Source organism: Nocardioides sp. GCM10023255 (assembly GCF_042653125.1).
GTDB lineage: Bacteria > Actinomycetota > Actinomycetes > Propionibacteriales > Nocardioidaceae > Nocardioides.
The window spans coordinates 1-55,548 of record NZ_JBHSHU010000010.1 but is presented as its reverse complement, the minus strand read 5'-3'; the positions used below and the strand labels follow the sequence as shown (position 1 = coordinate 55,548).

The following is a 55,548-nucleotide window of genomic DNA, read 5'->3' as shown; positions in this document are numbered from 1 at the left end:
ACGGTCACCGCGGCATCAACCAGCCGGTGATGGACCGCACGACCGGGAAGGTCGAGGTGACCGCGCACAACCACGGCTTCGCGGTCGACGCACCGCTGGACCGGCCCACCGAGACGCCGTACGGCGTGGCCACCGTCAGCCACGTCTGCCTCAACGACGACGTGGTCGAGGGGCTCGAGCTGCGCTCGCCCGAGGGGAGGCTGAAGAGCTTCTCCGTGCAGTACCACCCGGAGGCCGCCGCCGGCCCGCACGACGCGGCGTACCTCTTCGACCGGTTCACCCAGCTGATGGCGAAGGAGGCCTGAGATGCCCAAGCGCGACGACATCAAGTCCGTGATGGTGATCGGTTCCGGCCCGATCATCATCGGCCAGGCCTGCGAGTTCGACTACTCCGGCACCCAGGCCTGCCGCGTGCTCAAGGCCGAGGGGATCCGGGTCATCCTGGTGAACTCCAACCCGGCCACGATCATGACCGACCCGGAGTTCGCCGACGCGACGTACGTCGAGCCGATCACGCCCGAGTACGTCGAGAAGGTGATCGCCAAGGAGCGCCCCGACGCGCTGCTGCCGACCCTCGGCGGCCAGACCGCGCTGAACGCCGCGATCGCGCTGCACGAGCGCGGCATCCTGGAGAAGTACGGCGTGGAGATGATCGGCGCCAGCTTCGACGCGATCCACCGCGGCGAGAACCGCGAGCTGTTCAACGCGATCGTGGAGAAGGTGGGCGGAGAGGTCGCCCGCAGCTTCGTCTGCCACTCGCTCGACGACTGCGAGAAGGCCGTCGCCGAGCTCGGCTACCCGGTCGTGGTGCGGCCCTCGTTCACCATGGGTGGCACCGGCTCGGGCATCGCCTACGACGAGTCCGACCTGGAGCGGATCGCCGGCGCCGGGCTCTCCGCCAGCCCGACCACCGAGGTGCTCATCGAGGAGTCGATCATCGGCTGGAAGGAGTACGAGCTGGAGGTGATGCGCGACAAGGCCGACAACGTCGTCATCATCTGCTCGATCGAGAACCTCGACCCGATGGGCGTGCACACCGGCGACTCGATCACGGTGGCCCCCGCGATGACGCTCACCGACCGCGAGTACCAGCACCTGCGCGACCTGGCGATCGGCATCATCCGCGAGGTGGGCGTCGACACCGGCGGCTGCAACATCCAGTACGCCGTGAACCCGGCCGACGGCCGGGTCATCGTCATCGAGATGAACCCCCGGGTGTCCCGGTCCTCGGCGCTGGCGTCGAAGGCCACCGGCTTCCCGATCGCGAAGATCGCGGCCAAGGTGGCCATCGGCTACACCCTCGACGAGATCCCGAACGACATCACCACCCGCGACGACGGGTTCAGCACCCCGGCGTCGTTCGAGCCGACGCTCGACTACGTCGTGGTGAAGGTGCCGCGCTTCGCCTTCGAGAAGTTCCCGGGTGCCGACCCGGTGCTGACCACCCACATGAAGTCGGTGGGTGAGGCGATGGCGATCGGCCGCAGCTTCACCGAGGCGCTGCAGAAGGCGCTGCGCTCGCTGGAGAGCAAGGACGCCGTCTTCGACTGGGCGCACGAGTGGGTCGACCTCGACAAGGAGGCGCTGCTCGAGGAGATCCGGGTCCCGCACGACGGCCGGCTCAAGAAGGTCATGGACGCGTTGCGGGCCGGGGCCACCCCCGAGGAGGTCTTCGAGGCCACCCGGATCGACCCGTGGTTCGTCGACCAGCTGCTGCTGGTCAACGAGGTCGCCGCGGAGATCTCGGCGTCGCCGGAGCTCACCCCCGAGGTGCTGCGCCGGGCCAAGCGGCACGGCTTCTCCGACGCCCAGATCGGCAAGATCCGCGACATGAGCGCCGACGTCGTCCGCGGCGTCCGGCACGCGCTCGGGATCCGGCCGGTCTACAAGACCGTGGACACGTGCGCCGCCGAGTTCGCCGCGGCCACGCCGTACCACTACTCCTCCTACGACGAGGAGAGCGAGGTCCGCCCCCGGGAGAAGGAGGCGGTGATCATCCTCGGCTCCGGTCCGAACCGGATCGGCCAGGGCATCGAGTTCGACTACAGCTGCGTCCACGCGAGCCTGGCGCTCGCCGAGGCCGGCTACGAGACGATCATGGTCAACTGCAACCCCGAGACCGTCTCGACCGACTACGACACCTCCGACCGGCTCTACTTCGAGCCGCTCACCCTCGAGGACGTGCTCGAGATCGTGCACGCCGAGCGGCAGGCCGGCCCGATCGCCGGCGTGATCTGCCAGCTCGGGGGGCAGACGCCGCTCGGTCTGGCCAAGGGGCTGCAGGAGGCGGGGGTCCCGATCGTGGGCACCTCCCCGGACGCCATCCACCTCGCCGAGGAGCGCGGCGCCTTCGGGCGGGTGCTCGCCGAGGCGGGGCTCCCGGCGCCCAAGCACGGGATGGCGACCAGCTTCGGCGACGCGCAGCGGATCGCCTCCGAGATCGGCTACCCGGTGCTGGTGCGGCCGTCGTACGTCCTGGGCGGTCGCGGCATGGAGATCGTGTACGACGACGCCGCGCTCGAGGGCTACATCGAGCGCGCGACCGAGATCAGCCCCGAGCACCCGGTGCTGGTCGACCGGTTCATCGACGACGCCGTCGAGATCGACGTCGACGCGATCTTCGACGGCGAGGAGCTCTTCCTCGGCGGCGTGATGGAGCACATCGAGGAGGCCGGCATCCACTCCGGCGACTCCTCGTGCGCGCTGCCCCCGATCACCCTGGGCGCGGTCGAGATCCAGCGGATCCGTGAGGCCACCGAGGCGATCGCCCGCGGCGTGGGCGTGCGCGGGCTGCTGAACATCCAGTACGCCCTCGGCTCCGACGTGCTCTACGTCCTCGAGGCCAACCCCCGGGCCAGCCGGACGGTGCCGTTCGTCTCCAAGGCCACCGCGACGCCGCTGGCCAAGGCCGCGGCGCGGGTGATGCTGGGCGAGACGGTCGCGCAGCTGCGACGCGCGGGCGTGCTGCCCGCGGAGGGCGACGGCGGCACGCTGCCGGGCGACCAGCCGATCGCGGTCAAGGAGGCCGTGATGCCGTTCAACCGGTTCCGCACCCCCGACGGCGCCCAGGTCGACACCGTGCTCGGCCCGGAGATGAAGTCGACCGGCGAGGTGATGGGGCTCGACGCCGACTTCGGCACCGCGTTCGCCAAGGCCCAGGCCGCGGCGTTCGGGACGCTGCCCCTGGCCAGCAAGGAGGGCGGCGCCCGGGTCTTCGTCAGCATGGCCAACCGCGACAAGCGGCACATGATCTTCCCGATCAAGGTGCTCGCCGACCACGGCTTCGAGATCCTCGCGACCCAGGGGACCGCCGAGGTGCTGCGCCGCAACGGCGTCCGCGCGTCGGTGGTCCGCAAGCACTTCGAGGGCGAGGGGCCGAACGGCGAGAAGACCACCGTCGGCATGATCCTGGCCGGCGAGATCGACCTGGTCATCAACACCCCGCACGGCTCCACGGGCGGCGGGTCGGCGCGGCTCGACGGCTACGAGATCCGGACCGCCGCGATCATGGCCAACATCCCGTGCATCACCACCGTCCAGGGCCTGGGTGCGGCGGTGCAGGGGATCGAGGCCACCGAGCGCGGTGAGATCGGTGTCCGCAGCCTGCAGGACTGGGCGCTGCGGCGCACCGTGGACGCATCCGGGCCGGCCGCGGACGGGACGCCTGCGTGAAGCCGTACCACCTCCTGTTCGACCACGTCCTGACCCGGACCGACCCCGAGCGTGCGCACCACGCCGCGTTCCGGGCTATCCGGGCCGCCGAGCCGCTCACCCGTCGCCTGTCCGGCGTCGACCCGTCGCGGCTTCACGTGGGACGACGTCGACCCGTCGCAGCTTCACCGGTCGAGGCGATGGGACTGACCTTCCCCAACGTGCTGGGGATGGCGGCCGGCTTCGACAAGAACGCCGTGGGCATCGACGCGCTGGCCGCGCTCGGCTTCGGCCACGTCGAGATCGGCACGGTCACGGGGGAGGCCCAGCCGGGCAACCCCAGGCCGCGGCTGTTCCGGCTGCCCGCCGACCGGGCCATCGTGAACCGGATGGGCTTCAACAACGACGGCGCCGAGGTCGTCGCCCGCCGGCTCGCCGAGCGTGAACGAGCGACGGGTCGACGTCGTACGCCGTCGAGCAGCGACGGGTCGACGCGTCCTGACGTGAAGCAGCGACGGGTCGACGTGGTGCTCGGGGTGAACATCGGCAAGACCAAAGTGGTGCCGGAGGACGACGAGGCCGCGGTGCTCGCCGACTACGGGAAGAGCGCCCGGCTGCTCGCGCCGTACGCCGACTACCTGGTCGTCAACGTCAGCTCGCCGAACACCCCCGGGCTGCGCAACCTGCAGGCGGTCGAGCGGTTGCGGCCGCTGCTGGAGCACGTGCGGCGCACCGCCGACGAGGTGACGCCCCAGCGGGTGCCGCTGCTGGTCAAGATCGCCCCGGACCTCAGCGACGACGACGTGCTGGCGGTGGCTGACCTGGCGCTCGCCACCGGCCTCGACGGCATCATCGCCACCAACACCACCATCTCCCGCGAGGGGCTGCGCACCCCGGCCGACGAGGTCGGGCGGGTCGGCGCCGGGGGCCTGTCCGGCCGGCCGCTCACCGGGCGCTCGCTGGACGTGCTGCGGCTGCTGCGCGGCCGGGTGGGACCCGACCTCACCCTGGTCGGGGTCGGCGGGATCACCAGCGTCGAGGACGCCCGGGCCCGGCTCGACGCGGGCGCCACCCTGCTCCAGGGCTACACCGCCTTCGTGTACGAGGGCCCCCTGTGGCCGCGGCGGGTCCTCGCCGGGGTGGCGGGGTGACCACGACCCCGATCACCCGGCCCGGGCCGGTGCACGTCACCGGCGAGCTGCTGGCGACCAAGAAGATCGGGGCCTACCACCACCTCACGCTCGTCGCGCCGGGCGTCGCCGACGGGTTCCGACCCGGCAACTTCGTCGCGCTGTCGGTGAGCGAGTCACGCCTGGCCCGCCGGGCGTTCTGGATCCACCGGGTCAGGCCCGTCGGCGGCTACGGCGCGGCCCTGGAGGTGGTCGTCGAGGCCACCGGGCCGGGCACGACCTGGCTGACCCGGCTGCCCGCCGGCTCCCGCCTCGAGGTGACCGGACCGCTCGGCCGACCCTTCTCGCTGCCGAAGGAGCCCGTCGGCTGCCTGCTCGTCGGCGAGGGGTACGCCGCCGCGCCGCTCTTCCCGCTCGCCGAGCGGCTCCGCGAGCGGGACTGCGCCGTGACCCTGCTGGTCGCCGGTGCCGACGAGGCGCACCTGCTCTCGGCGCTCGAGGCACGTCGCTCCGCGCGCGCCGTGACCGTGGTGACCGGCGACGGGTCGGTGGGCCGTCGGGGCGCCGTCGCCGACGCGATCGACGACGTTCTTGCCCGGTCCCGCGCCGAGGTCGTCTACGCGGCCGGGCCCGCCCGCACCCTGCACGCGGTGGCCGCGGCCGCCGAGGCCCACGGCGCCTGGAGCCAGACCGCCCTCGAGCGGCCACTCACCTGCGCCACCGGTCTGTGCCAGGGCTGCGTGGTGCCGGTCGTCGGCGAGGCGGGCGTGGCCCGGTCGGCCCGCGTGTGCTCCGACGGCCCGGTGCTGCGCGGCGACCGGGTGCGCTGGGCCGAGCTGGAGGGGCTCGGATGACCGTCGAGCTGGCCGGGCTCCGGCTCACCGGACCGGTGCTGGTCGCGTCGGGGTGCGGCGGAACGGGCCGCGAGCTCGCGGCGTACGCCCCCCTCGCCGAGCTGGGCGGGTTCGTCACCCGCTCGATCACCCTCAACCCGCGTGCCGGTGGGCCGCAGCCGCGGATCGCGGAGACGCCGTCGGGCCTGGTGCACGCCGTCGGGCTCCAGAACCCCGGCCTCGAGGGCTTCCTCGCCACCGAGCTGCCCTGGCTGGCGCAGCAGGGGACCCGGGTCGTCGTCTCCGTCGCCGGCAGCTCGCTGGGGGAGTACGCCGAGCTGGCGCGCCGCCTCGGCGGCTCGCCCGGGGTGTCGGCGATCGAGGTCAACCTCTCCTCGCCGGACGCCCCGGCGACCGGCGTCTTCGACGTGCGCGAGCCGTTCCACGCCGCGAGCGTGGTGTCGGCGGTGCACCGCGACCTGCCCCGCGGCGTCCCGGTGCTGGCCAAGCTGCGCCCGGACGTGGTCCGGGTGGTCGAGAGCGCGCGCACGGTGCTGGACGCGGGCGCGGCCGCCGTGGTCGTCGGCAACGCCCTCCCGGCGGCGATGCCGGACGGCCGCCAGGCTGGGCTCAGCGGTCCCGCGATCCTGCCGGTGGCGCTGCGCTGCGTCGCGGAGGTCTGCGCGGAGCTCCCCGACGCCCACGTGGTGGCCGCGGGAGGCATCACCACCGTCGACGACGCCCGCAGCTTCCTGGCGGCCGGAGCCCGCGCCGTCCAGGTCGGCACGGCCCTGCTCCACGACCCCACCACCGCCCACCGGCTGGCCGCCGACCTGCGCGAGCCCGCCGCCACCCCCTGAGCCACCACCCACTGAGAGGCAGCCGCATGACCTTCGGGACCCGAGTCCACGCCGCGATCGCCGAGCGTGGCCCGCTCTGCGCCGGGATCGACCCCCACGCCTCGCTGCTGCACGAGTGGGGCCTCGACGACGACGTCGCCGGTCTGGAACGGTTCGCGATGACCGCGGTGGAGGGGCTCGCTCCGCACGTCTCGGTGGTCAAGCCCCAGTCCGCCTTCTACGAGCGCTTCGGCAGTCGCGGCGTCGCGGTGCTCGAGCGCGTCGTCGCCGCCTCGCGCGCCGCGGGCGCGCTGGTCCTGCTCGACGTCAAGCGCGGCGACATCGGGTCGACCTCGCAGGCCTACGCCGACGCCTACCTCGACCCGGGCTCGCCGCTGGCCGCGGACGCCATCACCGCCAGCCCCTACCTGGGGTTCGGGTCGCTGGACCCGATGATCGAGACCGCGCGTCGCCACGGCGCCGGAGTCTTCGTCCTCGCGCTGACCTCCAACAAGGAGGGCCCCGAGGTGCAGCACGCCGCCACCGCCGAGGGCGGCACCGTGGCCGGGTTGGTCCTCGACCGGCTCCGCGGCCTGAACGAGGGCGCCGAGCCGCTGGGCTCCTTCGGCGCGGTCGTGGGCGCCACGATCGGGGAGACCCGCGAGCGGCTGGACATCAACGGCCCCCTCCTCGCGCCGGGGTACGGCGCGCAGGGTGGCACCGTCGCCGACATGCGCCGCATCTTCGGCAGCGCGGCCGGCGCGGTGCTCGCGAGCTCGTCCCGCGAGATCCTGCGCGCGGGTCCCGACCCGCGCGCGCTGGCCGACGCCGCGGCACGTGCCAACGACGAGCTCGCGGGGCTGCGCGGATGAGGCTGGCGCCGGTGCTGCTCGTCCTCGCCCTGCTGCCGGTGGCCGCCGGGTGCGGGGACAGCAAGGACGACTACTGCTCGGCGGTCGAGGAGCACCAGCAGGAGCTCACCGACATCACGAGCGACGGCGGGCAGGACTCGCTGATCCGGGCCCTGGACATCTTCAAGGACCTGCAGGACAAGTCGCCCAGCGACATCAGCGACGAGTGGCAGCAGGTCGTCGGCCGGGTGGAGGCCCTCGACGAGGCGTTGCAGGCGGCGGGCGTCGACCCCGCGTCGTACGACCGCAAGAACCCGCCGGACGGACTGAGCGAGGAGGAGAAGGCCCGCATCGACGCGGCCGCACGCGAGCTCGGCAGCGGGCCCACCCTGGCCGCGCTGCAGGCGCTCGACCAGGAGGCGCGCGACGTCTGCCAGACGCCGTTGACGCTGTAGCCGGATGCCGGACCGGCGGTGGTGCGGGCCGCGATTGCTGCACGCCGAGAGTTCTGACTAGATTGACCTCTCACCGTCTCCACCCCTCCACCCGAAGGACATGACGCACGTGGCCTTGCCCCCGCTCACCCCCGAACAGCGCCAGGCGGCCCTCGACAAGGCCGCCGCCTCCCGTCGGGAACGGGCCGAGGTGAAGAACCGCCTCAAGAACTCCGGCGGGTCCATCGTCGACGTCCTGCGCGAGGGCCAGGAGAACGAGGTCATCGGCAAGATGCGCGTGGTCGACCTGCTGCAGTCGATGCCCGGCCTCGGCAAGGTCCGGGCGCGTCAGGTGATGGAGCGGCTCGGCATCGCCGAGAGCCGCCGCGTGCGGGGTCTCGGCACCAAGCAGGTGGCCGCGCTCGAGCGCGAGTTCGCCGGGCGTGACTGACCCGGAGCGCCGCTCCCGGCTCGTCGTCCTCGCCGGCCCCACCGCCGTCGGCAAGGGCACCGTCGCGGCGGCGGTGCGCGAGTCGCACCCCGAGGTCTGGATCAGCGTCTCCGCCACCACCCGCAAGCCGCGGCCGGGGGAGGTCAACGGTGTCCACTACTGGTTCGTCTCCGACGAGGAGTTCGACCGGATGATCGCCGAGGACGACCTGCTGGAGTGGGCGGTGGTGCACAAGGCGGCCCGCTACGGCACGCCGCGGCAGCCGGTCGACCTGGCGCTGGCCTCGGGACGGCCCGCGATGCTCGAGATCGACCTCCAGGGCGCCCGGCAGGTCCGCGAGACGATGCCGGACGCGCTGTTCGTCTTCCTGGCGCCGCCGTCGTGGGAGGAGCTGGTCCGCAGGCTGGTCGGCCGCGGCACCGAGACCGAGGAGGAGCGCGAGCGCCGCCTCGAGACCGCCCGCGAGGAGCTGGCCGCCGAGCAGGAGTTCGACGTGACGATCGTCAACCACGAAGTTCACGCTGCAGCCGAGCAGTTGGTAACCTTGATGACGGTGGGAGAAGAGCGTCCTCCGCTCCGCCCCTCCGAATCCTGATCCGACCCCTACTGACCCAGCGAGGCTTCACGCGTGTCTGCCCCCAACATCGCCGCCGAGGGTGTCACCAACCCCTCGATCGACGACCTGCTCACCAAGACCGACAGCAAGTACAAGCTGGTCCTCTACAGCGCCAAGCGCGCCCGGCAGATCAACGCCTACTACTCCCAGCTCGGCGAGGGCCTGCTGGAGTACGTCGGCCCGCTCGTCGACACCCACGTCCAGGAGAAGCCGCTCTCGATCGCGCTGCGCGAGATCAACGAGGACCTGCTGACCTGCGAGGACATCGACCCCGCCGAGCTCGCCGCCGAGGAGGCCGCCGCCAAGGCCGCCACGCTCGAGCAGTCGTTCAGCTCGCCGGAGTGACCCAGCTCTGACAGGCTTGACCGCATGACCAGCAACGACCACGTGGCCGTTCCCCGAGCCGGGGGGCGGCCTCGTGTCGTCCTCGGGGTCTCCGGCGGGATCGCGGCGTACAAGGCCTGTGAGCTGCTGCGCCGCTTCACCGAGTCCGGCCACGACGTCACGGTGGTGCCCACCGCCGCCGCCCTGGAGTTCGTCGGCGCGCCCACCTGGGCGGCGCTGTCGGGCAAGCCGGTGGCGACCGACGTGTGGAGCGACGTGCACGAGGTGCCGCACGTGCGGATCGGGCAGACCGCCGACCTGGTCGTGGTGGCGCCGGCGACGGCGGACCTGATGGCCAAGGCCGCGCACGGCCTGGCCGACGACCTGCTCACCAACACCCTGCTGACCGCGCGCTGCCCGGTGGTGCTCGCCCCGGCGATGCACACCGAGATGTGGGAGCACGCCGCGACCCGCGCCAACGTGGCCACCCTGCGCTCGCGCGGGTGCGTCGTCATCGAGCCGGCCGAGGGCCGCCTCACCGGCAAGGACACCGGCAAGGGGCGGCTGCCCGACCCGGCCGAGATCTTCGAGGCCTGCACCGAGGTGCTGGCCCGCGGCGCCGCCGCGTCCGACCTGGCGGGCCGCACCGTCGTCGTCTCCGCCGGCGGCACCCGCGAGTACCTCGACCCGGTCCGGTTCCTCGGCAACCGCTCCTCGGGGTTGCAGGGCTACGCCCTGGCCAGGGCCGCGGCCGCCCGCGGCGCGGAGGTCACGCTGGTCAGCGCCAACGTGTCGCTGGCCGACCCGGCCGGGGTCAAGGTGGTGCGGGTGGAGACGACCGCCCAGCTCCGGGAGGAGGTCGTCTCGGCGGCCGCCACCGCCGACGCCGTCGTGATGGCCGCCGCCCCCGCCGACTTCCGGCCGACCACCGTCAGCGACGCCAAGATCAAGAAGGCCGCCGACGGGTCGGCTCCCGCGATCGAGCTGGCCCAGAACCCCGACATCCTGCGCGAGATCAGCACCGACCGGGCCCGGCCCGGCTCGGTGGTGGTCGGCTTCGCAGCCGAGACCGGAGACGACACCGGCTCGGTCCTCGAGCTCGGGCGGGCCAAGCTCGCGCGCAAGGGCTGCGACCTGCTGGTCGTCAACGACGTGAGCGGGGGAGCGGTCTTCGGCAGCCCCGACAACGAGGCCGTGATCCTCGGCGCGGACGGTGCGGCCGTCGAGGTGCCGCACGGATCGAAGTCGGCCCTGGCGCATGTCATTTGGGACGAAGTGGCCCGCAGGCTGCAAGATTGAGACGTTCGTCCCGCGTTTCGGGACGATCGATATCGTTGCGGTATCGCCATCGAACGGGAGTGGGTTAGCACTGTGCCTGGACGTCTCTTCACGTCGGAGTCGGTGACCGAGGGTCACCCGGACAAGATCGCCGACCAGATCAGCGACTCGGTTCTCGACGCGATGCTCGCGCAGGACCCGGCCAGCCGCGTCGCCGTGGAGACGCTGCTCACCACGGGCCTCGTGGTCGTGGCCGGCGAGGTCGACACCACCGGCTACGTCGACATCAAGAAGGTCGTGCGCGAGCGGATCCTCGAGATCGGCTACGACTCGTCGCTCAAGGGGTTCGACGGCCACTCGTGCGGCGTCATGGTGGCCATCGGCGGCCAGTCCGGCGACATCGCCCAGGGCGTCGACACCGGCCACGAGAGCCGCACCGGCTCCGTGGACGCGATGGACAAGCAGGGCGCCGGTGACCAGGGCCTGATGTTCGGCTACGCGTGCGACGACACCGACGTGCTCATGCCGCTGCCGATCGTGATCGCGCAGCGTCTCTCCGAGCGCCTCTCGGAGGTCCGCAAGGACAAGACGCTGGAGTACCTCCGGCCCGACGGCAAGACCCAGGTCACCATCGAGTACGACGCCGAGAACCGCCCGGTCCGCATCGACACCGTCGTGCTCTCCACCCAGCACGCCGAGGAGATCGAGCTCGGCACCCTCGAGGACGACGTGAAGAAGCACGTCATCGACCCGGTGCTGGAGACCTTCGAGATCCCCTCCGAGGGCTACCGGCTGCTGGTGAACCCCACCGGCCGCTTCGTCGTCGGCGGTCCGATGGGCGACGCCGGCCTGACCGGCCGCAAGATCATCGTCGACACCTACGGCGGCATGGCCCGCCACGGCGGCGGTGCCTTCTCCGGCAAGGACCCGTCGAAGGTGGACCGGTCCGCGGCGTACGCCATGCGCTGGGTGGCCAAGAACGTCGTGGCCTCCGGGCTGGCCCGCCGCTGCGAGGCGCAGGTGGCCTACGCCATCGGCAAGGCCCAGCCGGTCGGTGTGTTCATCGAGACCTTCGGCACCGGCTCGGTCCCCGACGAGCAGATCCAGCGGGCGGTGCTCGAGGTCTTCGACCTGCGCCCCGCCGCGATCATCCGCGACCTCGACCTGCTGCGTCCGATCTACGCCCGCACCGCGGCGTACGGCCACTTCGGCCGCGAGCTCCCCGAGTTCACCTGGGAGCGCACCGACCGCGCCGAGGCGCTGCGCGCCGCTGCGGGTCGCTGAGGGCGGCACTTTTCACCGGCCGGCCGGTGGAACCGGCACTTGTCAGGTGGTGCGCCCTGACAAGTGCCGGTTTGCCTGACCGGTCCGCCGCTCGTCGCCGTCAGGAGCCCGATGTCGCCCCCCGACCCGTCGGCGCCCGCTGGTAGAACTGCGCCCATGACCGACCCCGAGGAGCAGCCCGAGCTGCTGCCCGGGATGGTCCGGGCGAGCGTCAAGGCGTCCCAGGCCAAGGCGCGCGCCACCCGGGCCCGGAAGGCCGCCGAGCAGGCCATCACCGAGGTCGACCCCGTCGCGCGGGTGCTCGTCGACGTCCAGCTGGCCCACCTCGACCGCCCGTTCGACTACGCCGTCCCGGCGGCGATGGCCGAGGCCGCCCGTCCCGGCACCCGGGTCAAGGTCCGCTTCGCCGGCCAGGACGTGGACGGGTACGTCGTCGCGCGCGCCGCCGAGTCCGACCACCCGGGCCGGCTGGCCCCGCTTCGCCGGGTGGTGAGCCCCGAGCAGGTGCTGACCCCCGAGGTGGCCGGGCTCACCGCCGACCTGGCCGCGCGCTACGCCGGTGCCCGGGCCGACGTGCTCCGCCTGGCCGTCCCGCCCCGCCACGCGACCACCGAGAAGCAGCCCTCGGCGCCCGCTCCGGAGCCCCGCCCCTGGGACCGGGCCGCCGCGGCCGCCGCCTGGGCCGGACACGAGCCCGCCGCTGCGTTCCTGCACCACCTCGCCGAGGGCGGCAGCCCGCGTGCCGTCTGGTCGGTCGCGCCCGCCACCGACTGGCCGCTCGCGCTGGCCCACGCCGCCGCGGCGACGTACTCCGCCGGCCGCGGTGTGCTGCTCTGCGTCCCGGACGGCAAGGACGCCGCCCGGGTCGACCGGGCGCTCACGCAGGTGCTCGGCGAGGGCCACCACGTCCTGCTGGCCGCCGACAGCGGGCCCGCGGCGCGCTACCGCGACTTCCTGGCCCTCAGCCGCGGCGCCCGCCGGGTCGTGGTCGGCACCCGCGCGGCCGCCCTGGCCCCGGTGCGCGACCTCGGCCTGGTCGTGGTGTGGGACGACGGGGACGACCTCCACGCCGAGCCCCGCGCGCCGTACCCCCACACCCGCGAGACGCTGCTGCTGCGGGCCGAGCGGGAGGGTGCCGCCGCCCTGGTCGGCGGGTTCGCGCGCACGGTCGAGGCGGAGTACCTCCTCCGGACGGGCTGGGCCCGCGAGCTCGCCCCACCGCGCGGCGTCCTCCGCGAGCGCGTCACCGTCGGTGTGGCCGGCGCGTCCGACCTCGACCTCGCCCGCGACCCGCTGGCGCGCGCGTCGCGCGTCCCCCGGCAGGTCCACGACGCCATCCGGGCCGGGCTGCTGCACGGTCCCGTCCTGGTGCAGACCCCGCGGACCGGGTACGCCGCCGCGCTGGCCTGCGAGCGCTGCCGGACCCCGGCCCGGTGCGCGTCCTGCACCGGGCCGCTGGCGCTGACCGGCGCGACCACCCCGCCGTCCTGCCGCTGGTGCGGGACGGCGGCGGAGGAGTGGCGCTGCCCGGAGTGCGGCCACCGGGGGCTGCGCGCGCCGGTCCTCGGCGACGCCAGGACGGCCGAGGAGCTGGGCAGGTCCTTCCCCGCGGTCCGGGTCCGCACGTCCAGCGGTGACCGCGTGCTCAGCGACGTCGACGACGCCCCGGCCATCGTGGTGGCCACGCCGGGGGCCGAGCCGGTGGCGCCCGGCGGCTACCCCGCCGTCGTGCTGCTCGACACCTGGCTGCTGCTCGGCCGGACCGACCTGCGCACCGACGAGGAGGCCCTGCGCCGGTGGAGCAACGCCGCCGGCCTGGTCCGCGCGGGCGGCACGGTCATCGCGGTCGGTGACCCGGCCCATCCGGCGCTGCAGGCGCTGGTGCGCTGGGACCCGGCCGGCTTCGCGGCCCGGGAGATGCAGGAGCGTCAGGAAGCCCACCTGCCGCCGGCCAGCCGGATCGCGACCGTCACCGGTGAGCCGGGCGCCGTCGACGACGCCCTGACCCTGCTGTCGCCGCCGCCGGGGGCGGAGGTCCTCGGGCCGGTGGACGTCGAGGAGGGGGAGTGCCGGGTGGTGGTCCGGGTCCCGCGGGCCCAGGGGAGCGCGCTGTCCAGGGCCCTGGGCGACCTGCAGCGGATGCGCTCGGCCCGCAAGCTCACCGCGGTGCGGATCCAGGTGGACCCCCCGACGCTGTGACGGATGGCTCCCTAGACTGTCCATCGCATCCCCCAGTGCAAGGAGTCCCGTGGCCGTCCAGCCCATCCGTCTCTTCGGCGATCCCGTCCTGCGCAAGCCCGCGATCGAGGTCGTCGACTTCGACAAGGAGCTGCGCAAGCTCATCGCCGACCTCACCGACACGATGCTCGAGGCGCCCGGTGCGGGCCTCGCGGCCCCGCAGATCGGTGTCGGGCTCCGGGCCTTCACCTGGAACGTCGACGGCGAGGTCGGCCACCTCGTCAACCCGCGTCTCGAGCTCTCCGAGGAGGTCCAGGACGGCCCGGAGGGCTGCCTGTCGATCCCCGGGCTCACCATCGACTGCCGCCGCGCACTGCGCGTGGTCGCCCACGGCTTCGACATGTACGGCGAGCCGGTGACGATCAGCGGCTCCGACTACCTCGCCCGCGCCATCCAGCACGAGACCGACCACCTCGACGGCGTCCTGTTCGTCGACCGGCTCGACCCCGAGGCGCGCAAGGCCGCCATGAAGGCGATCCGCGACTCGGACTGGTTCGGCCTGGAGAAGCCCACCGTGAAGGTGTCGCCGCACGCGACCCGCGGGCTCGGGTTCTGACGGGGCTCGACCTGATGCGCCTCGTCTTCGCCGGCACCCCCGAGGTGGCCGTGCCCTCGCTGGACGCCCTCGCCGACTCCCGCCACGAGCTCGTCGGTGTCGTCACCCGTCCCGACGCGCCCGCCGGGCGCGGTCGCAAGCTGGTCGCGAGCCCGGTCGGGCAGCGCGCCGAGGAGCTCGGCATCCCGGTCCTCACGCCCGACCACCCGCGGGACCCCGGGTTCCAGTCCGCCCTGCGCGAGCTGGCGCCCGACTGCTGCCCGGTGGTGGCGTACGGCGCGCTGCTGCCCCAGTCGGCCCTCGACATCCCGGTGCACGGCTGGGTCAACCTCCACTTCTCGGTGCTGCCGTCCTGGCGTGGCGCCGCCCCGGTGCAGCACTCGCTGTGGGCCGGTGACGAGGTCACCGGTGCCACGACGTTCCGGATCGTGAAGGAGCTCGACGCGGGCCCGACCTTCGGCGTGATGACCGAGCGGATCCGCCCCCGCGACACCGCGGGCAACCTGCTGGCCCGGTTGGCCGAGGGCGGGGCGGGGCTGCTCGTCGCCACCCTCGACGGCATCGAGGACGGCATGCTCGAGGCCCGGCCGCAGCAGGCCGACGGGGTCAGCTTCGCCCCGAAGATCACCGTGGACGACGCCCGCGTCGACTGGACCGAGCCCGCGGTGGCGGTGGACCGGCGGATCCGCGCCTGCACCCCGGCCCCCGGCGCCTGGTCGACCCACGAGGACCAGCGGATCAAGGTCGGCCCGGTCACGCCGGACGGCGACCTCGAGCCGCTGCCACCCGGCGTCCTCCACGTCACCAAGAACGCGGTCCACGTCGGCACCGGAACCTGCCCCGTCCGGCTGGGCGAGGTCAAGGCTTTCGGGAAGAAGCAGATGGCCGCTGCCGACTGGGCGCGGGGTGTGCGGCTCGACACAGGTTCACGTTTCGCATGATCGGTGTGCTGGCTCCCGTTACCGTCGAGAGCATGACTCGCCGGGCCCGCGCCGACGACATCCACGAGATCTGCATGTCTCTGCCGGAGGTCGAGCTCGGCACGTCCTGGGGCGACCGGCCGACGTACAAGGTGCGCGGCAAGGGCTTCCTGCTCTACCGGGCCCCGCACCGGACCGCCGTCGACCCGGCGACGGGTGAGATGTACGACGACCTGCTCGTCATCACCGTCCCGTCCACGGCCGAGAAGGAGGCGCTCGTCCAGGACGTGCGGCTGCCGTTCTTCACCATCGACCACTTCCGCGGCTACGACGCCGTGCTCGTGCAGCAGTCCCGCCTCGGGGAGATCGACCGCGACGAGCTGGTCGAGATCATCACCGACGCCTGGGCGGCCAAGGCGCCCAAGGCCCTCGCCAGGAAGTTCCTCGATGGCTGACGTGCCCACCCGGACCGGTCGCACCGCCTCCCGCTCGGGGCCGGCGAAGGCGGGCGTCGACCCGGCCCGGCTGGCCGCGCTGGACGTGCTCAAGGCCGTCCGCGTCGACCAGGCCTACACCAACCTCGTGCTGCCCGCCGTCCTCAAGCACCACGGCCTGAGCGGGCGTGACGCGGCGTTCGTCACCGAGCTCGCCTCCGGGACGATCCGCTGGCGCGGCACCTACGACGCCATCCTCGCGGCCTGCGTGGACCGGCCGCTGAGCAAGGTGGAGGCCAAGGTCCTCGACGCGCTGCGGCTGGGCACCCACCAGCTGCTCTCGATGCGGGTCCCGTCGCACGCCGCCATCAGCACCACCGTGGACCTGGTCAGGGCCAAGGTCAGCTCGGGAGCGGCCGGCTTCGCCAACGCCGTCCTGCGCCGGGTCGCCGAGCAGGAACTCGAGGAGTGGATCGGCCGGGTGGCCCCGGATCCGCGGGTCGCACCGGTGCGCTTCGCCTCGATCGCGTACAGCCACCCGCAGTGGGTCGTCGAGGAGCTGCGCATCGCGGTGGGCTGGAACGAGCTCCACGACCTGCTCGCCGCCGACAACGAGCCGCCCAAGGTCACCCTGGTGGCGCGCCCGGGACGCGCGACCCGGGAGGAGCTGCCCGGCGAGCCGACGCCGTGGTCGCCGTACGGCGTGGTCCTGGAGGGCGGCGACCCGGGGTCGGTCCCGGCGGTGGCCGAGGGCCGTGCGGGCGTGCAGGACGAGGGTTCGCAGCTGGTCGCGATGGCGCTCGCCGCCGCGCCGGTCGAGGGCGAGGACCGGACCTGGCTCGACCTATGCGCCGGGCCGGGCGGCAAGGCGGCGCTGCTGGCGGCGCTGGCCTCGCGCCGCGGTGCGCGCCTGGTCGCGGGGGAGCGGCAGCCGCACCGGGCCCGTCTGGTGTCCCGCTCGCTCGCGGGCGCCGAGGGCGTCCTTGGAGTGCTGGCCGCCGACGGCACGGCCCCACCCTGGCGGGCGGACACCTTCGACCGGGTGCTCGTGGACGCGCCGTGCACGGGGCTGGGTGCGCTGCGCCGCCGGCCCGAGGCGCGCTGGCGGCGCAAGGCCGACGACCTGCTCGCCCTGGTCCTGCTGCAGCGGTCTCTGCTCGGCTCCGCCCTCGACCTGGTCCGGCCGGGCGGCGTGGTGCTCTACGCGACCTGCTCGCCGGTCCTCGCCGAGACCCAGGGCGTCGTCGCCTCGATCCTGCAGACCCGTTCCGACGTCACCCTGGAGGACGCCACCACGCTGCTGCCCGGCGTGCCGAACTGCGTCGGCCCCACCCCGGGGACGGTCCAGCTGTGGCCGCACCGGCACGGCACCGACGCGATGTTCATGGCGCTGCTGCGCAAGGCTGATCGCTAGTCGTCGATCACATGCCGCAGGTAGCGCTGCGGTGCCGCCAGGTAGGCCCGCCAGTGCTGCACCAGCTCCAGCTGCTCCCACGTCGTGGGCCGCAGCCCCCACTCGCCGACCTCGAGGATCGTGGCCCCGGGCATCGCCGCGAGCACGGGGGAGTGGGTGGCGCACAGGACCTGCCCGCCGGCGGACACGACGCCGTGCAGCACGGACACGAGGCCGAGGACCGACGAGAACGACAAGGCGGCCTCGGGCTCGTCGAGGCAGTAGAAGCCCGGCGCGTCGAAGCGGCGCTCGAGGAGCTCGAGGAACGACTCGCCGTGGCTCATCCGGTGGTACGCGGCGTCCTGCTTGCCGGGGTTGTCCTCGAGGTAGCTGTAGAACCCGTGCATCGTCTCCGCCCGCAGGAAGAACCCCCACCGCGCGGCACCGATGCCGCGCTGCAGCCGGAGCGCGTCCGCGAGCGGCGACTCGGTGGCGCGGGTCGCGTGCTGGCTGCCGGTGGACCCGCCCTCGGGGGCCATCCCGTAGGCGGTGGCCACGGCCTCGACCAGCGTCGACTTGCCCGAGCCGTTCTCGCCGACCAGGAAGGTCACCCCCTTCGGCAGGTCGAGCCCCTCGCGGGCCAGCTGGGCCACGGCAGGGATCGTCATCGGCCACCCCCTCGGCGGGAGGGTGCGCTCGGGATCCACCGACACCCGGACGACCGGCGGCTGGTCGAAGTCCATGTCCGCACCGTACGACCGTCCACCCCCTAGATTGACCGCATGCCCGCCAAGCCGCCTGCCGTGGAGATCGAGGTGGACGACCGGGTGGTCCGGGTGAGCAACCCGGACCGGGTCTACTTCCCCGACTCGGGCGCGACCAAGCTGGACCTCGTCGAGTACTACCTCGCGGTCGGCCCCGGCATCGTCAACGCCCTCTTCGAGCGGCCGTGCATGCTGCACCGCTTCCCCAAGGGGCTGGCCGGTGACAAGGTCCACCAGAAGCGGCTGCCGGCCGGTGCCCCGCCGTGGGTGGAGACGGTGCAGCTGCACTTCCCGCGCTGGAACCGGACCGCCGACGAGCTGTGCGTCACCGAGCTGGGCAGCGTGATCTGGGCGGTGCAGATGTCCACGGTGGAGTTCCACCCGTGGAACAGCCGCCGCGACGACACCGAGAAGCCCGACGAGTGGCGCATCGACCTCGACCCCGGGCCCGCCTGCGACTTCGCCACCGTCCAGCGGGTCGCGCAGGTGGCGCGCGAGGTCCTCGACGAGCTGGGGGCGACCGGGTTCCCCAAGACCAGCGGCAGCAAGGGGCTGCACGTCTACGTCCGCATCCCGCCCGACCACGGGTTCAAGGACGTACGCCGCGCCGCGCTCGCGTTCGCCCGCGAGGTCGAGCGGCGCGCACCCGACGACGTGACGACCACCTGGTGGAAGAAGGACCGCGAGCCGCACCACCTGTTCGTGGACTACAACCAGAACGCCCGCGACCACACCATCGCGGCGGCGTACTCCGTCCGGGGCCTGCCCGACGCCCGGGTCTCCACCCCGATCCGCTGGGACGAGGTGGACTCGGTCGACCCGCGCGACTTCACCATCTTCACGGTGCCGCAGCGCTTCGCCGAGATCGGCGACCTGCACGCCGACATCGATGACCACGTCTTCGACATCGCCCCGCTGCTGGAGTGGGCCGAGCGCGACGAGCGGGCCGGTGCGGAGCCTCCGGCCGACCCCGATGGGCGGGCCTGACGCGGGGCCCTAGGATCGTGCCCCGTGGGTATCCAGATCACGCCGAGCATCCTGAACGCCGACTTCGCCGACCTCGGGGCGGAGGTGGCCCGGATCGGCAGCGCCGACTGGGTGCACGTCGACGTGATGGACAACCACTTCGTCCCGAACCTCACCTTCGGTCCCACTATGGTCGAGGCCCTGGCCCGGTCGACGGACACCCCGCTGGACGCCCACCTGATGATCGAGGACCCCGACCGCAACGCGCTGGCGTACGTCGAGGCCGGCTGCGGGTCGGTGACCTTCCACGTCGAGGCGGCCAAGGCCCCCGTGCGCCTGGCCCGCGAGATCCGCTCCCACGGCGCCCGCGCCAGCATGGCGCTCAAGCCGGCCACCCCGATCGAGCCCTACGAGGACCTGCTGCCCGAGCTCGACATGCTGCTCGTGATGACCGTCGAGCCCGGGTTCGGCGGCCAGAAGTTCCTGGACCTGTGCCTGCCCAAGATCCGCCGGGCCCGCCAGCTGATGGACAAGCACGGCGTCGAGACCTGGCTGCAGGTCGACGGAGGCGTCTCGCTGGAGACGATCGAACGCTGCGCGGAGGCCGGCGCCGACGTCTTCGTGGCCGGCTCCGCGGTCTACTCCGCCGACGACCCCGACCGGATGGTCTCCGAGCTGCGCGCCCGGGCCGAGGCCGTCACCCGCTAGGTCGAGTCGGCGCAACCTCGCCGCCAAAACGGGTCGAGTCGGCGCAACCTCGCTGCTGGAACGGGTCGAGTCGGCGCAACCTCGCTGCTGGAACGGGTCGAGTCGGCGCAACCTCGTCGGTGCTCGGGGGATCATGGGCTGTGCGCCGTACGCCGCTGGTCCTCCTCGAGGCCGGGAACCTCGCGTCCGGCGTCGGCAACGGCGTGGCGATCGTGGTGCTGCCCTGGCTGGTCCTCGACATCACCGGCAGCGCGTCGGCCGCTGGAGCGGTCGCCGCGGCCACGCTGCTCCCGCTGCTGGTCGCCAGCCTGTTCGTCGGCACCATCGTCGACATGGTCGGTCGCAAGCGGGTGGCGATCCTCTCCGACGTGCTCAGCGGTGTCAGCGTCGCGGCCATCCCGTTGCTCGGGCTGCTCGACCAGCTGAACGCCGCGTGGCTGATCGCCCTGGCCGTGGTCGGTGCCGGCCTCGACCCGGCCGGCTACACCGCACGCGAGGCGATGCTCCCCGGGGCCGCGACGGCTGCCGGCTGGGCGTGGGACCGGGCCAACGCCGTCCACGAGGCGGTCTTCGGCGTCGCCTACCTCCTCGGGCCCGGCCTCGGCGGCCTCCTGATCGGCCTGGTCGGCCCGCAGTCCGCGCTGTGGGGCACGGCCGCCGGCTTCGGCCTCGCGGTCACCTGCACCGTGCTGCTCCGGGTGCCCGGGTCGGGCCGGCCGGCCCACCACGAACGTCCCGGCAGCGTCTGGCGCGGCACCGCCGAGGGGCTGGTCTTCGTGTGGCGGCAGCCGCTGCTGCGCGACACGACCCTGCTGTGCTGCCTGCTGGTGTCGGCGTACCTCCCGTTCGAGTCGGTGATCCTGCCCGTCCACTTCACCGCGCTGGGCAGCCCCGGCCAGCTCGGCCTGGTCGTCACTGCCATGAGCGGCGGCGGGGTGGTCGGCTCGCTGTGCCACCCCTGGTTCGTCGACCGGTGGGGCCGGCACCGGGTCTTCGTCATCAGCGTGATCACCGCGTGCCTCGCCCTGCTGGGCCTGGCGGCGCTCCCGCCGCTTGGTGCCATGATCTGCCTCGCGACGCTGACGGGACTGTTCTGGGGACCGGTCCAGCCGATCCTCAACCTGGCGATGCAGGTCCTCACGCCCGAGCCGATGCGCGGTCGCGTGATCGGCGTGATCACGTCCGCGACGTACGCCGCGGGGCCGCTGGGGCTCGTCCTCGCCGGTCCCGCCGTGGACGCCTTCGGCCTGCTGGCCACCTCCCTCACGCTCGCCACGATCGTGCTGGCCGCGGCCTTCCTGACCCTGCTGCCGAAGACCCTGCTCCAGCTCGACGAGCTCCGGGAGCCGGAGGCGGAGCACGTCGTCCAGGCCGCGGTGCCCACACCCCACCCGTCCCACGTCGCCACGCCGCCGCCGGACCCCGACGAGTCCTGAGCGGCCGGGCTGTGGGCCACCTCACCGCTGCCTGCGCGCGGCCCTGTGGCAAACTGGACCCGACGAGTTCAATTACTCGCGTGCTCTGGGGTCGGTGCAATTCCGAGCCGGCGGTGACTGGTCGAAGCTTTTCGCCCAGAAGTCCGCGACCCGGTCACAGCCAGTGACCGGTTGACCAGGTGGAAATCCTGGACCGACGGTCAAAGTCCGGATGGGAAGCGCACGCAGGTAGGTGACCCGCAGTCCGTCCGTGACGGGCGAGCGCGTGGCACCCGCCGTCGCCCCGGAGTCCGCGACCGGACCGGAGGGGCCAGATGAGCAGCAGCTGCGCCGAGGAGCGCGCGATGCGTCGCGCCCTCGAGCTCGCGCAGACCCCGGGCGTGCCGCGAGGTCCGAACCCCCGGGTCGGCTGCGTGCTCCTCGACGATGACGGCCGCACCGTCTCCGAGGGGTTCCACCGGGGGGCGGGCACCGGTCACGCGGAGGTCGACGCCCTGTCCCGGGCGGGTACGGCGGCCCGCGGCGCTACCGCGGTCGTCACCCTCGAGCCGTGCAACCACACCGGCCGCACCGGTCCGTGCGCGCAGGCACTCGTCGCCGCCGGCGTACGCCGCGTGGTCTTCGCCCAGGCCGACCCCAACCCGGTCGCGGCCGGTGGGAGAGAGACCCTGGCGGCTGCGGGCATCGAGGTCGTGGGCGGTCTCCTGGCCGACGAGGCACGCGCGGTCAACCGCAGCTGGACGTTCGCCGTCGAGCACCGACGGCCGTTCGTGACCTGGAAGTTCGCCGCGACCCTCGACGGGCGCAGTGCCGCCGCCGACGGCACCAGCCGGTGGGTCTCGAGCACCGCTGCACGCCGCGACACCCACCGCTTGCGGGGACTCTGCGACACGATGCTGGTGGGCACCAACACCATCGAGGTCGACGACCCGCTCCTGACGGTCCGCGACGAGCACGACCGGCCGCTGCCGCAGCAGCCCCTGCGCGCGGTCATGGGGGAGCGTGACCTCGACCCCGGTCGCCGGGTCTTCGACGCGTCGCTGGCCGGTGGAGCGGCGACGGTGCGCCTGCGCACCCGCGACCCGCATGCCGCGTTGACCGAGCTGTTCGCCCTCGACCGTCAGCACGTCTTCCTGGAGGGCGGCCCGACGCTGGCCGCCGCGTTCCTCCGCGCAGGCGTGGTCGACGAGATCGTCGCCTACGTCGCGCCGATGCTCCTCGGCAGCGGCCGCAACGCCGTCGCGGACCTCGGGATCGGCACCATCTCCGACGCCCTGCGCCCGGACGTCGTCGACGTCACGGTCCTGCCTGCCCTGGACGGCGAGCAGCCCAACGTCCGTATCACCATGACCCCCACCCACGAAGGAGCCTGATGTTCACCGGAATCGTCGAGGAGCTCGGGACCGTCGAGGCGGTCGAGGACCAGGGTGACGCCATCCGGCTCACGATCCGGGCCGCCACCGTGCTCGAGGACGCCGGGCTCGGCGACTCGATCGCGGTCAACGGCTGCTGCCTGACCGTCGCGTCGCGCACCGCCGACACCTGGACCGCCGACGTGATGCAGGAGACCCTCGACAAGACCAGCCTGTACGGCGTCTCCCCGGGGGACCGGGTCAACCTCGAGCGGGCCGTGACCGCCGACAAGCGTCTGGGCGGCCACATCGTCCAGGGCCACGTGGACGGGGTCGGCACGATCGTCGGCCGGACCCCCAGCGAGCACTGGGAGGTCGTCGAGATCGCCCTGCCCCCCGGACTCGCCCACCACCTGGTCGACAAGGGCTCCATCACCGTCGACGGCGTCAGCCTCACCGTGGTGTCGGCCGGCGAGGCCAGCTTCACCGTGAGCCTGATCCCCGAGACCCTGGCGCGCACGACGCTCGGCTTCCGGCAGTCCGGGGACCGGGTCAACCTCGAGACCGACGTGATCGCCAAGCACGTGGAGAAGCTGGTCACGAGCGGCTATCTCGAGCGGTTCCTCGCGGCCCGTGAGCGGAAGGACGCCTGATGCTCGACTGGCTGCTGCACGGCACCATCCCCGTGGGCGACTCCGGCCTCTCGGTGCGCGAGGTCGTCGGCAACCTGTTCGGGCTCGCCAGCGCCCTGCTGGGCATGCGGCGCCGGGTCTGGGCCTGGCCGGTGGGGCTGGTCGGCAACGTCCTGCTGTTCACGGTCTTCGTGAGCGGCGAGCTGAGCGGCCAGACCGGTGGCGAGCCGCTCTGGGGCCAGGCCGGGCGTCAGATCATGTTCGCGGTCGCCGGCCTCTACGGCTGGTGGCGCTGGTCGCGAACCCGCGACGCGGTCGACGGCGGTGCGATCGAGCCCCGGTGGGCGACCGGCCCCGAGCGCGCGCTGCTCCTCGTCCTCGCGGTCGTGGGGTACGCCGCGGCGTACGAGCTGCTGCAGCGCATCGGGTCGTGGAACCCCACCACCGAGGCCTGGATCCTCGCCGGGTCGCTGCTGGCGACCTACGGCATGGCGCGCGGCTGGGTGGAGTTCTGGCTGGTGTGGATCGCCGTGGACGCCGTGGGCGTGACGACGCTCGTCCAGGCCGGCTACTACCCGACCGCCGGCATGTACCTGTTCTACGGCGGCTTCTGCGTCGTCGGCCTCGCCGCCTGGTGGCGGCACACCCGTACGGCGGCCGCCGAGGTCGCCCCCCTCGAAGGAGCACACGCATGAGCGAGAAGGTCCGCCTGGACACCGTCGAGCGGGCGATCGCCGACATCGCGGCCGGCAGGGCCGTGGTCGTCGTGGACGACGAGGACCGCGAGAACGAGGGCGACATCATCTTCGCGGCCAGCAAGGCCACGCCGGAGCTGATGGCGTTCACGATCCGCTACAGCAGTGGCGTCATCTGCGTGCCGATGCCCGCCGACATGCTGGACCGGCTCGAGATCCCCTTGATGACCCCGCACAACAAGGACAAGCTGCGCACGGCGTACACGATCTCGGTCGACGCGCGCGACGGCGTCAGCACGGGGATCAGCGCTGCCGACCGGGCGCACACGGTCCGGGTGCTCGCGGACTCCGCCACCGAGCCGTGGGAGATCACCCGGCCCGGGCACGTGTTCCCCCTGCGCTACCGCGAGGGCGGCGTGCTGGTCCGGCGCGGCCACACCGAGGCGGCGGTCGACCTGGCGAAGCTCGCCGGCCTGACGCCCGCGGGCGTGCTCGTGGAGGTCGTGAACGACGACGGCACCATGAAGCGCGGTCCCGAGCTGCGCGAGTTCGCCGACGAGCACGGGCTCGCGATGATCTCCATCGACGACCTGGTCCGCTACCGCCGCCGCCACGAGAACCTCGTGGAGCGGGTCGCCGAGACCCGGCTGCCCACGCGCCACGGCGACTTCACGGCGTACGGCTACCGCATCACCGTCGACGGCTCCGAGCACATCGCGCTGGTCCACGGCGACGTGTCGGGGGACGAGCCGGTGCTGACGCGGGTGCACTCCGAGTGCCTGACCGGCGACGTCTTCGGCAGCCACCGGTGCGACTGCGGCCCGCAGCTCGACGAGGCGCTGCAGCGCATCGTCGCCGAGGGCAGGGGAGTCGTCGTCTACCTGCGGGGCCACGAGGGCCGCGGCATCGGGCTGGTCGCCAAGCTGCAGGCCTACCAGCTCCAGGACGGCGGCCGCGACACCGTCGACGCCAACCTCGACCTCGGGCTGCCCGCCGACGCCCGCCACTACGGCACCGCCACCCAGGTGCTGCGCGACCTCGGCATCGGCCAGGTGCGGCTGCTGACCAACAACCCCGACAAGGTGAGCAACCTCGAGGACTTCGGCATCGCCGTGGCCGAGCGGATCCCGCTCACCCCGCACCCGAACGACCACAACCTCGCCTACCTGCTGACCAAGCGGGACCGGATGGGCCACGTGCTGCCCGACCTGACCGGGACCGCGACCGACGACCTGACCGTGAACGGAGCCTGACATGAGTGGAGCCGGAGCCCCCGACCAGAAGCCGGTGGACTGCCACGACCTGCGGGTGGCGGTGGTCGCCGCCAGCTGGCACCAGCAGGTGATGGACGGCCTGCTCGCCGGCGCGCTGCGCGCCTGCGAGGACCACCGGGTCGAGGCACCCTCCGTGGTGCGCGTCCCGGGCACCTTCGAGCTGCCGGTGGTCGCCGCGGCGCTGGCCGCCCAGGGGTACGACGCCGTGGTCGCCCTCGGCGTGGTGGTCCGGGGCGGCACCCCGCACTTCGACTACGTCTGCAACGCCGCGACCGACGGCCTGACCCGGGTCGCCCTGGACCACCAGACCGCGGTCGGCTTCGGGGTGCTCACCTGCGACGACGACCAGCAGGCCCTCGACCGCGCCGGGCTGGAGGGCTCGAAGGAGGACAAGGGCTACGAGGCCACCTCGGCCGCCCTGCTCACCGCCCAGACCCTGCGCACGATCAAGCGCGGCTACGAGTCCTGACGCCGACCCGTCGCAGGTTCACGACGTACGACGCCCACCCGTCGCGCGTTCACGTCGTACCACGCCGACCCGTCGCAGCCGCACCGGAGTGTGGGCCAGGTAACGGCGGGTCGGCGCCGCTGGACGTGGGGGAGCAGCAGGTCGGCGGACACCGTAGGCTGGTCGACCGTGAAGACGTTCGACGAGCTCTGGGCGGAGCTCTCCGAGAAGGCCCGCGAGCGACCCGAGGGGTCAGGCACCGTCAAGGAGCTCGACGCCGGGGTCCATGCCATCGGCAAGAAGCTGGTCGAGGAGGCCGCCGAGTCCTGGATGGCGGCCGAGCACGAGGGCAAGGAGCGCACGGCCGAGGAGATCAGCCAGCTGCTCTACCACGCCCAGGTGCTCATGCTCGCCAGTGGCATCTCCCTGCACGACGTCTACACCCACCTCTGAGGTCTGCCATGAGTGCACCCCTGCTGCGGGTCGCGGTCCCCAACAAGGGATCCCTGTCCCAGTCCGCGTCCGAGATCCTGCGCGAGTCCGGCTACCGCCAGCGCCACGACTCCAAGGAGCTCACGCTCATCGACGCCGAGAACGGCGTCGAGTTCTTCTACCTGCGCCCACGCGACATCGCGCTGTACGTCGGCGAGGGCACCCTCGACGTGGGCATCACCGGCCGTGACCTGCTCCGCGACTCCGGCGCCAAGGCCGACGAGGTCCTCGAGCTGGGCTTCGGCCGCAGCCGGTTCCACTTCGCCGGCCCCGCCGGCAAGTACTCCGACCTCGGCCAGCTCACGGGCACCCGCATCGCCACGTCGTACGTCGGCGTGGTGCGCGCGTTCCTCGAGGAGCGCGGGATCGACGCGACCGTGACCCGCCTCGACGGTGCGGTCGAGACCAGCATCCAGCTGGGGGTGGCCGACGTGATCGCCGACGTCGTCGAGACCGGCAGCACCCTGCGCCAGGCGGGACTCGAGACGTTCGGCGAGGTGATCCTCGAGTCCGAGGCCGTGCTCATCACCCGCACCGGGTCGGTGCCCAGCGGCTTCGAGGTCTTCCAGCGCCGGCTCGAGGGCGTCCTGGTGGCCCGCAGCTACGTGATGATGGACTACGACATCAAGAGCGAGCACGTCTCCTCGGCGGTCGCGCTCACCCCGGGCATCGAGAGCCCCACGGTCTCGCCGCTGCACCGCGAGGGCTGGGTGGCGGTCCGCGCCATGGTCCCCCGCGACGGGGCGCAACGCCTGATGGACGAGCTGTTCGACCTCGGCGCGCGCGGCATCCTGCTCACCGACATCCATGCCTGCCGGCTCTGACGTGCCGGCGTCCGGTGGGGCGGCGCCGAGCGGGCCGGGCCCGGTGACCCTCCCGCACACCTGGCGGCCCTTCGGTGCCCGGGTGGCCGGGGTCGGCTTCGGTGCCGCCCTCCTGGTGGTGTGCGCCTTCGCGTGGTTCTCCTTCGACGCCGAGACGCGCGCGAAGTTCACGATGTTCCAGCGCGGGACGCTGGTCTTCCTGGGCCTGCTGGCGTTCTCCGCGTGGTTCGCGCTGGTCCGCTCCCGCGTCGTGGCCGAGGAGGACCGCCTCGTCGTGGTCAACGGCTACCGCCGACGGGAGTACGACTGGGCGGAGATCGTGGCGGTCCACCTGCCGCCCGGGGCACCCTGGGTGACCCTCGACCTCAGCGACGGAACGACCGCCTCGGCGCTGGGGATCCAGGGCTCCGACGGCGCCCGTGCCCGCACCGCGGTCCGCCAGCTGCGGGCTCTCATCGACCGCTGACGCGACGCCCGCCCCGGGTCAGTCCAGCGCCCGCACGCCCCACGAGGCGGAGTGCTCGTCACCGTCCTCGCCCGCCGGCGCCAGCGTGACGAGGTCGATGCCCGAGCGGAACGCGTCCGCCGGGGCGGTCATCGGCTCGACCGCGAGCGACCGCCGCGCCGTGTCCGGCACCTCGTCGGCGCTGAAGACCTGCAGCCAGCGGTGCCGCTCGTCGGCCCAGAGCGCCACGCCGTGACCGGTGGCAGGGTCGCGCAGCACCGCGGTGGCGACGCCGTGCTCGTCGCGCTCGAGGTCGGTGAAGGCGTCGTCGAAGCGGGTGTCGCGCACCGGCCGCGCCATCCGGAAGTCGTACGCCGTGCCCTCGACCTGCTCGCGGTCCACCGGCAGCAGCCGGTCGTCGACGAGGAGACGGCTCGCGGCCGGCAGCGTCAGCTCGAGCCTGTCGACCTGCCCCGGCCCGACCACCAGGTAGGGGTGGGCCCCGCTGGCGTACGGCGCCGGCGAGCCGGCCATGTTCGTGGCGGTCTGGGTGACCGTGAGCCCGTCGGCCGAGAGGTCGTAGAGGACGTGGAGGTCCAGCGTCCAGGGGTAACCGGTCTGGGCCATCAGCCGGTAGACCAGCGACACCGAGTGCGTCGTGTGCTCCTCCAGGCTCCACGCCACCCAGCGCACCAGGCCGTGCGAGGCGTTGCCCAGCCGCGGCTCGGTGAGCGGCAGCTGCAGGTCACGGCCGCCGAACGTGTAGGCCCCGTCCCGGATGCGGTTGGGCCAGGGCATCAGCAGCTGGCCACGTCCGCCCGGCGCCATCTCGTCCTCGGCGAACCCGTCGAGGAGGGGACGTCCGGCGTGCTCGAGAAGGCGGAGCGCCCCACCGCTCTCCGTGACGACGGCGCGGTAGCCGCCACCGGTGATCTCGAACTGGTCGCCACTGGGAGGGAGCATGCGCCCAACCCTAGAGTCACCGGACCTGCGGCGGCTCCACCCCGGTCCCGTCGACGAGCAGGTCGGCGCGTTCCTCCGTCCCCTCGAGCACGTGGTGCACGGCCTCGTCGGTCATCCACTGCCGCCACCGCCCCTCGAGGGCGACGCCGTCCCGCTCGAGGCCGCGCCGCAGTCGCAGGTCGGCCGGGGCGTGGACCCACACGAGCAGCGTGACCAGGTCGGCGTGCGCCCGGGCCCCGCAGCCGACGCCCTCCAGCACGACCAGCGGGGCGGCTCCGACGGTGACCGTCTCGGCGTAGCGCCCCGCGTGCCAGTCGTAGCGCCGGTAGCTGCCCCGCCGGCCGGCGGCGAGGGGCCGGAGCAGCCCGGCGAGCTGGTCGACGAGGCGGGGGAGTCCCTCCCAGCCGTCGTACAGGTCGTCCATGTGCACGACAGGCGTCCCCGGGCGAGCCGCGGCGACCGCCGCCGCCAGCGTGGTCTTGCCGGACCCGGCGGGGCCGTCGATGCACACCAGCCTCGCGCCGCCCAGCGTGGGGGCGCGCGACTCGGCGAGCTCGAGCAGCAGCCCGGCGGTGTCCACGGCCGGTCTCAGAAGGCCAGGCCGAGGCCGCGGTAGGTCGGGACGGCGTCCACGAAGGAGTCCCCGCTCAGCAGGTGGACGGTGTTCGTGTGCTCGAACGGTTCGCCGGACTTGGCGTGCCGGAACCACACCAGGTCACCGATCTCCAGTAGCGTGGCGCCGTGCCCGCTGAGCGGGGTCTGGACCTCGCCCGCGCCCTCGAGCCCGGTGAGCTCCAGCCCGGCCGGCGCCCACGGCGTGGGGAGCCGGTCGGCCCCCGCGGGGCCGGACGCGACCAGGCCGCCGCCGTGCACGGTCACGACCTGCGGCGTCGGCCGGCGTACGACGGGGACCCCGAAGTACGACGCCGGGCGCGGGTCGAAGGAGCGGTAGTGGTCGAAGAGCGTGGGGACCAGCAGGCCGGACCCGGCGGCGACCTCGGTGACCACCGGGTCGTGGGCGGACTCCTCGACCGAGCCCGACCCGCCGGCGTTCCAGAACTCCAGCGTCGCCACCCCGGCCAGCGTCTCGGAGATCTCCCGGCGCCGGGCCTCGAGCTGGCTCAGCGACAGCGACTTCATGCGGCGTACGACGACCGACCGCGCCCGCTGGGACGGCACGTCGTCGGCGAGGCCGGCGACCTGGCCCTCGTAGGTCATCGCCCCGACCAGCCGGAAGCCGTCGCGGCTCGCGACCGTGCGTGCGAGCGCCACGACCGACGCGGTGTCGTGGAGCGGGGACCGCTTCGGGCCGACGTGCTGGCCGGCCATCCGCAGCCCCGCGTCGACGTCGATGGCCACCCGCACCGGCACCGCCCGTGACGCCCGGACGGAGTCGACGACCTCGAGGTGGGCCACGTCGTCGATCATCAACGTGATGTGGGCGGCCGCGGAGGGGGAGGCGACCAGCTCGGTGAGCGCGCCGCGGTCCACGGTCGGGTAGGCGACCACGAGGTCGTCCGCCACCTGGTGCTCGTGGAGCCAGAGGGCCTCCCGGAGCGTGTAGGCCAGCACGCCGTGGAAGCCGTCGTGGTCCAGCGCCCGACCCAGCAGTGCCGGCACCCGCAGCGACTTCGAGGCGACCCGGATCGGCGTCCCGTGCGCGCGGCGCACGAGGTCGTCGGCGTTGGCGTCGAACGCGTCGAGGTCCACCACCATCAGCGGCGTCGGCAACGGGGTGCCGTGCTCGGCCACGGCCCTGCCGAGCCGCGACCAGAGCCGGTTGCGGTCGACGAAGGAGTGCGCCATCAGGAGATGCCGCGCTTGCGCAGAAGTGCCTCGATCTCCGCCATGTCGTCGTCGATGGCGGGCGCGCCGCGCTTGGCCGGCGGCAGCTCGGAGCCGCGCTTGCCGGGCTTGACGGACTTCCCGGGCTTGGTCGGCCGTCCGCCGAGCTCGCGGGCCCGGAGGATGCCGGAGACCACGAAGAGCGCCGCGGAGACGCCGGCCAGGACGAAGCCGACCCACACGAACGGATTGAGGACCAGGCTGGTGGCCCAGTCGGCCACCGCCTCGCCGATCCGGGTGAACATCCGCAGGGTCCGGGTCAGGTAGGCCGCCATCGGCAGCAGCGTGAACGCAGCCGCGCGCAGCCCCGAGGCCAGTCCGCGCCGGCGGAAGGAGAACCAGGTCCAGATCCCCCCGAGCAGGGTCAGGGTGAGCGTGAGTGCCGCCCAGGTCACGTCGTCCACGCCCCCAGCGTTGCACAACGTTGGGGGCGTGGACGGAGAGTCACGCCGACGCGACCACCGGTGGGGTGGCGAGGGCGCCGCCGAGCAGGCCGCGCCGGCGCAGGACAGGCATCACGCCCTCGGCGAACCAGTACGCCTCCTCCACGTGCGGGTAGCCCGAGAGGATGAACTCGTCGATGCCCAGCCGGTGGTACTCCTCCAACCGGTCGGCGACCTCCTCGTGGCTCCCCACGAGCGCCGTGCCCGCGCCGCCGCGCACCAGGCCGACCCCGGACCACAGGTTCGGGGCGACCTCGAGCTCGCGCGCCGTGGAGTACGACGACCTGCCGCCACGCAGCGACAGCATCCGCTGCTGGCCGGTCGACTCGCTGGCGCTGAGGGCGGCCTGGGCCCGCGCGATGGTCGCCGGGTCGAGCCCGTCGAGCAGCCACTGCGCGTGCCGCCAGGCCTCCTCGCTGCTGTCCCGGGAGAGCGTGTGGATCCGCAGCCCGAAGCGCAGGCCGCGCCCCTCAGCTGCCGCGAGCTCCCGCATCCACGTGATCTTCTCGCGCACGAGCTCCGGCGGCTCGCCCCAGGTGAGGTAGACGTCGGCGTGCCGGGCGGCCACCGGCCCGGCCGGACCGGAGGAGCCCCCGAAGTAGATGTCCGGGACGGGGTCGATGCCCCCGCTGACCATGGCGCCCTCGACGCGGAAGTGCTCGCCCTCGAAGTCGAAGGGCGCCTGCGTCCAGGTCCCGCGCACCACGGAGAGGAACTCCTCGGTGCGGGCGTACCGCACGGCCTTGGACGCGGTGTCGCCGAAGCGGGCCTGCTCCTTCGGCTCCCCGCCGGTCACGACGTTCAGCATCAGCCGTCCACCGGAGATCCGCTGGTAGGCCGCCGCCATCTGGGCGGCGAGCACTGGGTTGACGACGCCGGGGCGGAACGCGACCAGGAACTTCAGGCGGGTCGTCTCCCGGACGAGGGCGGCGGTGGTGAGCCAGGCGTCCTCGCAGAAGGTCCCCGTGGGGGTGAGGACGCCCTCGAAACCCAGCTTCTCGGCGGTGCGGGCCACGTCGGCGAGGTAGTCGATCGTGGGCTCGCGGAACCCGTTCGTCACGGTCTCGCGCAGCCCGGACCGGACCTCGTGCGGCACCCCTTGGCCCGCTCCGACCAGCGAGCGGCTGTCGCCTGAGGTGGGAAGGAACCAGTGCAGCTTCAGTCCCATGTCACTTCCCCGTCGTCTCGGAGTTGAAGTCGTCGGTGAAGAAGGGCGCCACGTCGATCTTGCCGGGGAGCAGGCCGTTGTCGGAGAACGCGTCGGCCATGCCCTGCTCGGAGTCGATGACGTCCTGGTCGATCGGCACCAGCTCGACGTCGCGCTTCTTCGTCGCTGCCAGCGTGATGTCCTGGCTCAGGCCGGTCTCCTCGGACCAGACCTTCGACCACTCCTCCTTGTGGGTCTGCGACCAGACCTGCGCGCGGGCGATGCGGCCGACGTAGTCCTTCAGCGCAGCCGTGGTGGCGGGGTCGTCGAGGGCCGCCTGCGAGGCGACCTGGAAGACGTAGCCGTTGACCAGGCCCTTGCCCGTGGTGATGACGCGGGCGTCGGCCTCCTGCTCGGCCTGGGACGTGAACGGCTCCCAGATGGCCCACGCGTCGAGGTGTCCCGAGCTGAACGCGGCGAGCGCGTCGGCGGGCTGCAGGTTCTGCACCTCCACGTCCTTGTAGCCGAGACCGGCCTTGTCGAGCTGGGCGAGCAGGTTGTAGTTGGCCGAGCTGCCCTCGGCGACCGCCACCTTCTTCCCCTCGAGGTCCGCCACGCTCTTGACGGGGGAGTCCTTCGGCACGGTGATCGCGTCACCGGTCCCGCCGTACGTCGCCCCCTGGACGACCTGGAAGGTGCCCTTGGCCGCGGCCGCGAACAGCGGCGGGGTGTTGCCCACGCCGCCGATGTGGATGGACCCGGCGTTCAGCGCCTCGAGCAGCGGCGGACCCGAGGTGAACTCCTGCCACTGGATCTTGTAGGGCACGTCGTCGAGCTGTCCGGCGGCCTGGAGCAGCGCCTTGGAGCCACCCTTCTGGTCGCCGACGATGAGGGTCACCTGGTCGAGGTCGACCGAGCCGTCGTCGTTGACGGCACCCTCGTTCCCGGTGGCCGAGCCGCCGCAGCCCGCGAGGGCCGTCAGCCCGAGCAGGGCCGCCGCGGCCGCGAGGATCGTGCGGTGGGTGCGCTTCCTGCGGTGGGTGCTCATGCTGCCCCTCCGTTCTTCTCGGCCTGCTCGGCGATGTGGTCGTTGAACTCGTCGGTGAAGTAGTCGGACACGTTGACCGACCCCGGCAGCAGGTCGTTCGCGGTGAACGCGTCGGCCATCTCCTGCTCGGAGTCGATGACGTCCTGGTCGATGGGCACGACGCTCACCGGGCGCTGCTTCGCGGCAGCGAGCGTGACCTCGGGCGACAGCCCGGTCTGCTCGGCCCACACCTTCGACCACTCCTCCTGGTGCTGCCCGGCCCACAGCTGGGCCTGCGTGATCCGGCCCAGGTAGTCCTGCAGGGCGGCCTTGGTCGCCTTGTCCTCGAGCGCGGCGTCGGAGGCCACCTGGAAGTTGAGGCCGTTGACGAGGTCGTTGCCGTCGGCCAGCACGCGTGCTCCCTCGTCGATGACGGCCTGCGAGGTGAACGGGTCCCAGATCGCCCAGGCGTCCAGGTGCCCGGACGAGAACGCGGCCAGGGCGTCGGCGGGCTGGAGGTTGGAGACGTTGATGTCGCCGTAGCCCAGGCCGGCGTGGTCGAGCTGTGCCAGCAGGTTGTAGTTCGCCGAGCTGCCCTCCGCGACGGCGACGTCCTTGCCCTTGAGGTCGGCGACGGACTTGATGGGCGAGTCCTTCGGCACCAGGATCACGTCGCCCTTGCCGGTGTAGGTGACGGCCTGGACCATCTTGAAGGTGCCCTTCGCGGCGGCCGCGAAGATCGGCGGGGTGTTGCCGACCATCCCGACGTGGATGGAGCCGGCGTTGAGCGCCTCGAGGAGCGGCGGCCCGGAGGTGAACTCCTGCCACTGGATCTTGTAGTCGGTGTCGTCGAGGCCGGCGGCCTTGAGCAGCGCCTGGGCGCTGGTCCCCTTCTGGTCGCCGACGATCAGGGTGACCTTCGACAGGTCGACGGAGCCGTCGCTCTCGACGGCACCCTCGTTGCCGGTGGCGGCGCCGCCGCAGCCCGCGAGGAGCAGCGCGCCGGCGACGATGCCGGCCGCTGCCGCGAGGCGGGTGCTGCTCCTGCGGCGCTGCGACCGGTGCAGACGGTGGATGTTCATGCGGCTCCTTGCCGGTTCAGGGGGTTTCGGTTGGGGTTCGGCGGGGTCGGCTTCACGCCCAGCGCGTCGAGCAGCTGGGCGCGCGCCCCGGCGATCTCCGGCTGGGACGGTGCCCGGTCGGAGCGGGGGAGGGTGATCTGCCAGCTGTGCGCGAGCCGGCCCTCGTCCATCACCACGACCCGGTCGGCGAGGGCGAGCGCCTCGTCGACGTCGTGGGTGACGATGAGGACCGCCATCGAGTGGCGACGCCACAGGTCGATCACGAGCTGGTGCATCTCGATGCGGGTCAGCGCGTCGAGGGCGCTGAACGGCTCGTCGAGGAGCAGCAGCGACGGGTTGCTGACGAGGGCACGGGCGAGCGAGACGCGCTGGGCCTGCCCGCCGGAGAGCTCGTTGGGCCAGCTGTCGAGCTTCTCGGACAGGCCGACCTCGGCGAGCGTCTGGGCAGCCCGGTCCCCGCGGGAGCGACGTTCGGGGGAGTTCAGGAGCGCCAGCTCCACGTTCTCGCGCACCCGACGCCAGGGCAGGAGACGGGGCTCCTGGAAGGCGACGGAGGTGCGGCCGGAGATGGCGACCTCGCCGGCGGGTACGGCGTCGAGCCGCGCGAGGCTGCGCAGCAACGTGGACTTGCCGCAGCCGCTGCGACCGAGCAGGGCCACGAACTCGCCCGGCCGGATGTCGAGGTCGATCGACTTCAGCACGTGGGTGTCGCCGAACGACCGGTTGTGCGCGGTCACCCGGGCGACGTACTCGCCGGAGGTGCCGCTGGTCGGGGTGCCGCCGGTCGGGGCGCCGGGCTCGCGGGTCCCGGTCCTGTTGGTCGTGGTGTTCAGCCGCGCCATGTGAGGGCCCTGCCTTCGAGGTATCGGACAACCGCGTCGGTCGCGAGACCGAGCAGGCTGTAGACGGCCAGGCCGACGACGATCACGTCGGTCTGGAGGAAGTCGCGGGCGTGGTTGATCATGTAGCCGAGCCCGGAGTGGGCGCTGATGGTCTCCGCGACGATGAGCGAGAGCCAGGCGATGCCCAGGCTCTGGCGCAGCCCGACGAGCGTCTGGGGGAGCGCGCCGGGGACGACCACGTGCCGGATGCGCTGGGACCAGGTGAGTCCCATCGCGCGGGCGGCCTCGACGGTCTTGCGGTCGATCCCGTGGATGCCGGCCAGCGTGTTCAGGTAGAGCGGGAACGCCACACCCATCGCGATCAGCGCCAGCTTCGGTGCCTCGCCGATCCCCATCCAGATGATGAAGAGCGGGATCAGGCCGAAGTGCGGGAGGGTGCGCAGCATCTGCATCGGCGGGTCGATCGTGTTCTCTCCCAGCCCGCTCAGGCCGGCGAGGACGGCGAGGACCAGCCCGATGACCGCGCCGATCAGGAAGCCGATCGCCACCCGCTGGACGGACACCAGGGTGGCTGCGCCGAGGGTGCCGTCACGCACCAGGTCGGCGGCGGTGGCCGCGATCTGCTGCGGGGAGGCGATGGTCCTCGGGTCGATGACCCCGGCACTGCTGAGCAGCTGCCAGAGGGCGATCAGGACGATCGGTGAGATCCATCTGCGCAGGAACGAGAGGCGCGAGCCACGGGGGCGTGACCGACGCCGGGTCGGGGTGGGGGCGGGTGGAGCCGCCACGGTTGTCGTCGACATGGTCGCCATGTCTACGGATTTAATAGACTTAAATCAAGCGGAACACTCGACTTTGGACCCGTGTCCTGGATCACGTCACATCGTGAGCCGCGGGTGCCGAACGCCCGCTGGATCGCGTGTCGGGGAGAATGGTGCGGTGATCGAGCCCCCTGGTGACGGAGAGCGCCGCCGCATCCCCGACCCCGGGTTCGCCGGCGACGACGGCCGCGTCTCCGAGGAGGTGTCGCGGGCACTCGAGGCGTACGCCGCCGACCCCCGCGCCGCCTGGGGTGACGTGCTGACGGCGCTGCAGCGCGCCAGGCTGCTGGTCCCGGTCGTCGCCGTCCTCGGTGAGGTGGAGCACGACGCCGCCGGGCTCGCCCACGACAAGTCCAGCGACATGGCCGCGGTGCTCCTCCAGGGCAACGACGGTCGGCTCGCGCTGCTGGCGTTCACGGGCACCGGGTCGCTGGTGGCCTGGAACCCCGAGGCCCGGCCGGTGCCGGTGACGACCCAGGTCGCGGCTCAGTCGGCGCTGCAGGACGGTGCGGCCGCGCTCGTGGTCGACGTCGCCGGCCCCACGACGCTCGTGATCGAGGGGGAGGACCTGCAGGGTCTGGCGGCCGGCTGGCGCCCGGCCCGGGTGGGTGGTCGTTCGGCCTGGATTCGGCCCGAGCCGGAATGATCCGCTAACATCCCGTGTTGACCGATCAGTTGCCTCGCCTGCCCTGTGCAGGTGGGGGAGCAGATCCAACAAGCGGAGATCAGGCACGACGTTCTCCCACCCGCACCGACCGCCTCGCCCCCGGGCGTCCAGGTCGTCGGGTCCGGTCCCGAGAGTCAGGTTCGGCGCACCGCGCGGAGCAGGACCCCCGGTGATGCATTTCCCTCACGGGAGAGGTGTCGCGACTGGCTTCCGCTTGATGACAAGCGGAAGCCTTTGTTGATTTCCGGGCAGGTGCCCGGACGTGCAGAGACCTCCGGCCAGATTCCCATCAGGAGGACACATCAGCACCGAGCTTCGAATCAACGACCGGATCCGGGTTTCCGAGGTCCGTCTCGTTGGCCCCAGTGGCGAGACCGTCGGCATCGTTCCCACCGCCGACGCGCTGCGCCTTGCGCAGGAGGCCGACCTCGACCTCGTCGAGATCGCTCCGATGGCGCGTCCGCCGGTCTGCAAGCTCATGGACTACGGCAAGTTCAAGTACGAGAACGCCCAGAAGGCTCGTGAGGCGCGCCGGAACCAGACGAACGTCATCATCAAGGAGATGAAGCTTCGTCCGAAGATCGACGCGCACGACTACGAGACCAAGAAGGGTCACGTCGTGCGCTTCCTCCGCGCCGGTGACAAGGTCAAGATCACGATCATGTTCCGCGGCCGCGAGCAGCACCGTCCCGAGCTCGGGTTCCGGCTGCTGCAGCGCCTGGCCGAGGACGTCACCGAGCTGGGCTTCGTCGAGTCCGCCCCGAAGCAGGACGGGCGCAACATGATCATGGTGCTCGGCCCCCACAAGAAGAAGGCCGACGCCAAGGTCGAGATGAAGGCGGCCAAGGAGAGCAAGGCCGCCGAGCGCGCCGCGCTCGAGGCCGACGAGAAGGCGGAGCGCGACGCAGCGCACGCCGCCGGTCCGGTGGCGAAGAAGAAGGAGCGCGGACGCTCCGAGAACCTCGACCCCGAGATCGAGGCCTGATCCGGCGCCTCGCCGGGTCACCCACGCTGACGACATGATCGGCCGCCCCGGTGCGGCCTGACCACGAGATAGAGAGCAGAGAGATGCCGAAGAACAAGACGCACTCCGGTGCTGGCAAGCGGTTCCGGGTCACGGGCTCGGGCAAGATCCTTCGCGAGAAGGCCGGCAAGCGCCACAACCTCGAGAAGAAGGCCTCGAAGGTGACGCGTCGGATGACGGGCACCACCGAGCTCGCCAAGTCCGACGTCTCGCGCGCCAAGAAGATGCTGGGTCTCTGACCCAGCTCGTCCTGAACCACCGCCGGTCCGTCGCGACCAGCGCACCCCGAACCAAGCAACAAGGAGTAACAACGTGGCACGCGTCAAGCGGGCAGTGAACGCCCAGAAGAAGCGCCGGGTCGTCCTCGAGCGCGCCAGCGGTTACCGCGGACAGCGTTCGCGCCTCTACCGCAAGGCGAAGGAGCAGGTCACCCACTCGCTGGTCTACAGCTACAACGACCGGCGCAAGAACAAGGGCAACTTCCGCAAGCTGTGGATCCAGCGCATCAACGCGGCTGCTCGTGCGCAGGGCATGACCTACAACCGCTTCATCCAGGGCCTGAACCTGGCCGGCGTCGAGGTCGACCGCAAGATCCTCGCCGACCTGGCCGTCAACGACGTCGCCGCGTTCAACGCGCTCGTCGAGACCGCCAAGGCCGCCCTCCCCGAGGACGTCAACGCGCCCAAGGTCTCTGCTTGATCGTGGCTCCCCTGACCTCGGGCACCCCGCTGACCGTGGGTAACGCCCGGGTCAAGGAAGCACGCAAGCTCAGCCGCCGCTCGGTTCGCGCCGAGCGGCGGCTTTTCCTTGCCGACGGCCCGAAGGCCGTGGAGGGCGCTCTGACGGTCCCTGGCTGCGTCGTCGAGGTCTTCGCGACGCCTGCCGCCACCGAGGAGTACGCCGAGCTGGCGGTTGCCGCGCCGGCGTGGACACCGGTGGACGACAAGGCGCTCGCCTCGCTGAGCGACAGCGTCTCGCCGGCCGGCGTCGTCGGGCTGTGCCGGTTCGTGGACCGCCCCCTCGGGCACGTCCTCGACCGCCGCCCCCGGCTGGTCGCGATCTGCGCCGACGTCCGCGACCCGGGCAACGCCGGCACCGTCGTGCGCTGTGCCGACGCCGCCGGCGCGGACGCGGTGGTCTTCGCCGGGCACTCGGTCGACCCCTACAACCCCAAGACCGTGCGGGCCAGCGTGGGCAGCCTGTTCCACGTCCCGTTGGCCCTGGAGCCCGACCCTGCCGAGGCCGTGCGGGCCGCCCGGTCGGCGGGCCTGACGGTGCTGGCCGCGGACGGCGCCGGCGAGGTCGACCTGGACGAGGCTGACGACCTCCTCGCAGGGCCGACCGCCTGGCTGTTCGGCAACGAGGCCTGGGGCCTGCCGGACGAGCTCGCCGCGCTCGCGGACCACCGGGTCCGCATCCCGATCCACGGCCGGGCGGAGAGCCTGAACCTGTCCACGGCCGCTGCGCTCTGCCTGTACGCCTCGGCGCGCCAACAGCGTCGGGCTTGACCTTCAGGGTCGCGCGCCGGGGCGTGCTGCCCCGTCGGTTCGCGGTGGCCGGGCCCCCTGGTCGCCGCGGCCGCAGTGTCCCTGTTCGCGGTGACCGGCGACCTGGTGGTCGCGCTCGTGGCCCAGACCCTGGTCGGCGTCGGGACGTCCCTGCTCACCACCTCCCTGCTCCCTGCGTTCGTGACCTCGACGCCACCGGGCATGCTGGCGAGGTTCCAGTCGCTACTGGGGCTGGCGCAGACCGGGCCGGTGCTGCTGGCGACGCCGTCGCTGGGCTTCGTCGCCGAGCGGGCCGGTGTCGAGCCCGCGCTCGCGGCGGTCGCCGTCCTGCTGGCGCTGACGGCCGTTCCGGCCGCGCGGCTGTCGGTCCTGACGGCCGTGGGGGAGCGGGACGGGCAGGAGCGCGCCGAGAGTCGGCCCGCCGCGGAGCGGTCGCCCACGGCCTAAGGTGAGCGCGTGACGTTCACCGACCTCGACGCGCTGCCCGACGGCGCCGTGCTCGCGGACGGGGCCGGCACGGTCACGGCCGTCAACCGCGCGGCGGGGCTCCTCCTCGGCGTCCGTCCCGAGGACGCGCTCGGCCGACCGCTGGGCGAGGTCCTGGCGCTGACGGACCAGGAGGGCCGCGACTGGCTCTCCACCAACTGCCCCTACCGCGGGCTGCGCACCCGCACCGCGGTCCCGGAGCAGCCGTGGCTCGTCCCCGACGGCAGCGAGGTGCTCGTGGTGGCCCGGATCCACCGTCCCTCCCTGGGCGCGCCGGTGGACCGGGTGGCGGTCAGCATCCGCTCCGGTCGCGGCCGTGCCCGGCTGGACCGGGAGCGGTCCGACCTGGTGGCGACCGTCGCCCACGAGCTCCGCTCGCCCCTCACCGGCGTCAAGGGGTTCGTGCAGGCGCTCCTGAACCGCTGGGACAAGCTCAGCGACGAGCAGAAGAAGCTGATGCTGACCACGGTGGCCTCGGACTCCGACCGGCTCAGCCGGTTGATCGCGGAGCTGCTCGACGTGGCCCGCATCGACACCGGACGCCTGCAGCTCTACCCCCGGCCCTCCGACGCGGCGGTCCTGGTCACCCGGGTGGTCGAGTCGGTCCGCGCCAGCACCAGCCGGCCGATCGAGCTCGAGATCCCCGACGAGCTGCCCGAGATCAGCGTGGACCCGGACAAGTTCACCCAGGTGGTCACCAACGTCGTGGAGAACGGTGTGCGGCACGGCGACGGCACCGTGCGCGTCGCGCTGGAAGCGGTCGGCACCGACGACGCGGACGGCAGCCGCGGCGTACGCCTCGTCGTCGACGACGAGGGCAGCGGGATCCCGCCCGAGATGCGGCGCCGCGTCTTCACCAAGTTCTGGAAGGACAGCGTTCGCGGCGGCTCCGGACTGGGGCTCTACATCGTCAACGGACTGGTCCGGGCGCACGGCGGGACGGTCGTCATCGACGATGCGCCGGGCGGGGGAGCCCGGATCGCCCTCACCTGGCCGAGCGAGGACCGACGGCCCTAGGCCACGCCGCCGCCGCGACCAGCGGGCAGAACCCGGTCGCGACCCGCCGCCCGGCCTTCCTAGACTTGGCGGGCACCCGTGACCGGCACCCGCCGGACGCGGCCCCAGAAGTCGAAGCCCCGAAAGGCAGTCATGTCGGGACCGAACACCGATTACGACCCCGTGGAGGTCACCCCGTTGAAGCCCGAGGAGGTCGAGGCCGCGCGCGACGCGGCGCTGGCTGCCATCGCCGCGGCCGGTGACCTCGAGTCGCTGAAGCGGGCCCGCCTCGAGCACGCCGGTGATCGCTCCCCGCTGGCCCTCGCCAACCGGGAGATCGGTGCGCTGCCACCGCAGGCGCGCAAGGAGGCGGGCCAGCGCATCGGTCAGGCCCGCGGAGCGGTCAACAAGGCGCTGGCCGAGCGCCAGGCGGTGCTCGAGGTCGAGCACGAGGAGCGGATGCTGGTCGAGGAGACCGTGGACGTCACCCTCCCCACCGACCGGTCGCCCGCCGGTGCCCGGCACCCGATCACGACCGGCGCCGAGCGGATCGCCGACGTGTTCGTCGCGATGGGCTGGGAGGTCGCGGAAGGCCCCGTGATCGAGGCCGAGTGGCTCAACTTCGACGCCCTCAACCTCGGTGCCGACCACCCGGCCCGCACCATGCAGGACACCTTCTGGACCGACCCGCAGGACCAGGGCGTCGTGCTGCGCACCCACACCTCGCCGGTGCAGGCCCGCACCATGCTCACCCGCAAGCCCCCGATCTACATCGTGTGCCCCGGCCGCGTGTTCCGCACCGACGAGTACGACGCCACGCACAGCCCGATGTTCCACCAGGTGGAGGGGCTCGTCGTCGACGAGGGCATCACCATGGCCCACCTCAAGGGCACCCTCGACCACTTCGCCGAGGCGATGTTCGGTGAGGGCATCACCACCCGCTTCCGCCCGTCGTACTTCCCCTTCACCGAGCCGAGCGCCGAGGTCGACCTGGTCTGCTTCGTGTGCCGCGGCGTCTCCGGCGTCGTCGAGACCTGCCGCACCTGCCGCGGCGAGGGCTGGATCGAGTGGGGTGGCTGCGGCATGGTCAACCCGCGCGTGCTGCGGGCCTGCGGCGTCGACCCCGACCGCTACACGGGCTTCGCGTTCGGCATGGGCATCGACCGCACCCTGATGTTCCGCCACGCCATCGAGGACCTGCGCGGCTTCTTCGAGGGAGACGTCCGCTTCACCACTGCCTTCGGAACGGAAATCTGAGCATGCGCGCCCCCCTGTCCTGGATCCGCGACCACGTCGACCTGCCCGAGGGCCTCACCGCCGAGCAGCTCGCGCACCAGCTGACCGCGCTGGGCCTCAAGCTGGAGGCGCTCGAGCGGCCCGGCCACGACATCACCGGCCCCCTGGTCGTGGGCCGCGTGCTCACGATGGAGCCCGAGCCGCAGAAGAACGGCAAGACCATCAACTGGTGCACCGTGGACGTCGGCGACGCCAACGGCACGGGCGACCCGCAGGGCATCGTCTGCGGCGCGCACAACTTCGCGCCCGGTGACCTGGTGGTCGTCGTGCTCCCGGGGGCGGTGCTGCCGGGCAACTTCGAGATCTCCGCACGCAAGACCTACGGCCACCTGTCCGCTGGCATGATCTGCTCGGCCCGCGAGCTGGGTCTCGGCGACGACCACGACGGCATCATCGTGCTGCCGGCCGACGCCGGGAAGCCCGGTGACGACGTCTTCGAGCTGCTGCACCTGCGCGACGAGGTCATCGAGTTCGAGATCAACCCCGACCGGGCCTACGCGCTCTCGCTGCGCGGCATCGCCCGCGAGTCGGCCCTCGCGCTGTCCGTCCCGTTCACCGACCCTGCCGCGCGTGCGGTGCCCGCGGCCAACGGCGACGGCTACCCCGTGGTCGTCGACGACGCCGAGGGCTGCCCGGTCTTCGTGACCCGCACGGTGACCGGGTTCGACCCGGCCGCGCCGACCCCCACCTGGATGGCGCGCCGCCTGTTCCTGGCCGGCATGCGCCCGATCTCGCTCGCGGTGGACGTCACCAACTACGTGATGCTCGAGCTCGGCCAGCCGATCCACGGGTACGACGGCGACAAGCTCGCCGGCCCGATCCGGGTCCGTCGCGCCACCGAGGGGGAGCGGCTGCGCACCCTCGACGGCGTCGACCGCGTGCTCTCGACCGAGGACCTGCTGATCACCGATGACTCGGGCCCGATCGGCCTGGCCGGCGTGATGGGCGGCGAGACCACCGAGCTGTCCGCGAGCACGACCCACGTCGTGATCGAGGCTGCGCACTTCGACCCGGTCTCGGTCTTCCGCACGCAGAAGCGTCACAAGCTGCCGTCCGAGGCGTCCAAGCGCTTCGAGCGGGGCGTCGACCCCGAGCTCCCGCCGTCCGCGGCCGACCGGGTCGCCGAGCTGCTGACGACGTACGGCGGCGGCACCGTCGAGCCCGGCGTGACCCACGTGGGCCGCGCGCCCGCCCGCCCCGCGATCGAGATCGCCGTCGACCTCCCGGCGCGCGTCACCGGCGTCGCGATCGAGCCCGACACGACCATCGGCAACCTGCGTGCCGTCGGGTGCCACGTGGACGTGGCCGGCGACCGGCTCACCGCCACCCCGCCGTCCTGGCGGCCGGACCTGAACGACCCCTACGACCTCGTCGAGGAGGTCGCACGGATCGTGGGCTACGACCAGGTGCCGTCGGTGCTGCCGACCGCAGCCTCGGGGCGTGGCCTCAGCCGTGAGCAGCGGCTGCGGCGCCGGGTCGGCCGGACGCTCGCGGGCGCGGGCTGCGTGGAGGTGCTGAGCTTCCCGTTCGTCGGCGACGGGGCGTTCGACGCTCTCGGCCTGCCCGCCGACGACCCGCTGCGACGGACCGTGCGGCTCGCGAACCCGCTCTCCAGCGAGGAGCCGGGCTACACCACCACGCTGCTGCCCGGGCTGCTCAAGGCGGGGGCCCGCAACATCGGCCGCGGCGCCCCCGGGGTGGCCCTGTTCGAGACCGGCACGGTCGCCTTCCCGGCCGATCGCGGTCCTGCACCCATCTACGGGGTCGAGCGGCGGCCCACCGACGACGAGCTGGCCCGGCTGGTGGAGGCGCTGCCGGAGCAGCCGCTCCACCTAGCCGTGGTCCTCGCCGGCGAGCGCGAGCGTGCCGGCTGGTGGGGCGCCGGGCGCGACGCCGGCTGGTCCGATGCGATCGAGCTGGTGCGCCGCCTGGCCGGCGAGCTCGGCGTCGACGTCGCCGTCGAGTCGGCTGCGCGGATGCCTTGGCACCCCGGCCGGTGTGCGCGCGTCTGGGTGGGCGGCCAGGAGCTCGGTCACGCAGGCGAGCTGCACCCCCGGGTGTGCCAGGCGCTCGGCCTGCCGCCGCGCGCGGCGGCCGTGGAGATCGACCTCGACCTCCTGATGAGCCACGCCCGGGACGTCGCCGTCGGCCCGGAGCTCTCGTCGTACCCCCTCGCCAAGGAGGACGTCGCCCTGGTCGTCGACGAGGCGGTCACCGCGGCGGCCGTCGAGGCGGCCCTGCGCGAGGGCGCCGGCGAGCTGCTCGAGACCATCCGGCTGTTCGACGTCTACACCGGCGACCAGGTCGGCGCGGGTCGCAAGTCGCTCGCGTTCGCGCTGCGCTTCCGCGCCCCCGACCGGACGCTCACCGAGCAGGAGACTGCTGCCGCCCGCGACGCCGCGGTGGCGCTGGCCGCCGAGCGCACCGGCGCGGTGCAGCGGGCCTGACCGGGTCGTGGAGCGCCGGGCCCGGTCGGCACCTGTGAAGGAGACCGTCTGACGCATGTCCGACATCCCGAGAGAAGTCGTGGCCCGTGGATCACTCGTGGCCCTCGCCAGGTTCCGCGAGGACGACGTCGAGGCCGTCCACGCGTTCGCCTCGGACCCGGTGGTGTGTCGTTACACGGGCTGGGGTCCGAACACTCGTGACGACACCCGCGCCTTCCTCGCCGGCGCCATCCAGCACTGCAGCGACAGATTCGACCTCGCGGTCCTGCGCGGAGACGAGGTCATCGGGTCCGCGTCGGTGTGGACGACAAGTCCCGTCGACCGTGTGGGCGAGCTGGGATACACGATCCGACGGGACTGCTGGGGTCGTGGCTACGCGACCGAGGTGGCGCGGCTCCTCGTCGAGCTCGGGTTCGGCCAGCTGGACCTCGAGCGCCTGGCCGCCACGTGCGACCCGGCCAATGAGGCCTCCGTGCGGGTCTTGGAGAAGGCGGGCCTTCGACGCGAGGGACTCCTCCGCGGTCTGTACCTCGTCCGCGGTCGACGCCGGGACCGACTCATGTTCGGTTGCCTCAGGGCCGACATTGCCGAGACCACGACGAGCTAGGCGTGTGGCGAGGGCAGTGCATCGGCCTGTCTGTCGGCGCACTACCAGCCGCTCGACCGGCGGGTGGGACGCCGCGGGGGAGCGGGAGCCGGTCATCGGCAGGAGATGCGCATCGTCTTCAGGAGCAGAGCGGGCCCGAGAAGCGGGACTCCCGAGTCAGGCCGTCACGTGATGGGGTGGTTGACCGCCAGCCGGAAGTGGTCGTAGACGGCCTTGTCGCCGTGCACCCGGATCTCGCTGTCGTCCCCGCGCCGCCACAGCCACGCGTCCAGGGCGCCCGCCGGCCCGTCGACCACCGCGTCGGGCTCGGTGCCCGGGTCGTCGACGACGCGCACGTCGTCCTCGTCGTGGTGCACCTCGGACTGCGGATCGGTGCCGGTGAACCGGCCGATCTGGACCCACACCGACTCCCCGGTGTCGGTGACGTCGACACGGACATGGTGGGGGAGAGGCGCGAACTCGCCCCAGGGCGGGCTGCTGCCGAACATCACGTCGAGGCACTCGAGCACCCCGTCGGCGGCGAGCTCCCTGTCGAGCGGGGTGACCGTCCCGGCGGTCAGCTCGGCGTCGAGCCGGTGGATCAGGGCCTCGTGGGCCTGCCGCCGGAGGATGAAGCCCACCGACTGCTCGGTGGCCCAGGTCCAGGCGGTCTCCGCGGGGTCGGCGGCCTCGAGCTCGCCGACGAGCGCCGCGGAGTGTTCGTCGAAAGCGGCGAGCAGGCCCTCGTGGGTGTCCGGGCGGGCCGGGCCGTCGTCGTCCTCGCCCGGGGCCGCGGGCCTGGTCCGGACGACCTCGGCCCAGAACCGCTGGACCTCGGCGAGGTGCCAGAGAAGATCGGACGATTCCCAGTCGGGGCAGCTGGGTACACGAGCAGAGGCGGGGCACGACGCCAGCACGTCGCGGAAGCGTCGTGACTCGTCACGGATGTGCCGCAGGTAGTCGGCGAACTCGAGCTTGGCCATGTCTCGCAAGGTAGCCGTGACGACCGACACACGAACAGGGCCACCCGGGGTCTACATGGTCATGCATGAATCTGTATAGTCATGCACATGACGAGGAGACGAGCCGCCGTCGCAGGCGCCAGTGGGTACGCCGGGGGCGAGCTGCTCCGGCACCTGCTCGCGCATCCCGAGGTCGAGATCGGAGCGCTCACCGGCGCGTCCAACGCCGGCCAGCCCCTGGGTGCGCTCCAGCCGCACCTGGTGCCGCTGGCGGACCGGGTGCTGGACCCGACCGACCTCGAGACGCTCTCCGGTCACGACGTCGTCTTCCTGGCGCTCCCGCACGGCCAGTCGGGCGAGATCGCGGCACGGCTCGGCGACGACGTCGTGGTCATCGACTGCGGTGCCGACTTCCGGCTCGCCGACCCCGGCGCCTGGGACAAGTTCTACGGCGGCACGCACGCCGGCACCTGGCCCTACGGCCTGCCCGAGCTGCCCGGGCAGCGCGCCCTGCTGACCGGTGCCACCCGGGTCGCCGTCCCCGGCTGCTACCCGACGGTGTCCACGCTGACCATGGCCCCCGCGGTCGCGGCCGGACTGGTCGAGCCCGACGTCACGGTCGTGGCCGCGTCCGGCACCAGCGGGGCCGGCAAGGCGGCCAAGCCGCACCTGCTCGGCAGCGAGGTCATGGGCAACGCGAGCGCCTACGGCGTGGGCGGCACCCACCGGCACACCCCCGAGATCGTCCAGAACCTCTCGGGCCTGGTCGACGGCGAGGTCCGGGTCAGCTTCACGCCGCTGCTCGTGCCGATGCCCCGCGGCATCCTGGCGACCTGCTCGGCGCCGCTCGCCGGCCCGCTGACCGCGGACGAGGCCCACGACGCCTACCGCAAGGCGTACGCCGACGAGCCGTTCGTCCACGTGCTACCGCAGGGCCAGTGGCCCCAGACGAAGTCGGTGACGGGCTCGAACGCCGTCCACGTCCAGGTGACGGTCGACGAGGCTGCCGGCCGGCTGGTGGCGGTGGGCGCGGTGGACAACCTCGCGAAGGGCACCGCGGGCGCCGCGGTGCAGTGCATGAACCTCGCCCTCGGCCTCGACGAGGGCCTGGGCCTGACGACGGTCGGAGTCGCCCCGTGAAGCTGAACCAGTTCCCCGAGACCCTCGCCGTCGTCCGGCTCGGTCCCGGCAGCGAGATCCCGGCCTGGGCCGAGTCGTCGTCGATCTTCTCGGTCACCGCGACGGCGACCGAGACCTCGGTCGTGTGCGCCGGGCGCAGCGTGCCGACCAAGGCCGTCCACCACAAGCCGTTCACGGCGTTCGCCGTCGAGGGCCCGCTCGACTTCGCCCTGACCGGCGTGCTCGTCGAGCTGCTGACCCCGCTGGCGGAGGCCGAGATCAGCGTGTTCACGCTCTCCACCTTCGACACCGACTGGGTCCTCGTCCCCACCGCGGACGCGGCGCGCGCCGCCGAGGCCTGGCGCGACGCCGGGCACGAGGTGGAGGCCGCGGTTCCCGTGACCCCGAGCAGCGGAAGGAAGGGCAAGAAGTGAGCGTCACCTCCCCCCGTGGCTTCCGGGCCAGCGGCGTACCCGCCGGCCTGAAGTCGACCGGAGCCAAGGACGTCGCGCTGGTCGTCAACGACGGGCCCACCCACGACTCCGCGACCGTGTTCACCAGCAACCGCTGCAAGGCCAACCCGGTGCTGTGGAGCCAGGAGGTCGTCAAGGACGGCACGGTGCGTGCCGTCGTGCTGAACTCCGGCGGCGCCAACTGCTACACCGGCGCCGAGGGCTTCCAGACGACGCACGCAGTGGCCGAGCAGGTGGCGTCGAACCTGGGCATCGGTGCCGTCGACGTCGTCGTCTGCTCGACCGGTCTCATCGGTCTCACCAACCCCCGGCAGAACCTCCTCGACGGGGTCGACGCGGCGTACGCCGCCCTCGGCGACCATGGTGCGGACGCCGCCGAGGCGATCATGACGACCGACTCGGTCAGCAAGCAGGTCGTGGTCGAGGGCGCCGGCTGGTCGATCGGCGGGATGGCCAAGGGCGCCGGCATGCTCGCCCCCCAGCTGGCGACGATGCTGGTGGTGCTCACCACCGATGCCGTCGTCCCGGCCGCCGACCTCGACACCGCGCTGCGCGCGGCGACGCGGGTCTCCTTCGACCGGCTCGACTCCGACGGCTGCATGTCGACCAACGACACCGTCACGGTGATGGCCAGCGGGGCCAGTGGCATCACGCCGTCCCTGCCGGACTTCACCGAGGCGCTGACCCAGGCCTGCACCGACCTGGCGATGCAGCTGCTGCGCGACGCCGAGGGCGCTGACCACGAGATCGCGATCACCGTGCTCAACGCGGCCACTGAGGACGACGCGGTCGCGGTCGGTCGCAGCGTGGCCCGCAGCAACCTCTTCAAGGCCGCGGTCTTCGGCAACGACCCCAACTGGGGCCGGGTGCTCGCCAGCATCGGCACGACCGACGCGGCCTTCGACCCCGCCGACCTCGACGTCGCCATGAACGGGGTGTGGGTCTGCAAGCAGTCCACGCCGCACGCCGACCCGTCGACGGTCGACCTGAAGCCCCGCGAGGTCAGCGTGACCATCGACCTCAAGGCGGGCGCCGAGCGCGCGACCGTCTGGACCAACGACCTCACCCACGCCTACGTCCACGAGAACAGCGCCTACTCCTCATGAGCGACGACAAGACCCTGCCCGCAGAGCTGCACCCGGACGGCAAGATCCACCAGCCGAAGCCGGCGGACCCCGCCAAGGCCGAGACCCTGGCCGGCGCCCTGCCCTGGCTCAAGCGCTACCACCACAAGATCGTGGTGGTGAAGTACGGCGGCAACGCCATGACCGACGACAGCCTCAAGCGTGCCTTCGCCGAGGACATCGCCTTCCTCCGGTTCGCCGGGTTCAAGCCCGTCGTGGTGCACGGCGGCGGCCCCCAGATCTCCACGATGCTGGACCGGCTCGGGATCGAGTCGGAGTTCCGCGGCGGCCTGCGGGTCACCACGCCGGAGGCGATGGACGTCGTGCGGATGGTGCTGGTCGGCCAGGTGCAGCGTGAGCTCGTCGGCCTGATCAACGAGCACGGCCCGCTGGCCGTCGGGCTCTCCGGTGAGGACGCCGGCCTGTTCACCGCCGAACCCACCAACACCGTGGTCGACGGCGAGGAGGTCGACCTCGGCCTGGTGGGCGAGGTCGCGCACGTGCGCCCCGAATCGGTGGTCGACCTGATCGAGGCCGGTCGCATCCCGGTCGTCTCGAGCGTGGCCCCCGACATCGACGGGCGGGTGCACAACGTCAACGCCGACACCGCGGCAGCGGCGCTCGCCGCCGCGCTGGGCGCGGAGAAGCTGCTCGTGCTCACCGACGTGGAGGGGCTCTTCCGTGACTGGCCCGACAGCGACGACGTGATCTACGAGATCAGCCCCGAGTCGCTCGCCGAGCTGATGCCCACGCTGGCGAGCGGGATGGTGCCGAAGATGGGTGCCTGCCTCAAGGCCGTCCAGGAGGGCGTCCCGCGCGCGACGGTCGTCGACGGCCGCGAGCCGCACGCCGTCCTGCTCGAGCTCTTTACCGACGAGGGCGTCGGCACGCAGGTGCTGCCCGGGGTGACCACCAAGATCAGGAAGGCCAGAAGGTGACGGACCAGCCGCTGCAGAAGACCTGGCAAGACCGGTACGCCGGTGCGCTGATGAACACCTTCGGCCCGCCCAAGCTCACGCTGGTCCGCGGGCAGGGCGCCCACGTCTGGGACGCCGACGGCAAGGAGTACGTCGACCTCCTCGGCGGCATCGCCGTGAACTCGCTGGGCCACGCCCATCCCTCGCTGGTCGAGGCGGTGACCGGGCAGCTCGGCACGCTCGGCCACATCTCCAACTTCTTCGCCAGCGAGCCGCAGGTCCGGCTGGCCGAGAGGCTGCTCTCGCTCCTCGGGGCGGAAGGCCGGGTGTTCTTCGCCAACTCCGGCGCGGAGGCCAACGAGGCCGCCTTCAAGCTCAGCCGCCGCACCGGCCGCACTCACGTCGTGGTCGCCGAGGGCGGCTTCCACGGCCGCACCATGGGCGCGCTGGCCCTCACCTCGAAGGAGGCCTACAGGACCCCGTTCGAGCCACTGCCCGGCGACGTCACCTTCGTGCCGTACGGCGACGCCGACGCGCTGGCCGCCGCCGTCACCGACGAGACCGCGGCGGTGCTGCTCGAGCCCGTCCAGGGCGAGGCCGGCGTCGTGGTGCCCCCGGCCGGCTACCTGGCGGCCGCCCGCGAGGTCGCGACGCAGCACGGCGCACTCCTCTGGCTCGACGAGGTGCAGACCGGCATCGGTCGCACCGGGCGCTGGTTCGCCCACGAGACGTCCGGTGTCACGCCCGACCTGGTCACGGTGGCCAAGGGCCTCGCCGGCGGGATCCCCATCGGCGCGTGCATCGCCCTGGGCGAGGCGGGGAGCCTGCTGCAGCCGGGCAACCACGGCACCACCTTCGGCGGCAACCCGGTGGCCTGCGCCGCCGCGCTCGCGGTCATCGACACGATCGAGGACGACGGCCTCCTCGCCCACGTCACCGAGGTCGGCCGGCTGCTGCGCGACGGCCTCGCTGCCGACCCGCGGGTCACCGAGGTGCGCGGCGAGGGGCTGCTCATCGGGCTCGACCTGGCCGCGGAGAAGTCCGCCGAAGTCACCGCCGCCGCGCTGCGGCAGGGCTTCATCATCAACAACCCGACGCCGCAGCGGATGCGGCTCGCACCCCCGCTGGTGCTGACGCGGGCTGACGTCGACGCGTTCCTGGCCGCCTGGCCGGCGATCCTCGACGAGGGCATGGGGGAGGCGCCATGACCCGGCACTTCCTGCGCGACGACGACCTGACCCCGGCCGAGCAGGCCCGGGTGCTCGATCTCGCGGCCGAGCTCAAGGCGGCGCCGTACCGCACCCCCGGTCCGCTCGCCGGCCCCCGCACCGTGGCGATGGTCTTCGACAAGCCGACCCTGCGCACCCAGGCCTCGTTCGCTGCCGGGATCGCCGAGCTCGGAGGCTTCCCGATGCTCGTCGACGGCGCGCTCGCCGGCATCGGTGTACGCGAGTCCGTCGAGGACGTCGCCCGGGTGCTCGGCCGGCAGGCCTCCGCCATCGTGTGGCGCACGTTCGAGCAGGCCAGGCTGGAGACGATGGCCGCCTGGGCCGGCGTCCCGGTCGTGAACGCCTTGACCGACGACTTCCACCCCTGCCAGCTGCTGGCCGACCTGCTGACGGTCCGGGAGCACAAGGGGGACCTGGCCGGCCTGACCGTCGCCTTCGTCGGCGACGGGGCCTGCAACATGGGCAACTCCTGGCTGCTGGCCGGCGCGACGGCCGGCATGCACGTGCGGGTCAGCTCCCCGCAGGGCTACGAGCCGGGCGTCGACATGGTCGACGCCGCGGCCAAGATCGCCGCGGGCACCGACGGCTCGGCCGTGCTCGTGCCCGACCCCGAGGTCGCCGTCGCAGGCGCCGACGTGGTCGTCACCGACACCTGGGTCTCGATGGGCAAGGAGTCCGAGGCCGTGCAGCGCGCCGAGGTGTTCGCGGCCCACCGGGTCACCGAGCGGCTGATGGCCGGGGCGAGGCCCGACGCCGTCGTCCTGCACTGCCTGCCGGCGTACCGCGGCAGGGAGATCGACGCCGCGGTGCTCGACGGCCCGCAGAGCGTGGTGTGGGACGAGGCGGAGAACCGGCGCCACGTGCAGAAGGCGGTGCTCACCTGGCTGCTGGAGGCGCCCGATGAGTGACGCGTCCCTGCGGCCCACGACCAAGAACGCCCGGCACCGGCGCATCGTCGAGCTGGTCACCCAGCACGAGGTGCGCTCGCAGGGTGAGCTCGCCGACCTCCTCGCGGAGAGCGGGCTCCGGGTCACGCAGGCGACGCTGTCACGAGACCTGGTCGAGCTCGACGCCGTCAAGATCCGCACCGCCACCGGCGCGCTGGTCTACGCCGTGCCCGCCGAGGGCGGGGACCGGCGGCCCGCCGCGCCCGGGGAGACCGCGGCCGCGACCCACCGGCTGGGCCGCATGCTCGAGGAGCTGCTGGTCAGCGCCGAGGCGAGCGCCAACATGGTCGTGCTGCGCACCCCGCCCGGCGCGGCCCAGTACCTCGCCTCCGCGTTCGACCGGTCCGAGCTGCCCGACCTGCTGGGGACCATCGCCGGTGACGACACCGTGCTCCTCATCAGCCGCGACCCCGTGGGCGGCGACGGCCTGGCCCGACGAATCCTGGCGCTGGCCGACAGCCACACGTCGCCGGCGCCCTGACCCACACCCGTCCCGACGGCCGACCCGGTCGGGCCCGTCGACACCCCCGAACCCAAGGAATCACTCATGAGCAAGGTCCTGACCTCCCTCCCGAAGGGCGAGCGCGTCGGCATCGCGTTCTCCGGCGGCCTCGACACCTCGGTGGCGGTGGCCTGGATGCGGGCCAAGGGCGCCGTGCCGTGCACCTACACCGCCGACATCGGGCAGTACGACGAGCCCGACATCTCCGGGGTCCCCGCGCGCGCCCTGCAGTACGGCGCGGAGATCGCCCGCGCGGTGGACTGCCGCACCCAGCTGGTCGAGGAGGGCCTGGCTGCGATCGCGTGCGGCGCCTTCCACATCCGCTCCGGCGGTCGCGCGTACTTCAACACCACGCCGCTGGGCCGCGCCGTCACCGGCACGATGCTGGTCCGCGCCATGCACGAGGACGGCGTCGACATCTGGGGCGACGGCTCGACGTTCAAGGGCAACGACATCGAGCGGTTCTACCGCTACGGCCTGCTCGCCAACCCGGCGCTGCGCATCTACAAGCCGTGGCTGGACACCGACTTCGTCCACGAGCTCGGCGGCCGCACCGAGATGAGCCAGTGGCTCACCGAACGTGACCTGCCCTACCGCGACAGCCAGGAGAAGGCGTACTCCACCGACGCCAACATCTGGGGCGCCACCCACGAGGCCAAGACCCTGGAGCACCTCGACGTCTCCCTGGAGACGGTCGAGCCGATCATGGGCGTGAAGTTCTGGGACCCCTCGGTGGAGATCCCCACAGAGGACGTCACGATCCGCTTCGAGGCGGGCCGGCCGGTGGCGATCAACGGCAAGCACTACGACGACGCGGTCGAGCTGGTCCACGAGGCCAACGCGATCGGCGGTCGGCACGGGCTCGGCATGTCCGACCAGATCGAGAACCGGATCATCGAGGCCAAGTCCCGCGGCATCTACGAGGCGCCGGCGATGGCCCTGCTGTGGATCGCCTACGAGCGGCTGCTCAACGCCGTGCACAACGAGGACACCATCGCCAACTACCACGCGGAGGGCCGGCGTCTCGGCGTCCTGCTCTACCAGGGTCGCTGGCTCGACCCGCAGGCGCTGATGCTGCGCGAGTCCATCCAGCGCTGGATCGCCTCGCTGGTCACCGGCGAGGTCACGCTCCGCCTGCGGCGCGGCGAGGACTACACGATCGTGCGCACCTCGGGCGACCACTTCTCCTACCACCCGGACAAGCTGTCGATGGAGCGCACCCACAACGCCGCGTTCGGACCGCTCGACCGGATCGGCCAGCTGACGATGCGCAACCTCGACATCGCCGACTCCCGCGACAAGCTCGAGGCGTACGCCGCGCAGCCGCTGGACCAGGGCCAGGTCCTCGTCGAGAACGGCACCCTGTACGGCGAGCTCGAGCCGGGTGGCTACGCGCGGATCGCGCAGAACCCCGCGGCGGAGGGGGACACCGGCGACCAGGCCCTCGACAATGCGGCCATGGAGTTCGGTACCGACTGATGGGGACCACCAACGAGGGCAAGCTGTGGGGCGGCCGGTTCGCGGGCGGTCCCTCCCCGGAGCTCGAGGCGCTGTCCCGGTCGACCCACTTCGACTGGCGGCTGACCCCCTACGACCTGGCCGGCTCCCACGCCCACGCCAACGTGCTGCACGCCGCCGGCCTGCTGACCGACGCCGACCTCGCCGAGCTGCACCGCGGCCTGGACGCGCTGGGGGAGAGGTACGCCGACGGCTCGCTGCGGCCCGACCCCTCCGACGAGGACGTGCACGGTGCGCTGGAGCGGCTGCTGCTCGAGGAGGTCGGGCCGGAGATCGGCGGCCGGCTGCGCGCCGGCCGGAGCCGCAACGACCAGGTGGCCACGCTGTTCAAGGCGTTCCTGCGCGACCACGCCGCGGTCGTCGCCGGCCAGGTCCTCGACCTGGTCGAGGCGCTGGCCACGCAGGCGCGCGGTCACCTCGACGTCATCATGCCGGGGCGCACGCACCTCCAGCACGCGCAGCCGGTGCTGCTGGCCCACCACCTGCTGGCGCACGCCTGGCCGCTGGTGCGTGACGTCGACCGGTTGCGCGACTGGGACGCACGGGTGGCCGCGGAGTCGCCGTACGGCTCGGGAGCTCTCGCCGGCTCGAGCCTGGGCCTGGACCCGGAGGCGGTCGCCGCCGAGCTGGGCTTCACCGGATCCAGCGCCAACTCCATCGACGGCACCGCGGCGCGCGACTTCGTGGCCGAGTTCGCCTTCGTGACCGCGATGGTGGGCGTGGACGTGAGCCGGTTCGCGGAGGAGGTCATCCTCTGGTCGACCCGGGAGTTCGACTTCGTGACGCTCCACGACTCCTGGTCGACGGGGTCGAGCATCATGCCGCAGAAGAAGAACCCCGACATCGCCGAGCTCGCCCGCGGCAAGGCGGGCCGCCTGATCGGCAACCTGAGCGGGGTCATGGCGACGCTGAAGGCGCTGCCGCTGGCCTACAACCGCGACCTCCAGGAGGACAAGGAGCCGGTGTTCGACTCCGTCGACACCCTCGAGGTCCTGCTGCCGGCGTTCACCGGGATGGTCGCCACGCTCACCTTCAACGCCGCGCGGATGGCCGAGCTCGCCCCCCAGGGGTTCTCGCTGGCAACGGACGTCGCGGAGTGGCTGGTGCGTGAGGGCGTGCCGTTCCGGGTCGCCCACGAGGTGGCCGGCGCGTGCGTCCGCCGCTGCGAGGAGCTGGGCGTCGAGCTGCACCAGCTGACCGACGAGCAGTTCGCCGAGATCTCCCCGCACCTGACTCCGTCCGTGCGCGACGTGCTGACCGCCGAGGGTTCGGTGGCCTCGCGAAACGGGCGTGGCGGCACCGCCCCCGAGCGGGTCCGCGAGCAGCTGGACGAGCTCACCCGTGCCGTCGCCGCGCACCGCGACCGCCTGGGTTCCTGAGGTCGCGAGCCGATGGCTGGGACGGACGAGCTGCGTGAGCTGCTCGCGGGGCCGGCGCTCGAGGTCGCCCCGCTGCTGCTCGGCGCGGTGCTCCGGCACGGAGAGGTGGCGGTCCGGCTCACCGAGGTCGAGGCGTACGCCGGGCCGGACGACCCGGGGTCGCACGCCTACCGGGGCCGTACGCCGCGCAACGCGACGATGTTCGGCCCGCCCGGACACCTGTACTGCTACTTCACCTACGGCATGCACGTGTGCAGCAACGTCGTTTGCGGGCCCGAGGAGCAGGCGAGCGCGGTGCTGGTCCGGGCCGGCGAGGTCGTCGAGGGGATCGAGGTCGCGCGCTCGCGCCGGCCGGGGGCGGCGGACCGGGACCTCGCCCGGGGGCCCGCGCGGCTCTGCCGGGCGCTGGGCATCGAGCTGGCGCACGACGGGGTCGACCTCACGGTGTCCGGCGAGCTGTCCCTGACGGTGTCGGAGCCGGTCGCGGAGTGCTCCACCGGCCCTCGGGTCGGACTGCGGGGAGCGCCGGAGCGGCCCTGGCGGTTCTGGGTCCCGGGGGAGCGGAGCGTCTCCGCCTACCGACCCGCCAAGCCTCGCTGAGGCGCTCCTATACCCCCTCGACGACCGTCGCATGCGCGAACACGAGAACCGGTTTTGGCACTCGGCCGAGGCGCTGCTACTGTTCTTCTCGTCGCGGCAAGCGGCTCCCACACCAGGCTGAGAGGCCAGAACGGCGTGGTTGCGGCGTGCCCCGACCAGGAGCTTCGAGATGTGAGCGTCCGGCCCGGTCAGCCCCGAGTTGACGAGCAGGATCCGAACCGGTAAGTTTCTGCAGGTTGCCCCGCCGCTGGCCCGCAAGGGTCAGGACGGTGTGCGTCTGATTCTTGAGAACTCAACAGTGTGTCATAGTCGACGAATTAGTTTGTAATG

At 72.7% G+C, this 55,548-nt stretch carries 59 protein-coding genes and 1 riboswitch (1 of these 60 only partly in view); of the genes, 48 read left to right on the top strand and 11 right to left on the bottom strand.

What is annotated here, in order from left to right; translation table 11 throughout:
- The 17 genes from carA to ACFO9I_RS16780 form a co-directional block, all read left to right on the top strand.
- Positions 1-305: the 3' portion of a glutamine-hydrolyzing carbamoyl-phosphate synthase small subunit gene (gene carA, locus ACFO9I_RS16860; RefSeq protein ID WP_379182917.1), read on the top strand. 859 nt of this gene lie to the left of the window's left edge; only the last 305 of its 1,164 coding nucleotides appear in the window; the start codon falls outside the window, past its left edge; the stop codon is at positions 303-305.
- A 1-nt stretch (position 306) separates the two neighbouring features.
- A complete protein-coding gene (gene carB / locus ACFO9I_RS16855; RefSeq protein WP_379182915.1) occupies positions 307-3,672 on the top strand; it encodes a carbamoyl-phosphate synthase large subunit in 3,366 nt (1,121 codons plus the stop codon).
- Positions 3,639-4,802, top strand: coding sequence for a quinone-dependent dihydroorotate dehydrogenase (locus ACFO9I_RS16850; protein ID WP_379183651.1), 1,164 nt, complete (start codon positions 3,639-3,641; stop codon positions 4,800-4,802). The genes carB and ACFO9I_RS16850 overlap by 34 nt, the downstream gene beginning before the upstream one ends.
- Positions 4,799-5,635: a hypothetical protein gene (locus tag ACFO9I_RS16845; protein ID WP_379182913.1), complete on the top strand. Its 837-nt coding sequence runs from the start codon at positions 4,799-4,801 to the stop codon at positions 5,633-5,635. Before ACFO9I_RS16850 ends, ACFO9I_RS16845 begins: the two co-directional genes overlap by 4 nt.
- Positions 5,632-6,474, top strand: coding sequence for a tRNA-dihydrouridine synthase (locus ACFO9I_RS16840; RefSeq protein ID WP_379182911.1), 843 nt, complete (start codon positions 5,632-5,634; stop codon positions 6,472-6,474). Before ACFO9I_RS16845 ends, ACFO9I_RS16840 begins: the two co-directional genes overlap by 4 nt.
- 26 nt (positions 6,475-6,500) lie before the next feature.
- Positions 6,501-7,325 (top strand): orotidine-5'-phosphate decarboxylase, encoded by an 825-nt coding sequence (pyrF, locus tag ACFO9I_RS16835; protein WP_379182909.1) that lies wholly within the window; start codon positions 6,501-6,503, stop codon positions 7,323-7,325.
- Positions 7,322-7,759 carry a hypothetical protein gene (locus ACFO9I_RS16830; RefSeq protein ID WP_379182907.1) on the top strand — a complete coding sequence of 146 codons (438 nt, stop codon included), beginning with the start codon at positions 7,322-7,324 and terminating at the stop codon, positions 7,757-7,759. Before pyrF ends, ACFO9I_RS16830 begins: the two co-directional genes overlap by 4 nt.
- Positions 7,760-7,868: 109 nt before the next feature.
- Complete coding sequence (gene mihF / locus ACFO9I_RS16825; RefSeq protein WP_379183649.1) at positions 7,869-8,189, top strand: integration host factor, actinobacterial type; 321 nt, start codon at positions 7,869-7,871, stop codon at positions 8,187-8,189.
- A complete protein-coding gene (gene gmk, locus ACFO9I_RS16820) occupies positions 8,182-8,784 on the top strand; it encodes a guanylate kinase (protein WP_379182905.1) in 603 nt (200 codons plus the stop codon). The genes mihF and gmk overlap by 8 nt, the downstream gene beginning before the upstream one ends.
- Positions 8,785-8,817: 33 nt before the next feature.
- Complete coding sequence (rpoZ, locus tag ACFO9I_RS16815; protein WP_379182903.1) at positions 8,818-9,150, top strand: DNA-directed RNA polymerase subunit omega; 333 nt, start codon at positions 8,818-8,820, stop codon at positions 9,148-9,150.
- 24 nt (positions 9,151-9,174) lie between these two features.
- The gene (gene coaBC, locus ACFO9I_RS16810) at positions 9,175-10,428 is read left to right on the top strand and encodes a bifunctional phosphopantothenoylcysteine decarboxylase/phosphopantothenate--cysteine ligase CoaBC (protein ID WP_379182901.1); all 1,254 of its coding nucleotides are present in this window, start codon (positions 9,175-9,177) and stop codon (positions 10,426-10,428) included.
- Positions 10,429-10,500: 72 nt separating this feature from the next.
- Positions 10,501-11,691, top strand: a complete 1,191-nt coding sequence (gene metK, locus ACFO9I_RS16805) for a methionine adenosyltransferase (RefSeq protein WP_379182899.1) — start codon at positions 10,501-10,503, stop codon at positions 11,689-11,691.
- A 156-nt stretch (positions 11,692-11,847) separates the two neighbouring features.
- Positions 11,848-13,890: a primosomal protein N' gene (locus tag ACFO9I_RS16800; protein ID WP_379182897.1), complete on the top strand. Its 2,043-nt coding sequence runs from the start codon at positions 11,848-11,850 to the stop codon at positions 13,888-13,890.
- Between the two features lie 49 nt (positions 13,891-13,939).
- Complete coding sequence (gene def / locus ACFO9I_RS16795) at positions 13,940-14,485, top strand: peptide deformylase (RefSeq protein ID WP_379182895.1); 546 nt, start codon at positions 13,940-13,942, stop codon at positions 14,483-14,485.
- Positions 14,486-14,499: 14 nt separating this feature from the next.
- Entirely contained in the window at positions 14,500-15,426 is a 927-nt protein-coding gene (gene fmt / locus ACFO9I_RS16790; RefSeq protein ID WP_379182893.1) for a methionyl-tRNA formyltransferase, read from the top strand.
- A 32-nt stretch (positions 15,427-15,458) separates the two neighbouring features.
- Positions 15,459-15,860 carry an MmcQ/YjbR family DNA-binding protein gene (locus tag ACFO9I_RS16785; protein ID WP_379182891.1) on the top strand — a complete coding sequence of 134 codons (402 nt, stop codon included), beginning with the start codon at positions 15,459-15,461 and terminating at the stop codon, positions 15,858-15,860.
- The gene (locus tag ACFO9I_RS16780; RefSeq protein ID WP_379182889.1) at positions 15,853-17,253 is read left to right on the top strand and encodes an RsmB/NOP family class I SAM-dependent RNA methyltransferase; all 1,401 of its coding nucleotides are present in this window, start codon (positions 15,853-15,855) and stop codon (positions 17,251-17,253) included. Before ACFO9I_RS16785 ends, ACFO9I_RS16780 begins: the two co-directional genes overlap by 8 nt.
- On the opposite strand, the gene ACFO9I_RS16775 is transcribed toward ACFO9I_RS16780, so the two are convergent.
- A complete protein-coding gene (locus tag ACFO9I_RS16775; RefSeq protein WP_379182887.1) occupies positions 17,250-17,975 on the bottom strand; it encodes an AAA family ATPase in 726 nt (241 codons plus the stop codon). The genes ACFO9I_RS16780 and ACFO9I_RS16775 overlap by 4 nt on opposite strands.
- Positions 17,976-18,014: 39 nt before the next feature.
- On the opposite strand from ACFO9I_RS16775, the gene ligD reads away from it, so the two are divergent.
- From ligD to ACFO9I_RS16720, 11 genes are all read left to right on the top strand, one after another.
- Positions 18,015-18,983: a non-homologous end-joining DNA ligase gene (gene ligD / locus ACFO9I_RS16770; protein WP_379182885.1), complete on the top strand. Its 969-nt coding sequence runs from the start codon at positions 18,015-18,017 to the stop codon at positions 18,981-18,983.
- Positions 18,984-19,007: 24 nt separating this feature from the next.
- Positions 19,008-19,670 (top strand): ribulose-phosphate 3-epimerase, encoded by a 663-nt coding sequence (gene rpe, locus ACFO9I_RS16765; protein ID WP_379182883.1) that lies wholly within the window; start codon positions 19,008-19,010, stop codon positions 19,668-19,670.
- Positions 19,671-19,810: 140 nt separating this feature from the next.
- A complete protein-coding gene (locus ACFO9I_RS16760; RefSeq protein WP_379182881.1) occupies positions 19,811-21,106 on the top strand; it encodes an MFS transporter in 1,296 nt (431 codons plus the stop codon).
- A 76-nt stretch (positions 21,107-21,182) separates the two neighbouring features.
- A riboswitch (FMN riboswitch) is annotated at positions 21,183-21,334 on the top strand.
- An 86-nt stretch (positions 21,335-21,420) separates the two neighbouring features.
- Complete coding sequence (gene ribD / locus ACFO9I_RS16755; RefSeq protein WP_379182879.1) at positions 21,421-22,479, top strand: bifunctional diaminohydroxyphosphoribosylaminopyrimidine deaminase/5-amino-6-(5-phosphoribosylamino)uracil reductase RibD; 1,059 nt, start codon at positions 21,421-21,423, stop codon at positions 22,477-22,479.
- Positions 22,479-23,111: a riboflavin synthase gene (locus ACFO9I_RS16750; RefSeq protein WP_379182877.1), complete on the top strand. Its 633-nt coding sequence runs from the start codon at positions 22,479-22,481 to the stop codon at positions 23,109-23,111. Before ribD ends, ACFO9I_RS16750 begins: the two co-directional genes overlap by 1 nt.
- Positions 23,111-23,785 carry a nicotinamide riboside transporter PnuC gene (pnuC, locus tag ACFO9I_RS16745; protein WP_379182875.1) on the top strand — a complete coding sequence of 225 codons (675 nt, stop codon included), beginning with the start codon at positions 23,111-23,113 and terminating at the stop codon, positions 23,783-23,785. Before ACFO9I_RS16750 ends, pnuC begins: the two co-directional genes overlap by 1 nt.
- Entirely contained in the window at positions 23,782-25,038 is a 1,257-nt protein-coding gene (locus tag ACFO9I_RS16740; RefSeq protein WP_379182873.1) for a bifunctional 3,4-dihydroxy-2-butanone-4-phosphate synthase/GTP cyclohydrolase II, read from the top strand. The genes pnuC and ACFO9I_RS16740 overlap by 4 nt, the downstream gene beginning before the upstream one ends.
- 1 nt (position 25,039) lies before the next feature.
- A complete protein-coding gene (gene ribH / locus ACFO9I_RS16735) occupies positions 25,040-25,528 on the top strand; it encodes a 6,7-dimethyl-8-ribityllumazine synthase (protein ID WP_379182871.1) in 489 nt (162 codons plus the stop codon).
- Between the two features lie 168 nt (positions 25,529-25,696).
- On the top strand, positions 25,697-25,960 hold the full coding sequence (locus tag ACFO9I_RS16730) for a phosphoribosyl-ATP diphosphatase (RefSeq protein ID WP_379182869.1): 264 nt from the start codon (positions 25,697-25,699) through the stop codon (positions 25,958-25,960).
- Between the two features lie 8 nt (positions 25,961-25,968).
- Complete coding sequence (hisG, locus tag ACFO9I_RS16725; protein ID WP_379182867.1) at positions 25,969-26,823, top strand: ATP phosphoribosyltransferase; 855 nt, start codon at positions 25,969-25,971, stop codon at positions 26,821-26,823.
- Positions 26,807-27,289: a PH domain-containing protein gene (locus tag ACFO9I_RS16720; protein ID WP_379182865.1), complete on the top strand. Its 483-nt coding sequence runs from the start codon at positions 26,807-26,809 to the stop codon at positions 27,287-27,289. Before hisG ends, ACFO9I_RS16720 begins: the two co-directional genes overlap by 17 nt.
- An 18-nt stretch (positions 27,290-27,307) precedes the next feature.
- On the opposite strand, the gene ACFO9I_RS16715 is transcribed toward ACFO9I_RS16720, so the two are convergent.
- Genes ACFO9I_RS16715 through ACFO9I_RS16675 form a run of 9 tightly spaced genes read right to left on the bottom strand, consistent with a single transcriptional unit; the run spans position 27,308 to position 35,420 of the window.
- Positions 27,308-28,231, bottom strand: coding sequence for an aldose 1-epimerase family protein (locus tag ACFO9I_RS16715; RefSeq protein ID WP_379182863.1), 924 nt, complete (start codon positions 28,229-28,231; stop codon positions 27,308-27,310).
- 16 nt (positions 28,232-28,247) lie between these two features.
- Positions 28,248-28,811, bottom strand: coding sequence for a uridine kinase family protein (locus ACFO9I_RS16710; protein ID WP_379182861.1), 564 nt, complete (start codon positions 28,809-28,811; stop codon positions 28,248-28,250).
- Between the two features lie 8 nt (positions 28,812-28,819).
- Positions 28,820-30,037, bottom strand: a complete 1,218-nt coding sequence (locus ACFO9I_RS16705) for an amino acid deaminase/aldolase (RefSeq protein WP_379182859.1) — start codon at positions 30,035-30,037, stop codon at positions 28,820-28,822.
- The gene (locus tag ACFO9I_RS16700) at positions 30,037-30,480 is read right to left on the bottom strand and encodes a hypothetical protein (RefSeq protein ID WP_379182857.1); all 444 of its coding nucleotides are present in this window, start codon (positions 30,478-30,480) and stop codon (positions 30,037-30,039) included. The genes ACFO9I_RS16705 and ACFO9I_RS16700 overlap by 1 nt, the downstream gene beginning before the upstream one ends.
- Positions 30,481-30,520: 40 nt before the next feature.
- Entirely contained in the window at positions 30,521-31,687 is a 1,167-nt protein-coding gene (locus tag ACFO9I_RS16695) for an LLM class flavin-dependent oxidoreductase (protein ID WP_379182855.1), read from the bottom strand.
- 1 nt (position 31,688) lies between these two features.
- The gene (locus ACFO9I_RS16690) at positions 31,689-32,714 is read right to left on the bottom strand and encodes an ABC transporter substrate-binding protein (RefSeq protein WP_379182853.1); all 1,026 of its coding nucleotides are present in this window, start codon (positions 32,712-32,714) and stop codon (positions 31,689-31,691) included.
- Positions 32,711-33,775 carry an ABC transporter substrate-binding protein gene (locus ACFO9I_RS16685; RefSeq protein WP_379182851.1) on the bottom strand — a complete coding sequence of 355 codons (1,065 nt, stop codon included), beginning with the start codon at positions 33,773-33,775 and terminating at the stop codon, positions 32,711-32,713. Before ACFO9I_RS16685 ends, ACFO9I_RS16690 begins: the two co-directional genes overlap by 4 nt.
- A complete protein-coding gene (locus ACFO9I_RS16680; protein ID WP_379182849.1) occupies positions 33,772-34,617 on the bottom strand; it encodes an ABC transporter ATP-binding protein in 846 nt (281 codons plus the stop codon). The genes ACFO9I_RS16685 and ACFO9I_RS16680 overlap by 4 nt, the downstream gene beginning before the upstream one ends.
- Positions 34,605-35,420, bottom strand: a complete 816-nt coding sequence (locus tag ACFO9I_RS16675; protein ID WP_379182847.1) for an ABC transporter permease — start codon at positions 35,418-35,420, stop codon at positions 34,605-34,607. Before ACFO9I_RS16675 ends, ACFO9I_RS16680 begins: the two co-directional genes overlap by 13 nt.
- 136 nt (positions 35,421-35,556) lie before the next feature.
- Here ACFO9I_RS16675 and ACFO9I_RS16670 point away from each other — a divergent pair, with 136 nt between their 5' ends.
- The 10 genes from ACFO9I_RS16670 (at position 35,557) to ACFO9I_RS16625 (ending at position 44,469) form a co-directional block, all read left to right on the top strand.
- A complete protein-coding gene (locus ACFO9I_RS16670) occupies positions 35,557-36,084 on the top strand; it encodes an SseB family protein (RefSeq protein ID WP_379182845.1) in 528 nt (175 codons plus the stop codon).
- Positions 36,085-36,367: 283 nt separating this feature from the next.
- Complete coding sequence (gene infC / locus ACFO9I_RS16665; protein WP_379182843.1) at positions 36,368-37,090, top strand: translation initiation factor IF-3; 723 nt, start codon at positions 36,368-36,370, stop codon at positions 37,088-37,090.
- Positions 37,091-37,173: 83 nt separating this feature from the next.
- On the top strand, positions 37,174-37,368 hold the full coding sequence (gene rpmI, locus ACFO9I_RS16660; protein WP_379182841.1) for a 50S ribosomal protein L35: 195 nt from the start codon (positions 37,174-37,176) through the stop codon (positions 37,366-37,368).
- A 73-nt stretch (positions 37,369-37,441) separates the two neighbouring features.
- Positions 37,442-37,828 (top strand): 50S ribosomal protein L20, encoded by a 387-nt coding sequence (gene rplT, locus ACFO9I_RS16655; RefSeq protein ID WP_379182839.1) that lies wholly within the window; start codon positions 37,442-37,444, stop codon positions 37,826-37,828.
- The gene (locus ACFO9I_RS16650; protein WP_379182837.1) at positions 37,825-38,637 is read left to right on the top strand and encodes a TrmH family RNA methyltransferase; all 813 of its coding nucleotides are present in this window, start codon (positions 37,825-37,827) and stop codon (positions 38,635-38,637) included. The genes rplT and ACFO9I_RS16650 overlap by 4 nt, the downstream gene beginning before the upstream one ends.
- A gap of 90 nt (positions 38,638-38,727) precedes the next feature.
- A complete protein-coding gene (locus tag ACFO9I_RS16645; RefSeq protein ID WP_379182835.1) occupies positions 38,728-39,084 on the top strand; it encodes a hypothetical protein in 357 nt (118 codons plus the stop codon).
- A 9-nt stretch (positions 39,085-39,093) separates the two neighbouring features.
- On the top strand, positions 39,094-40,140 hold the full coding sequence (locus ACFO9I_RS16640; protein ID WP_379182834.1) for an ATP-binding protein: 1,047 nt from the start codon (positions 39,094-39,096) through the stop codon (positions 40,138-40,140).
- Between the two features lie 132 nt (positions 40,141-40,272).
- Positions 40,273-41,376 carry a phenylalanine--tRNA ligase subunit alpha gene (pheS, locus tag ACFO9I_RS16635; RefSeq protein WP_379182832.1) on the top strand — a complete coding sequence of 368 codons (1,104 nt, stop codon included), beginning with the start codon at positions 40,273-40,275 and terminating at the stop codon, positions 41,374-41,376.
- Positions 41,377-41,378: 2 nt separating this feature from the next.
- Positions 41,379-43,862: a phenylalanine--tRNA ligase subunit beta gene (gene pheT, locus ACFO9I_RS16630; RefSeq protein ID WP_379182830.1), complete on the top strand. Its 2,484-nt coding sequence runs from the start codon at positions 41,379-41,381 to the stop codon at positions 43,860-43,862.
- Positions 43,863-43,917: 55 nt separating this feature from the next.
- Positions 43,918-44,469, top strand: a complete 552-nt coding sequence (locus ACFO9I_RS16625; RefSeq protein WP_379182828.1) for a GNAT family N-acetyltransferase — start codon at positions 43,918-43,920, stop codon at positions 44,467-44,469.
- Between the two features lie 164 nt (positions 44,470-44,633).
- On the opposite strand, the gene ACFO9I_RS16620 is transcribed toward ACFO9I_RS16625, so the two are convergent.
- Positions 44,634-45,431 (bottom strand): maleylpyruvate isomerase N-terminal domain-containing protein, encoded by a 798-nt coding sequence (locus ACFO9I_RS16620; protein ID WP_379182826.1) that lies wholly within the window; start codon positions 45,429-45,431, stop codon positions 44,634-44,636.
- A gap of 81 nt (positions 45,432-45,512) precedes the next feature.
- On the opposite strand from ACFO9I_RS16620, the gene argC reads away from it, so the two are divergent.
- The 10 genes from argC (at position 45,513) to ACFO9I_RS16570 (ending at position 55,218) form a co-directional block, all read left to right on the top strand.
- Positions 45,513-46,550 (top strand): N-acetyl-gamma-glutamyl-phosphate reductase, encoded by a 1,038-nt coding sequence (gene argC / locus ACFO9I_RS16615; RefSeq protein ID WP_379182824.1) that lies wholly within the window; start codon positions 45,513-45,515, stop codon positions 46,548-46,550.
- The gene (locus ACFO9I_RS16610; RefSeq protein ID WP_379182822.1) at positions 46,547-46,963 is read left to right on the top strand and encodes an ACT domain-containing protein; all 417 of its coding nucleotides are present in this window, start codon (positions 46,547-46,549) and stop codon (positions 46,961-46,963) included. Before argC ends, ACFO9I_RS16610 begins: the two co-directional genes overlap by 4 nt.
- Positions 46,960-48,108, top strand: coding sequence for a bifunctional glutamate N-acetyltransferase/amino-acid acetyltransferase ArgJ (gene argJ / locus ACFO9I_RS16605; RefSeq protein ID WP_379182820.1), 1,149 nt, complete (start codon positions 46,960-46,962; stop codon positions 48,106-48,108). Before ACFO9I_RS16610 ends, argJ begins: the two co-directional genes overlap by 4 nt.
- Positions 48,105-49,064, top strand: a complete 960-nt coding sequence (gene argB, locus ACFO9I_RS16600) for an acetylglutamate kinase (protein ID WP_379182818.1) — start codon at positions 48,105-48,107, stop codon at positions 49,062-49,064. Before argJ ends, argB begins: the two co-directional genes overlap by 4 nt.
- Positions 49,061-50,251 (top strand): acetylornithine transaminase, encoded by a 1,191-nt coding sequence (locus ACFO9I_RS16595; protein ID WP_379182816.1) that lies wholly within the window; start codon positions 49,061-49,063, stop codon positions 50,249-50,251. The genes argB and ACFO9I_RS16595 overlap by 4 nt, the downstream gene beginning before the upstream one ends.
- The gene (argF, locus tag ACFO9I_RS16590; protein WP_379182814.1) at positions 50,248-51,180 is read left to right on the top strand and encodes an ornithine carbamoyltransferase; all 933 of its coding nucleotides are present in this window, start codon (positions 50,248-50,250) and stop codon (positions 51,178-51,180) included. Before ACFO9I_RS16595 ends, argF begins: the two co-directional genes overlap by 4 nt.
- Positions 51,173-51,700, top strand: a complete 528-nt coding sequence (locus tag ACFO9I_RS16585; RefSeq protein WP_379182812.1) for an arginine repressor — start codon at positions 51,173-51,175, stop codon at positions 51,698-51,700. The genes argF and ACFO9I_RS16585 overlap by 8 nt, the downstream gene beginning before the upstream one ends.
- 66 nt (positions 51,701-51,766) lie before the next feature.
- Entirely contained in the window at positions 51,767-53,200 is a 1,434-nt protein-coding gene (gene argG / locus ACFO9I_RS16580) for an argininosuccinate synthase (protein WP_379182810.1), read from the top strand.
- The gene (argH, locus tag ACFO9I_RS16575) at positions 53,200-54,618 is read left to right on the top strand and encodes an argininosuccinate lyase (protein ID WP_379182809.1); all 1,419 of its coding nucleotides are present in this window, start codon (positions 53,200-53,202) and stop codon (positions 54,616-54,618) included. The genes argG and argH overlap by 1 nt, the downstream gene beginning before the upstream one ends.
- Before the next feature lie 12 nt (positions 54,619-54,630).
- A complete protein-coding gene (locus ACFO9I_RS16570; protein WP_379182807.1) occupies positions 54,631-55,218 on the top strand; it encodes a DNA-3-methyladenine glycosylase in 588 nt (195 codons plus the stop codon).
- Positions 55,219-55,548 lie beyond the last annotated feature (330 nt).

What these genes read in the sequence shown, in the direction of transcription:
- carB (WP_379182915.1), top strand. Translation starts at nt 307, where the DNA reads ATGCCCAAGCGCGACGACATCAAGTCCGTGATGGTGATCGGTTCCGGC.
- ACFO9I_RS16840 (WP_379182911.1), top strand. Translation starts at nt 5,632, where the DNA reads ATGACCGTCGAGCTGGCCGGGCTCCGGCTCACCGGACCGGTGCTGGTC.
- pyrF (WP_379182909.1), top strand. Translation starts at nt 6,501, where the DNA reads ATGACCTTCGGGACCCGAGTCCACGCCGCGATCGCCGAGCGTGGCCCG.
- ACFO9I_RS16830 (WP_379182907.1), top strand. Translation starts at nt 7,322, where the DNA reads ATGAGGCTGGCGCCGGTGCTGCTCGTCCTCGCCCTGCTGCCGGTGGCC.
- coaBC (WP_379182901.1), top strand. Translation starts at nt 9,175, where the DNA reads ATGACCAGCAACGACCACGTGGCCGTTCCCCGAGCCGGGGGGCGGCCT.
- ACFO9I_RS16800 (WP_379182897.1), top strand. Translation starts at nt 11,848, where the DNA reads ATGACCGACCCCGAGGAGCAGCCCGAGCTGCTGCCCGGGATGGTCCGG.
- fmt (WP_379182893.1), top strand. Translation starts at nt 14,500, where the DNA reads ATGCGCCTCGTCTTCGCCGGCACCCCCGAGGTGGCCGTGCCCTCGCTG.
- ACFO9I_RS16785 (WP_379182891.1), top strand. Translation starts at nt 15,459, where the DNA reads ATGACTCGCCGGGCCCGCGCCGACGACATCCACGAGATCTGCATGTCT.
- ACFO9I_RS16780 (WP_379182889.1), top strand. Translation starts at nt 15,853, where the DNA reads ATGGCTGACGTGCCCACCCGGACCGGTCGCACCGCCTCCCGCTCGGGG.
- ACFO9I_RS16775 (WP_379182887.1), bottom strand. Translation starts at nt 17,975, where the DNA reads ATGGACTTCGACCAGCCGCCGGTCGTCCGGGTGTCGGTGGATCCCGAG.
- ligD (WP_379182885.1), top strand. Translation starts at nt 18,015, where the DNA reads ATGCCCGCCAAGCCGCCTGCCGTGGAGATCGAGGTGGACGACCGGGTG.
- ribD (WP_379182879.1), top strand. Translation starts at nt 21,421, where the DNA reads ATGAGCAGCAGCTGCGCCGAGGAGCGCGCGATGCGTCGCGCCCTCGAG.
- ACFO9I_RS16750 (WP_379182877.1), top strand. Translation starts at nt 22,479, where the DNA reads ATGTTCACCGGAATCGTCGAGGAGCTCGGGACCGTCGAGGCGGTCGAG.
- pnuC (WP_379182875.1), top strand. Translation starts at nt 23,111, where the DNA reads ATGCTCGACTGGCTGCTGCACGGCACCATCCCCGTGGGCGACTCCGGC.
- ACFO9I_RS16740 (WP_379182873.1), top strand. Translation starts at nt 23,782, where the DNA reads ATGAGCGAGAAGGTCCGCCTGGACACCGTCGAGCGGGCGATCGCCGAC.
- ribH (WP_379182871.1), top strand. Translation starts at nt 25,040, where the DNA reads ATGAGTGGAGCCGGAGCCCCCGACCAGAAGCCGGTGGACTGCCACGAC.
- hisG (WP_379182867.1), top strand. Translation starts at nt 25,969, where the DNA reads ATGAGTGCACCCCTGCTGCGGGTCGCGGTCCCCAACAAGGGATCCCTG.
- ACFO9I_RS16720 (WP_379182865.1), top strand. Translation starts at nt 26,807, where the DNA reads ATGCCTGCCGGCTCTGACGTGCCGGCGTCCGGTGGGGCGGCGCCGAGC.
- ACFO9I_RS16715 (WP_379182863.1), bottom strand. Translation starts at nt 28,231, where the DNA reads ATGCTCCCTCCCAGTGGCGACCAGTTCGAGATCACCGGTGGCGGCTAC.
- ACFO9I_RS16705 (WP_379182859.1), bottom strand. Translation starts at nt 30,037, where the DNA reads ATGGCGCACTCCTTCGTCGACCGCAACCGGCTCTGGTCGCGGCTCGGC.
- ACFO9I_RS16695 (WP_379182855.1), bottom strand. Translation starts at nt 31,687, where the DNA reads ATGGGACTGAAGCTGCACTGGTTCCTTCCCACCTCAGGCGACAGCCGC.
- ACFO9I_RS16690 (WP_379182853.1), bottom strand. Translation starts at nt 32,714, where the DNA reads ATGAGCACCCACCGCAGGAAGCGCACCCACCGCACGATCCTCGCGGCC.
- ACFO9I_RS16685 (WP_379182851.1), bottom strand. Translation starts at nt 33,775, where the DNA reads ATGAACATCCACCGTCTGCACCGGTCGCAGCGCCGCAGGAGCAGCACC.
- ACFO9I_RS16680 (WP_379182849.1), bottom strand. Translation starts at nt 34,617, where the DNA reads ATGGCGCGGCTGAACACCACGACCAACAGGACCGGGACCCGCGAGCCC.
- ACFO9I_RS16675 (WP_379182847.1), bottom strand. Translation starts at nt 35,420, where the DNA reads ATGTCGACGACAACCGTGGCGGCTCCACCCGCCCCCACCCCGACCCGG.
- rpmI (WP_379182841.1), top strand. Translation starts at nt 37,174, where the DNA reads ATGCCGAAGAACAAGACGCACTCCGGTGCTGGCAAGCGGTTCCGGGTC.
- pheS (WP_379182832.1), top strand. Translation starts at nt 40,273, where the DNA reads ATGTCGGGACCGAACACCGATTACGACCCCGTGGAGGTCACCCCGTTG.
- pheT (WP_379182830.1), top strand. Translation starts at nt 41,379, where the DNA reads ATGCGCGCCCCCCTGTCCTGGATCCGCGACCACGTCGACCTGCCCGAG.
- ACFO9I_RS16625 (WP_379182828.1), top strand. Translation starts at nt 43,918, where the DNA reads ATGTCCGACATCCCGAGAGAAGTCGTGGCCCGTGGATCACTCGTGGCC.
- ACFO9I_RS16620 (WP_379182826.1), bottom strand. Translation starts at nt 45,431, where the DNA reads ATGGCCAAGCTCGAGTTCGCCGACTACCTGCGGCACATCCGTGACGAG.
- argC (WP_379182824.1), top strand. Translation starts at nt 45,513, where the DNA reads ATGCACATGACGAGGAGACGAGCCGCCGTCGCAGGCGCCAGTGGGTAC.
- argB (WP_379182818.1), top strand. Translation starts at nt 48,105, where the DNA reads ATGAGCGACGACAAGACCCTGCCCGCAGAGCTGCACCCGGACGGCAAG.
- argF (WP_379182814.1), top strand. Translation starts at nt 50,248, where the DNA reads ATGACCCGGCACTTCCTGCGCGACGACGACCTGACCCCGGCCGAGCAG.
- ACFO9I_RS16585 (WP_379182812.1), top strand. Translation starts at nt 51,173, where the DNA reads ATGAGTGACGCGTCCCTGCGGCCCACGACCAAGAACGCCCGGCACCGG.
- argG (WP_379182810.1), top strand. Translation starts at nt 51,767, where the DNA reads ATGAGCAAGGTCCTGACCTCCCTCCCGAAGGGCGAGCGCGTCGGCATC.
- argH (WP_379182809.1), top strand. Translation starts at nt 53,200, where the DNA reads ATGGGGACCACCAACGAGGGCAAGCTGTGGGGCGGCCGGTTCGCGGGC.
- ACFO9I_RS16570 (WP_379182807.1), top strand. Translation starts at nt 54,631, where the DNA reads ATGGCTGGGACGGACGAGCTGCGTGAGCTGCTCGCGGGGCCGGCGCTC.